Source organism: Streptomyces sp. NPDC102406, from assembly GCF_044765725.1.
In the GTDB taxonomy this organism is placed as follows: domain Bacteria; phylum Actinomycetota; class Actinomycetes; order Streptomycetales; family Streptomycetaceae; genus Streptomyces.
Genome location: NZ_JBIWKP010000002.1, coordinates 861786 through 912034 on the forward strand (window position 1 = coordinate 861786; position 50249 = coordinate 912034).

Here is a 50249-nt window from a genome sequence, read left to right on the forward strand (position 1 = left end):
TCCGCGCCCAGCTCGGCGCCATGACCTTCTTCGGCAGCTACGTCAGCTTCCAGTTCCTCGCGACCCTGTACCTCCAGTCGCTGCTCGGCTGGTCGGCGCTGAGCATGGCCCTCGCGTTCCTGCCCGCGGGCGCCCTCGTGGCCCTGTCGTCGACGAAGGTCGGCGCGATCGTGGACCGCTTCGGCACCCCCCGGGTGATCGCGGCGGGCTTCGCGCTCATGGTGCTCGGCTACGCCCTGTTCCTTCGCATCGACCTCGAACCGGTCTACGCGGCCGTCATCCTGCCGACGATGCTGCTGGTCGGCGCGGCCTGCGCCCTGGTCTTCCCCTCGCTCAACATCCAGGCCACCAACGGCGTGCACGACGACGAACAGGGCATGGTCTCCGGCCTGCTCAACACCTCCGTGCAGGTCGGCGGCGCCATCTTCCTCGCCGTGGTGACGGCCGTGATCACCGCGAACGCCCCCGACGGCTCCTCGCCGCAGGCGGTCCTGGACAGCTTCCGGCCCGGCCTGCTCGTCGTCACCGGGGTCGCCCTCGCGGGCCTGCTGGTGACGTTGACCGGACTGCGCACGCGTGCCCCCCGGAACTCCGTCGTCGTGCGGTCCGCAGCGCGGGAGACGGTGGCCGAGGAGGAGCGGCTGGCGCTGCGCGACTGACGCGCCGGCCCAGCCGGCCGGGGCGCGGCTCCTGGGACCGGGCCGCGAACTCGGCGAGCAGACGCCGCATCACGCCCGGCGGGAGGAGCGCGTCGCCCCCGTCCCACCACGCTGCGCCACGGCGGCCCGTCCCAGGCGTGGGGCGGACCGCCGTCGGGCCTTCGCCGCTCGTCCACCCGGGGGGACGCCGCACCGGATCAGGCCGTCACCTCATCAGGCCGACACCCCGGGCGAGCCCCGTCGCGGCGTGGGCGAAGAAGGCGGCGCGGTCCTCGACGAGCCGGTTGAACTGGCCGAACACCTCGAAGCTGACGAGCCCGTGCATCTGGGCCCACGCGGCCACGAGTGCGATGGCCACCTCCGGCGGCAGGTCCGGCGCGAGGTCGGCGGCGAGCCGCCGCGCCTCGGCGCCCACCCCGGGCGTCAGCGGGGGCAGCGCCACGCCCCCGTCCTCGTGGGCTTCGCGGACGATGCCGATGAGCAGCAGGCCGACCCGGGCCGCGGCCGGCACCGTGCTCATCGGGGCGTGGTAACCGGGTACGGGCGAGCCGTAGATGAGCGCGTACTCCTGGGGGTGCTCCAGCGCCCAGCCGCGTACGGCCTGGCACACCGTGACCCAGCGGCGGGCCGGTGTCGGCTCCTCGCCCACCTCGCGGAAGGCGGCGTCCGCCGCCTCCGCCGCCGCGCCCAGGGAGTCGTACGCGTCGACGATGAGGGCGGTCAGCAGGTCGTCGCGGCTCGGGAAGTAGCGGTACAGGGCCGAGGAGACCATGCCGAGTTCACGGGCGACGGCGCGCAGCGACAGTTCGGCGGCGCCGTCGGCGGCGAGTTGTCTGCGCGCCTCGTCCTTGATGGCGGCGGTGACTTCTTGACGTGCGCGGGCGCGGGCGCCCTGCGTGGCACGCGGGGGCGTGCTGCGACTCGTACGGCTCGTGCTCATGGCGCCAGTGTCCCACGGAGTCGGAGCACCGCCCACGTTGTGGAGCGGCGCACTAAAAAGAGAGCACTGCTCTTGCCTTGGATCACCGATCTCGTGCAGACTGCTCTCGAGCGAGAGCGGTGCTCTCATCCGGAGAGCACCGCTCGCTTCACCACTGGGGGTCTCGATGTCCACGTCCGCACATGTCCGCAAGCCCGGCTGGTTCACCGTCAACGTCATGAACCGGGCGATGGCGTGGCTGTCCCGCCGGGGCATCAGCTTCCGCGGCTCCCGGGTCCTCGCGGTACGCGGCCGCAAGAGCGGCGAATGGCGCACCACCCCGGTGAACCCGCTGGCCTTCGAGGGCGAGCAGTACCTCGTCGCCCCCCGCGGCCACGTGCAGTGGACGCACAACATGCGGGCGGCGGGCGGCGGCGAACTGCGCCTCGGCAAGCGCGTCCAGGAGTTCACCGCGACCGAGGTCTCCGACGCCGAGAAGGTGCCGGTGCTGCGTGCCTACATCACGCTCTGGAAGTCCGAGCTCGGCGTCTTCTTCAAGGGCGTCACGCCCGACTCCGACGACGAGGAGATCCGCGGCATCGCCGCGGACCACCCCGTCTTCCACATCACGCTCAAGGACTGACGCCCTCAGCGGTCCAGCCGCGCCAGCGCCCGCCCCGCCAGCGGGTGCGTCCGCACCAGTTCACCGAGGGTCGTCGAGCCCCGGGTGATCCGCGCGAACGCGTTCCACGCGGGGCGGAACCCGGTCAGCGCCGCGTGCAGCAAGCCCGGCTTGCGCTCGAAGGCGGTCAGCATCCGCTTGCCGACGGCCATCTCGACGCCGAGCCCGGCCTTCACGGCGAACGCGTAGTTCAGCGCCTGGCGGCGGGCGTCCACCGCGTCGTGCGCCTCGGAGATGCGTACCGCCCACTCCCCGGCGAGCCGTCCCGAGCGCAGCGCGAACGAGATGCCCTCGCGGGTCCAGGGTTCGAGCAGCCCCGCCGCGTCGCCGCAGACGAGGACCCGGCCGCGCGAGAGCGGCGAGTCGTCGGCGCGGCAGCGCGTCAGGTGCCCCGAGGAGATCGCGGGCTCGAACCCGGCGAGCCCGAGCCGCCCGATGAAGTCCTCCAGGTACCGCTTGGTGGCGGCCCCTTCGCCGCGGGCCGAGATGACCCCGACGGTCAGAGTGTCGTCCTTGGGGAAGACCCAGCCGTAACTGCCGGGCATCGGCCCCCAGTCGATGAGGACGCGGCCGCGCCAGTCGTCGGCGACCGCCTGCGGGACGGGGATCTCCGCCTCCAGGCCGAGGTCGACCTGGTCGAGCTTGACCCCGACGTGCGCCCCTATCCGGCCGGCGCTGCCGTCCGCGCCGACCACGGCGCGCGCGAGCACCGTCTCACCGCCCTGAAGAACCACGGCGACGGTACGCCGGTCGGGTACCGCGGAGCCGTGCTGCTCGACGCGCGAGACCGTCACGCCGGTCCGCAGCTCCGCGCCCGCCTTCTGCGCGTGCTCGACGAGCTGCGCGTCGAACTCGGGCCGGTTGATGAGCCCGAACAGCATGTTCTTGGAGCGCCGGGTGCGCGCGTACTTGCCGTTCAGGGAGAACGTCACCGCGTTGATCCGGTCCTTCAGCGGCAGCTCGAAGCCGGGCGGCAGGGCGTCCCTGGAGGGGCCGATGATGCCGCCGCCACACGTCTTGTAGCGCGGGATCTCCGCCTTCTCCAGGAGCAGGACACGGCGTCCGGCGACCGCGGCCGCGTAGGCGGCGGACGCCCCCGCGGGGCCGGCACCCACCACGACGACGTCCCACACCTCCATGGTCCGCTCGTCGTCCATGTCGTTGCCGTCCGTCGAGTTCTCGCTGCTCACGATGGTCTACTGCTCCCGATCCAGCCGCCTGCCGCACGTTTCCCAGGCATCCTACGGCGGGCCGCCGCGTGACCCGCTGCGGGAGGATCATGCGAGGATCGTCGGCACACCCTGTACAACGTCGCACCCACGAGGAGCGTGCCCATGTCGCCGCATCCGATCGCCGAGACCGTCGCCTCCCTGCTCCCGCGGGCCAAGGCCGAACTGGCCGAGCTGGTGGCCTTCAAGTCGGTGGCGGACTTCGCTCAGTACCCGAAGAGCGAGAGCGAGGGCGCGGCGAACTGGGTCGCGGACGCGCTGCGCGCCGAGGGCTTCCAGGACGTGGCGCTGCTCGACACCCCGGACGGCACCCAGTCGGTGTACGGCTTCCTGCCCGGACCGGCGGGCGCGCCGACGGTGCTGCTGTACGCGCACTACGACGTGCAGCCGCCGCTGGACGAGGAGGCGTGGGTGACGCCCCCGTTCGAGCTGACCGAGCGCGAGGACGGTCGCTGGTACGGGCGCGGCGCCGCCGACTGCAAGGGAGGCGTGCTCCTGCACCTCCTCGCGATCCGCGCGCTGAAGGCGAACGGCGGGGTCCCGGTCAACGTCAAGGTCATCGCGGAGGGCTCCGAGGAACAGGGCACCGGCGGCCTGGAGCGCTACGCCGAGCAGCACCCGGAGCTGCTGCGCGCCGACACCGTCGTCATCGGCGACGCGGGCAACTTCCGCGTCGGTCTGCCCACCGCGACGGCCACGCTGCGCGGCATGACCCTGGTCCGGGTCACGATCGACACCCTCGAAGGCAATCTGCACTCAGGCCAGTTCGGCGGCGCGGCGCCCGACGCGCTGGCCGCTCTGGTGCGCGTACTGGACTCGCTGCGCGCCGAGGACGGCTCCACGACCGTCGACGGACTGGAGCCGTCCGCGCCCTGGGAGGGGCTCCAGTACGAGGAGGAGGCGTTCCGCAAGGACGCGAAGGTGCTCGACGGGGTCGAGCTGATCGGTTCCGGTACGGTCGCCGACCGCATCTGGGCGCGGCCCGCCGTGACCGTGCTCGGCATCGACTGCCCGCCGGTGGTCGGCGCGACGCCGTCGGTGCAGGCCGGTGCCCGCGCGCTGATCAGCCTGCGGGTGCCGCCGGGCACGGACGCCGCCGAGGCGACGAAGCTCCTGATGGCGCACATCGAGGCGCACACCCCGTGGGGCGCCCGGGTGCGGGTCGAGCAGGTCGGCCAGGGCCAGCCGTTCCGCGCGAACACCGCGAGCCCCGCGTACGCCGCGATGGCCGAGGCGATGGCGGAGGCGTACGACGGCCAGGAGATGCAGTACGCGGGTCAGGGCGGTTCCATCCCGCTCTGCTCCACGCTGGCCTCCCTCTACCCGGAGGCGGAGATCCTGCTGATCGGCCTGAGCGAGCCGGAGGCGCAGATCCACGCGGTCAACGAGAGCGTCTCGCCCGAGGAGCTGGAGCGGCTGTCGGTGGCGGAGGCGCGGTTCCTCCAGAAGTACGCGTCCGTCAACTGACGCGGCGCTTCTCTGCCGAGAGCCGAGGAGTACGCGGTCGTGTCCGCCGCCTTCGTACGGTCGCCGTATGACGACCTACGAGCCGACGGACACGATCGATGTCACGCCCCGCCTTCGCCTCCTGCGCTTCCCCGTGGGGCAGGCGTATCTGTGGCGCGACGGCCCCGAGGTGACGCTGATCGACGCGGGCGCTCCCGGCGCGGCACAGCCGATCGCCGAAGCGGTACGTGACTGGGGGCACGCCCCCGAGGACGTACGGCGGATCGTGCTCACGCACTTCCACGAGGATCACGCGGGCGGCGCGGGGGAGTTCGCGCGGCTGAGCGGGGCCGAGGTGTACGCGCACCGGCTCGACGCGCCGTTCGTGCGGGGCGAGGGGCCCGAGCCGGTGCCGGTCCTGGAGGACTGGGAGCGCGCGATCCACGAGCAGGCGCTGACCCAGCTCCCAGCCCGCCCGGCGCACCCGGTACTGCCCTCCTCGGTGCGGGAGTTGGCGGACGGCGATGTCCTGGACTTCGGGGGCGGGGCCCGGGTGGTGGGCGCGCCGGGCCACACCGACGGCTCGATCGCGCTCGAACTCCCCCTGCACGGCGTCCTGTTCACGGGTGACGCGGTGGCCGCGCATCCGGCGGACGGGCAGGTGATGCTCGGCGTGTTCAATCTGGACCGGGGCCGGGCCCTCGCGTCCTTCCGGCGGCTGGCCGCCCTCGACAGCGACGTGGCGTGCTTCGGGCACGGGGACCCCGTGGTGGGCGGGGCGGCGGCAGCGCTGCGGGCGGCGGCGGAGACCTACGAAGCCGCCTGACCCGTCAGCCGACGGGGATCCCGGCCTCCAGATAGTGCACACGGCCGCGTTCACGCGCGCGAAGGGCCCAGCGCAACCGCTCGAAGCGGATCGGCGGCAGCAGCCCGGCCGCCTCGCTCTCGCTGACGAACCGCCAGTCCCGCAGCTCCGGCCCCGGCAGCAGGACATGGCGCGCGGTGTCACGCGTCAGGTGTCCCCCGTCGAAGAGCAGCCGCAGCCCGCCGTAGCGGGGCGGCACGGGCGGCTCCCAGTCGACGACCAGCAGCCGTGGTACGTCGACGAGTCGGATCCCGGTCTCCTCGGCGACCTCGCGCACCCCGGCCCGGGCGGGCGCCTCGCCCCGTTCCACGACACCGCCGGGGAACTCCCAGCCCGGCTTGTACGTGGGGTCGACGAGCAGCACGCGCTCCTCGTCGTCGAAGAGCAACACCCCCGCGGCGACCGTCTCGGCGGTCGGCTCAGGGGTCTGCACGATGTCGCACAGCGGGGCGTCCCCGGTCCGCAGCGCGGCGGCTATCCGCACCGCGGTGTCGTACGGGGAGAGCGCGCCGTTGTCGACGAGGTAGGCGTCCCCCGTCAGCCAGCCCGCGAGGGCGGCGCGGTAGGGCTCGATGTCGGCGGGCGGTTCGCCGCCGGGGTCACGCGCGCGCAGGATCGTTTCCCCTGGAGCAAGGAGCACATGGCACACAGGGATCCGGCGGGCGGCGAGAGCGCCGAAGATCTCGTCCCGGTACTCCTGGCGCAGCAGTCCCATCGGCACCACCAGCACCCCGCCCAGTTCGGCGAGGAGAGCGGCGGCGGTGTCCACGACGAGCCGCCGCCAGATCGGCAGGTCCTGGCGGTCGCTCACCTCGGCGAGCCGCTTGGCCGGCAGCAGCCGCTCCAGCTCGCCGTCGATCACGTCGGGGTCGAAAAGCGTGCAGTTCGGGATCAGATCGCTCAGTTCCCGTGCGGCGGCGGTCTTCCCCGCGCGGGACGCACCGTTGACCCAGACGATCATTCATACTCCAAGACGGGTAGGCCGCTGAACAGCGGCGGAGCGGGTGACACAAGGTCATCTGGGAGCGGCATGGGAAACGGAGGTGTCCACAACCCCGCGCCCACTATTTCCTTCTCCCATACACCCTGGAGATACGCCACGATGCGCTCCTCCATTGCGACCGTCACCTCGCTGTAGACACCCTCCATGCCTGGAAGCTCATGCCCCTGCCTCGCCTCAACAGCCACGCGCGGGATGTCTCCCGGCTCGTCCAGCTTGGCCTTCGCCCAGTGCCGCAGCCGGTAGATGTCCTCCTCCGCCATCTCCGGCACAGGAGGAATCGCAGGGCGGGCCCATCGTTTGTAGCGCGGTTCAGTGCCTCGCTGCTTCGCGCCGTCGCGGATCGGATACCAGTAGTCCCGGTCGAAGTCCGCGCCCAAGAGCGGCTTGCCAGTCACCGACAAGAAGGTCCACGGCTTGTCGTGCGATGCCAGCAACGCCCCATGCATCTCATGCAAGAAGGGTGGGATCACCAGTGTTCGCCAACTGTCGTACTTCGGCGCGGCCAGCACTGACCTCGGGCCGTCCTTGTACGTCTGGTACTGCACCCGCAGTGCATGCATTGCCTCGTACCTCTGCGTGGCTTCCTCACGCAGTTCGGCGTCGGGCTCGGAGGCTGGCCAGTACGGCGACGAGTAGCCGCGCTGGAGGCCGTACATCTCGCCGGGCGGACGCATACCGGTGAAAGCCAGGGTCCAGATGTACGCCCATCCGGTGAACCCCCACAGGGTGTGGGCATTCACGGCAAGCTGATGGATCGACTGAATCGACAACTTGCGCTTGACACGGCGGACTTGCTTCTTCTTGTACCGGCCGCGGCGTCGTTGCTCCACAATGGGCGACTCCTCGCGAAGCTTGTACTTCAGCACCGCATCGTCCATCAGCATCTTGAACATGCCGAGGACGCCCTTGGCGTAGTTGTGTGAATACTTACCCGCGACGTACCGCTGGAAAGCGTCGTACTCGATCGGCGTGATCTCATCCACGGTCCACGACCGCCAGTACGGCTTGATGACCGCGTTCAGCCGGGACGCGTAGGTCCTGTTCGACCTGACGCGTAGGTCGACTTCCCTGAACCAGAGATCGCAGTAGTCCTGCATCCCCAGGCGGGTGGACGCCTTCGGCCTGTTCCGGCGGTTGCGTACGTCCGACTCGCGATCGAGGCCGTACTCGTACGCTGCCTGCTCGTCCTGGAAGGGGACGCCAGGCTCTGGCCCCGAGGCGCTCTCGTACCGCTTCTTCTTCGTCGGGTTTCCGTCACTGTCGAGGACGTACTCGCCGCTCCACCACTTCACGCGGATCGATTTGCCGCGGACTTCTACATAGGGCATACGCCATCCCCCGAGGTGGTTGGTGCGGAGGTCCGGCGGGTACCCCTACCGCCGGCGACTCCCACTGACTGCTTCTCTACGATGCCTGTCCGATGGGGCAGCCGCCGCAGATTCCGCAGTCGCGTCCTTCAGCCTTCATGAACCGCCTCACGCGCTCCTTGTTTGCGCGGTCGGTAGCGGCCCTGGAGGACAGGACACACACCATCTCCCCTGCGATCTGGGTTGGGTATCCGAGGACCCCAGGCCCTAGATCAAGGTGGATGACATTACTCACCGGTCCCCCTTATATCGCTTGCGGGACCTCCCCGGGTGGACGGCTAGATTTACACGACAAATGCAGTAGCGCGAGGGGTTGTTGAGGTTTAACCCAACAGTCCCACATCACGATTAGGTAACGGCGAAAAGGTTGTACGGCGACGCCCACAACTTCAGCCGCCCTTCACCGACCCCGCCCTGCGCAGGACCTCTACGAGCTGATCACTGAACGCGTCGAGGTCACCAATCGACGCCATTGGCATCGTGACCCTCGCAGCCTCGAACGCGGCACGACGTAGTTCGTCTGCATCCAGGGGTGCCGTCGACGGCGCGACGACGTCGCGGCGATCGGCGAGGAGGGGCTCACCGCCTTCGGCGACGGTGACGCAGCTACCGACGGTCCAGCCGAGCGCCTTGTCCACCTTGGCGAGTTTGGCCTCCTGAACCTCCAAGCCCTCTTCGACGCGCCGCCAGGTGTCCTTGCTGATCCCTGCCGCCGCCGCTGCCGCCAGACGTGAGGGATACAGCTCCATGCGGTGTGCCTTCACGCGTTTCGCGAGGCGGCCGAGATCACGAGTTGCCATGTCGACATCTTGGCAGGCCAGGCCAGTTCCAACCAGTTCCAGCTAGGTAAAAGGCTGGTTCCTGCACAGGTAAACCTAACCAAGGCCAGCCGCGCCCATCCATGCGGACGGTTCCGCGCGACTTAAGGCTAACTAAGGCTAGACAACCAGAGCTAACTAAGGCTAGTTTCTCTGCATGCACCAACCGCTGACCTTCGAGGTCAACGCGGACGCGATCCGAGAGGAACGCATGCAGGCGGGGATGAGCCGAGGACGACTGGCAGAACTGGCCAAGGTCACCGAGCGCTACGTCGGCCATCTCGAACGAGGCACCCGCAGACGCATGCAGCCCCCGACGTTCGCACGCCTCCGCGACGCCCTCGGCACGACCGATGAACGCCTCACGTCACCTCGCCCCACCGAGGACAGCCCCCCAACTCCGCCCCCAGAAAGGGAATGACCCATGGCCACCAAGGCCTACGAGTTGTACGGAAAGCCGGTCCCTCCTCAGGACCCGACCCAGGACGTCATGACCGTCCAGGAAACGGCCTACGTCCTGCGGTGCAGCGTCTCCTGGCTGCGCCGCTTCCTCAAGGACAAGCCGCACCTGCACGGCCGCAACGGAGAGCGCGGCCGTATCACCACCAGCCGCGAGCAGCGCGTTGCGATTCACCAGGCCCGCAGCGCTGGCGACCCGCGCGCCGGCCGAGCGATGCCCCGTCGGCGCGCAGCTCTACGGAAGCCAGCTCTCGCCGGTTCCTGACCCCTTGAACGCGCCGAAGGGCCGCCGCGACTTTCCCGGCCCGGCGACCCCCGACTACGGCGCCCCGACACACAGAGAAACGAGGCCACCGATGGCTCAACAGCTTACGGAACGCCCACCCACCAGCATCTCCAGCCTCCCCCGGATCTTCCGGGCGGCTGCGCGGATCCTCGCCACGAACGGTCTGAATCAGGGCGACTTCGTCCGTGACACGTTCGACCGCGAGTCGACCATCCTGCACGCCGAGCGTCCGATGTCGATCGTGGCTGCGCTGTCCTGCGCGGTGACGGGTGACCCGCACACCCCGTCGGCCGAGTCTCGTGAGGCGGTCAGGGTGCTGGCGCACCGGCTGGTCGTGCGGAGTGAGGGGCCGTACGGCGAGGACGGGCTCGCCCTGGCGTTCCACGTGGATGAGTGGGGTGACGTCGAGGGTCGTACGACGGAGTCTGCCGTGTCCGTGCTGGAGGCGGCGGCGGACGCGTGCGAGGTGTCGGCATGAGCGAGCAGACCACCCCCGTACGCACCGACGAGCTCCGCCAAGGCGATCGCGTCTGGCACCCCTTCGACCTCGTCTGCTTCACCATCGCTCACGAGCCGAGGCCGGAGACCGGGCTGCACTTCGAAGGCGAGCCCGGCCTGCGGGTGACGGGTACCACCGACCGCGGCGAGACCGTGCACGTAGACGTCGCCCCGGCGTACGAGTGGCACCGCGGACCGAAGGCCGCCAAGGAAACGAACGCCCCGCTGGTGGTGAACACCACCGACGGCACGTGCTGGACGCGCCGCATGTCGACGCGCGGAGGGCTGGCTCTGTACGCGCTGGCCGAGGTGCCGACCTGCCCCGACGTCGTGATGGCGACGTACGAGGAGCTGGCCGAGCACGGGATCGCCGGGACCGCGGACGCGCTGCCGATGCCGGTGGGTCCGGCGCCGCAGGGTGATCCGGTTGCTGCCGGGCGCGGCTTGGATCTGCTGGCGCTGATGAACGAGCGTGCGGCGTCGGTCGTTAGCCCCGTGCTCGCGGGGGTGCTGGCTGAGGCGGAGCGGCTGCGGGCTCGGGTCGCCGAGCTGGAGTCACGCTTCCTGCCGAAGCTCTGCAAGTGCGGGCACACCGGCCTGTTCCACACGGTGGCGGCCCCGCACTCGTGCTTCGCGGGGAAGTGCCGCGGTGCTGAGCCGTGCGATTGCGGCTCGTACCGGCAGCTTTCGTTCGCTGAGGCCGAGCGTCGAGTGGCCGCTCGGCACGCCGCCGAGTCGGCGGATCGGTTGACGACGCTGCTCGTCCCGACGCGGGTCCTCCGCGCTGGCGAGACCGGCGGTGCCTCGTGAACGGCCCCGCCGCGGTCTGCCTCGCCGCCTCCGCCTACGCGGCCAGCCTCGTGCCGTTCTTCCTCCTCGTCGACGCCGAGCACCTGATGCCGCGCGCGCTCCGCGAGGCCCCGGCCACCGCGCGCGCCGCCGCTGAGCGTGCCGCGCTGACGGCCGCTGCTCTCCTCCTCCTCACCGCACCGACGGGGGCACACCGATGACGCACCGCATTGAGGGCCCGTTCCCTCTCACCCTCAAGGCCACGGCCAACGGCGCCGAGCTCGGCCTCCGCACGTGGCTCGTCCGCTCCCTGTTCCTGGAGCTCTTCGAGGACGCCGACGCCGATCAGGAGTCGTTCGCCGCTGAGTTCGCCGACATGCACGCCCTGTCGCAGGCCGCGCAGCGCCACGGCGCCGACAGCCACGAGCGGCACGAGTTCGACGAGCGCATGAACCAGATGATCGACAAGTACGCGGACGGCGGCACGGTCGAGGTGTACACGACGGGCGTTGGCCAGCTCCTGGCGGCGGCCCGTGAGATCGCGGCGGTCCGGCCGGTACGGGCTCAGCGCGAGGCAGGTGCCGCGTGAGCACCCTCGACTTCTTCGACCCGGGCAACACCTATCAGCGTCGCCGCTGGCTGTTCCAGTGCCTCGCTGTGTCACCGAGTCCCTTCAACGGCGAGATCAGTGCGGTCGGTTGGCTGTACCGGCCGGGTGAGCCCGCGACGGCGACCGCCCTGGACCCGGACGACTGGGAGCATGCCGGCTGGGTCGAGACCGCAGCGGCGGGCGACGAGGAGAAGGCCACCGGCACCGCGTCGGCGACGGCCACTCCCGCTGGGCCGCTCGGCGCCGGAACCCGCAACCGCCTCAACCTCCTCCGCCGCACCGTCACCGAGAACCGCGGCGAGTGGCCGACCCGCCGCGCGCAACGCCTCTACGAGCACACCTACGGGCCCGGCGACTGGCACGCCACCGCCCGCCGCGACCTCCAAACCCTCCACGGCGAGGGCCTCCTCGTCCTGCACTACCCCACCTGGAAGGGCCGCCCGTGAACCGTCACACCCGCGTCGACCACGCCGCGGCTGCCGCCACGCTCCGCGGCGTGCCGGGCACATGGCTGCCCATCGGCGAGTACCGCAACAACCTCACCGCCCGCTCCATCGCCACCGTCATCCGTACCGCGTCGGGACCGTCCGGCAGCCCCTACCAGCCCTCCGGATCCTGCGAGGCACGCCTCGTCCCCACGGAGGACGGCACGGTCGTCGAGGCCCGCTACGGCGGGCGGCGGACGATGCGCCAGTCGACCGACACCGAGCGTGTCCTTGGCCAGATCGAGCGCGGTGAGGTCCGTGCCGGACGTGACGCGGCCCGTGAGATCGCCGCCCGCGCCGAGGCCGCGTACGGCGCTGTCTGGCCTGCCGACCACGCACGGGCCGAAGCGCTCGCAGCGGTGAAAGGCGGTGGCGCCTGATGACGACGACCGTGCAGGCCGGGGCCCCCGCCCCCACCGGCGCCGACCGGATCCCCAAACCCTCCCAGGGCTGGTACCGCGTCCCCGGCACCGACATCAAACTCCGCCGCGTCACCACAATCCTGTCGCAGGGATTTCCCAAGCCGCAGCTCGTGTTCTGGGCCGCGAACCTAACCGCGGCCGACGCGTTCGCCACGCTGCCCACCCTCGTCACCGCCTCTCTGCGGCCGGCCGAAAGGGAGGCCGCTTACGACTGGCTACGCAAGGGCCACATCCGCAAGAAGGACGAGCGGGGCGACATCGGCAGCGCCGTCCACGACGTCATCGAAGCGAAGGTCCTGGGCGAGCCGATCCCCGAGGCGTTCCTTCACGACGACAGCATCGCCCCCTTCATCGACCACTTCCTCCGCTTCGTCGAGGAGTGGGAGATCGAGTTCGAGGCGTCGGAGATGGTCGTCGGCAACATCCCCCACCGGTGGGCCGGAAAGCTCGACTACCTGTTCCGCTCCCGCCGTATCGCCGCAGCGCTGAAGGTGCCCGCGACGACGCTGTTCATCGGCGACACCAAGACCGGCGGCGAGCTCGACGAGAAGGGCGTGTACCCGGAGGCCGGGGCGCAGATGTCCGCGTACCGGCGGGCCGAGGTGGCGTGGCTCCGTGACGGCACGCAGGTGCCCATGCCGCGCGTGCATGACGTCGGGATCGTCCTGCACCTGCGCCCGGAGGGGTACCGCCCGATGCCGCTGAAGTGCGGCGACGACGTGTACGAGGCGTTCCGTCACGTGCAGGAAGTCGCCGAGTTCCAGCGCGTGCTGGCCAAGTCCGTTGTGGGTGAGGCCCTCACCCTCCCGACCATGGAAGAGAGGGCCGCCTGATGCCCATTCTTGATCTGCAAATGCGGATGCGTCAGCTCGGCGAGATCCGTATCGGCCACGTCGTTGCCGGAGTCTCCGCCAAGGGCAACGCGTACACCCGACCGGCCAAGCTCGACAAGTTCCGCTTCACCTCCCCCTCTCGGGAGATCCTGACCAGCGTCGCCGAGCTGTACGGCGGCGAGGTCAAGCCGTGGACCCCCGCGAACGGCGGACCGAGCGAGTTCGAGGTGTACTCCACCGCCAACAGGCTCCCCGTCCTCATTCCGCCGCGAGATGCCGTGTCGCAGTGGTACGAGCTGTACGCCGGGTCGCGGTGCCAGCGCCGATGTGACGGCGTCACCGAGCAGAAGTCCGACCGGCCGTGCATGTGCGACCCGGACGACCGCGAGTGCGCCATGACCACCCGCGTGAACGTGATGCTCCGCGACGTGCCCGCGCTCGGCCAGTGGCTGCTCGTCTCGAAGGGCTACCACGCCGCCGTGACCCTGCCCCCCGCGGCGGAACTCCTCGCGCAGGCAGGCGGCTACGTCGCCGGGTGGCTCGGGATGGAGGAGAAGACGGCCATCGTGAAGGACAAGCCGGCGCGGTTCAAGGTCCCAACCCTCGATGTGGAGATCACCCCGGCCGCCTTGATGGAGGGCAAGATCACTGGCGCTCCCGCAGTGGCCAAGGGCCCGGAGCGCGTGGCGATCGCTGGCGGGCGGCCGGACTATGCGGCGCTCTCCGCCGTCGCCAAGACAGCCGGGGACGTGGCCGCACTGTGGAAGCAGGCAGTCGACGCCAAGCACATGGACGATGCGCTCGCCGCAGTCCTGAAGGCCCGCGGCGAGGAACTGCGCGCTGGTGAATCTCCCGCGACGGAAGACGAGCCGCGCGAGGAAGCGCCGCCGTCCGAGCCGGTCGAGGTGGTGCACGACGTCGAGGTCGTCGAGGACGACGACGTCGAGGCCCTGTGGTTCCAGATCATCGCAGCAGCCGGACCGCTCGGGCTCACCACCGAGCAGGTCGAGCAGCGGTTCGCCGAAGCCAACGGCGGACTGCACCCGTCGACCGCTGCGGCATCGCGGCTCCGCACGTTCCTCGCCTCTCTGAAGGGGGCCCGCGCATGAGCTGGCACACCGGCCGACTGGCTGGATTTGATCTTGAGACGACTGGCATCAACGTCGAGACGGACCGCATCGTCACCGCCTGCGTCGTCCAGTGCGGCGGCGGCCACGACACCGCCTCCGGCACCTGGCTCACCGACCCCGGCATCGACATCCCCGAGCAGGCCGTCGCCGTGCACGGCATCACCACCGAGCGGGCCCGCGCCGAGGGCCGCCCGGCGGCCGAGGTCGTCGAGCAGGTCGTCGCCGCGCTCGCCGCGGTCGTCGTCTCCGGGGTCCCGGTCGTAGCGATGAATGCCGTCTACGACCTCACGCTCCTCGACCGTGAGGCACGTCGGCACGGTGTGCAGCCGCTCGTCGACATCGTCGGCGACGATCTGCGCGTCATCGACCCCCGCGTTCTAGACAAGAAGATCGACCGGTTCCGGCGCGGCGGCAGGAAGCTGACGGACCTATGCCGCACCTACGGGGTCCGCCTCGACGGCGCGCACTCGGCGGACGCCGACGCGATCGCCGCATGCCGGGTCGCGTGGCGGATCGCGTCCAACGAGCCGAAGCTCGCCGCGGCGTCGCTCGACGAGCTGCACGCGTGGCAGGTCGAGTGGGCGCGCGAGCAGGCCGAGTCACTGGCCTCGCACTTCCGGCGCACCTCCGGCAAGGAGGACCAGGCGCCGCTCGTGCGTACCGAGTGGCCGCTGATTCCCGCGCAGCGCACGGGCGGTGAGGCGTGATGTGGGGTCGCAAGCAGCAGCGCATCGCCGAACTGGTGGCCCGCGTCGAGCAGCTCGTCGAGGAGCGTGACGCCGCTCGCGCGGACGCTGCTGCCCTGCGCGGCACGGCTGTACGCGTCGCTGGACGGAACACCCAGCTCACCGAGCAGAACCAGCGGCTCACCGTGGCGCACGCGCAGCATGACGCCGACATCGACGCCACGCTCGCCCGCGTCGACCGCGCCCTCCGCGGCTGTGCCCGCTACCGCGCCGCGCTCGCCACCGAGGCCCGCCGCGCCGACCAGCTCCAGGCCCGCCTCGACGACGCCCTCGGCCTCAACACGCCGGGCGTCGAACGCGGCCAGCTCTGGCAGACGAGCCGCCAGGACAAGCCCCGCGAGGTGAAGCCGTGAGCCCGCTCCGCACCCTCCGCCAGATCATCGCGCCCACCGGACGCCACCGTGCCCCCGCTGCGGTGCTCGAGCAAGGGCCGCTCCTCGAGGAGACCACCCCGCGCGAGCCGCTCCTCGAGGAGACCGCGCTCGAGCAGCTCCTCGCCGTCGGCGACATCGAGCCCATCGAGTGCGCGCCGTGCCCCACCTGCGAGCGAACCACCTTCCACGCCATGCACGCCGATGGGTCCCGCACGTGCTGGACCTGCCGCACCACCACCCCGGGGGAATGACCATGGGATACACCACCCGCGTCACCGGCGAGTTCGCCATCGAACCGCCACTCGCCTGGAGCGAGTTCAAAGACAGTCCGTTCAGCCCGTTGCCGCCCGTCGGCGACGACCGGATCGAACTGGTCCTGCGCGTCGACGAGGAGACCGTCGAGACCAACGACGGCCCTCTCCTGCGCCGCACCGCCTCGGCTCTCGTGATGAGCGAGATCGACGAGTACCGGGCGCACGGCCTGCTCGACATCGTCCAGCGCGCCGTCGACTCCTTCCCGGGCCATACGTTCACCGGCCGCCTCGACTGCGAGGGCGAGGAGAACACCGACCTGTGGCGCGTCGTCGTCCGCGACGGCCGTGCGATCCGCGTCGAGCCGCGCATCGTCTGGCCGGACGAGGACGGTGCCCAGTGACCGCGCCCACCCTGTTCGAGCCCGAGGCACCGGCCGCCACCCCGGCGGCCGGGCCCCGGCCCCTCGTCATCGGCCTCGACATGGCCCTCGGCACCAGCGGCATCGCCGGACCCGGCTGGACCGACACCATCCGCACCGGCAACCTCCGCGGCGAACAGCGCCTCCGGTTCATCACGGACGCCGCCGCCAGCTTCTACCGGCTCGCGGACTTCGTCGTCATTGAGGGCGCGGCCTTCTCCCATGCCAAGCAGATCGGCCATGACGAGATGTCCGGCCTCCGGTGGATGATCCGCTGCGACCTCTGGAGCCGCGGCATCCCCTTCGCCGTCGTCACCCCGGACTCCCGCACCATCTACGCCACCGGCAAGGCCCGGTGGAAGGACGAGCAGGGCCGGAAGCTGACTCCCAAGCAGGTCAAGGGCATGGTCCGGGATGAGACCGCGGCCCGCTACGGCATCTCCCTCACCGGAACCACCCGCTACGACGAGGCTGACGCGTACGTCCTGATGGCCATGGCGATGGACTGGCTCGGCCATCCGCTCGCCGAGGTCCCCAAGACGCACTCCCGCGCGCTCAAGGGCGTGCCGTGGCCGACGACCCCCGTGGCGGTGGCCCGATGAGGCAGAACGCCACCCGCACCGACATCATCGCCATGCTCCGCGACGGCCACAGCAACCTGCGGATCGCCCGCGAGCTCCACTGCGACAAGGGCCGCGTCGCCCGCATCCGCCGGGAACTCGACCTCCCCGACTACGTGCCGGCCGTACAGACCCGCACCGCCGAGGAGAAGTGGCACAGCCTGACCCGGTCCACTGACGGCGGGCACGTCGAGTGGCTCGGGGAGCGCGCCACCGCGTCCGGCACCCCCGTGATGCGGCACAAGGAGCAGTCCTACAGCCCGGCCGCGATCGCCTTCCGGATCCGCACCGGCCGCGACGCCGAGGGATACGCCATCGCGGACTGCGGCAAGCAGCACTGCGTGGCCCCGGACCACGTCGAGGACGAAGCCGGCCGCCGCCGCAACCGCGAGCAGTTGCGCTACCTGACCGGCGGGCAGATCCGGAAGCCGCGCTGTGTCCACGGCCACGACCAGGCCGAGCACGGCCGGTACGAGGCGGACGGCAGGGCGTACTGCGAGCAGTGCAAGGTCATCCGCAAGCGCGGGGAGCGACAGGCGGTGCCCTCATGATCCGCCGCAGTCCCTACCGCGTCGCCGCTCCCGAGGCCCTTGACCCGAGGGAGCGGCGGGAAGGCCGCGGCGCCTGCCGCTCCGAGCAGTACCGCGACCACGCCGACCTCTGGTACGCCCCCACGCGCGACCGCGAAGCCCTCAACGCAGCGATGCGTGTCTGTGTCGCCTGTCCCGTCCGAGCCGAGTGCCTGGAAGACGCCCTCGACCGCGACGAACCGTGGGGCATCTGGGGCGGTCTCACCAAGAGGCAGCGCCGCGACCTCCTCCGTTCTCGGCAGGCCGCTGCATGAACGGGCTCGGGCCGACGATCGGCAACCCGCACCCCGGAAACGGGCTCCGCGTCCGCCTCGACAACGCCAGGGCCAAGTCCCTCGCGGCCGCCGACTTCACCTGTCCATGCGGCCACGCCGAGGACGCCGTCGGCTACGCCGAGACGGAGCAGCTCGTCATCCGCGCGCAGCGCCACCGCCGAGACGCCTGTCCGATCCCCGAGGTCCGCGAACTGGCGCGCCGCCACTACGCCGCCCTCCAGCACTCCCTCACCAGGCCCCGCCGCAAGTAGCCCCCGCCCGAAAGGAACAGCACATGCCCAAGCTCAGCCCCGCCGACGTCCCCGAGGTCAAACTCGACTCCGGCGCCGCGCACATCGAGGCGTCGCTCTCCCGCGATCAGCGCCGCGGCCTGTTCGAGAAGCCCGGAACGACGGTCTACGCGATCGTCGCGCTCACCTCCAAGAGCTACACCGGGCACGCCGACGGCGAGGACAAAGACCCTCAGGTCAAGGTTCGCGTCACCGAGTGCGAGGTCGCCCGCAGCAACGAGGACGCCGCCGCCCTGGCCGACGCCAAGCGGGCCATGTGGAGGGGCCGGCAGATCGACGGAACCCTCGACGAGGTCGGTGAGGGCCCCCAGCGCCCGGACGCCGCGCTCCTCGACGTCACGGTCAGCAAGCCCACCGAGGACGAGCTGAAGGCGCACAGGGCCCGCGTTGAGGACAAACGCCGCAACGAATACGTCCGCTGACCCGCACGCCCGGGGCAGCCCGCACCGGCCGCCCCGGGCCCGGATCTTGCCGCAACGGTTCCGCAACATCACGAGAGAAGAACCCAGTTGAGCACTGAGGAGCAGCCGACCCCCGCTCCGGGCAGCGTGCCGAACGCCTTCGGCAACGCGCTCGCCTGGAAGTGGACGCGGCAGATGCCCACCGCCGTACGGCGATCCGGGCTGCCCACGCTCCTCTACGCAATGCGCGCCATGGCCAACGCCGCCGGAGAGTTGCGGTTCGGCGACCGCAAGGCCATCCGGATCCAGGACATCGCCAAGGCCGCGTGCGCGAACGAGAAGGACACGAGGCGCTACCTCGACGCTGCAATCCGGGCCGGTGTCGTCGGGGTGAACGGTGTTCGACGTCGTGGAGCGGCCACCGTGTACTGCCTTCTCCTCGCCCCCTTTCCGGACTGGCAAGCGGCCGAGGACCACATCCGCTCGACGGCCCGGAAGCCGGGGAAGCGCCCTGCGGCGTGGCAGGAGGACGAGCAAAGTTCGGGTGACCGCGACCCGAACCAGTTCGGGCCACCGCGACCCGAACTTGAGGCGAATGAGGCCGATGAAGTTCGGGTGACCGCGACCCGTATGAGTTCGGGTGACCGCGACCCGAATGGTTCGGGTGACCGCGACCCGAACAACCCAGGTACTTCCCAAGGTCTTTCCCAAGAGGTGGCCGAGGTCGTCTTCCAACCTCAGGTGGTTGGGGGCTCAGGGCCCACAGACGCGGATCACCCAGACCACGAAGAACACCACCACGACGACCCACCCCCCAGCGACTTCATCCGCTGCGCCCGCTGCCAAAGACCCATGCTCCCCCGCCACGGCCGCACCACACACCCCAACTGCCCGCCCGTCGCAGCCGACCACCGGAGCGCCTCATGACGACCCCTCGTGAACGCCTCGACGCCGAGCAGATCCCCACCGGCACCTTCGGCCACGCACAACCCCCACGCCCCGCACAAAGCCACACACGCCCCGAACCCGCCTGGACCGCCATCCAACAAGCCCAACACCGCGCCGACCTCCTCGAAGGCATCGACGGATGGGCCTGGGACGAAGAAGCACGAGCCGACGAACGCCGACACCTCCACCTCGTCCGCGACGAAACCGAGACCAACGCCGCCTGACCCGCACGCATCCGGTTACACCCGGGCCCGCGCGCACAGCCCCGCCCCAACCAAACGCCCGAGCAACGGAGATCACCATGACCGGCACCCCGGCCACCGAGACCGTCCGCGGTCTCACCATCAAGCAGCCGTGGGCCTTCGCCATCGCCGAGGGCTTCAAGACCATCGAGAACCGATCCCGCCGTACCCACTACCGCGGCACGCTGTTGATCCACTCCGGCGCGACGCACGACCGGTCGGTGTCGATCGTCCGCCACAGCCGGGACGCCGCCGTCCGGCTCGACCAGCTTGGTGGCTCGTTGAACTTCTGGGACGCCCGTTCCCACGTCCCCAGCGCCTTCTTCACGCCGCGCCCCACGCTCGCCCTGTCCGCTGTGATCGCCATCGCTCGGCTCGCCGACTGCCACGAGGCCGCAGACGGCTGCTGCGCCCCGTGGGGCATGCCCGGTCAGTGGCACTGGGAGCTCACAGACGTCCGGCCGCTCGACCGTGCCGTGGCGAAGGCAGGCGCACTCGGTCTGTGGAAGCCGGACGCCGCGCTCGTCGACGCGATGCGGCCGGCGTGCCGGAAGTGTCGGGCTCCGTTCGACCCGGGCGACACGCGGGTCGACGGCTCCGCGCAGCACTACAACACCCCGTACTGCCGCGGCTGCGTCGACCGCTGCCACGACAACGAGATCGCCGATCACCGCTGCGTCATCTGCGCCTGACCACCCGCCCGACACCACGAAGGAGCACCATGCCCGACCAGCAGCCCGCCTCTGACATCAGCGCCAGCCTCCATGCCGCCGCCGACCTTGCACCAGCGCACTGGACCCCCGACCCGATCGGTCCCGGTATCTGCTCGCTGCTCGCCATGGCCGCGTCCACAGACGGAGGGCGTCCTGACGAGACCGACCTGTGGGACGCGGTCGTCACACACCTCGGCGAGGAGCTGACCGTCTCTTGGGAGCGGCACCCCGGTCGTACCGGCGCTGACGTCGCGACGATGCTTCGCGCCGCCGCTGCCGCCTTCGCGTGACCACCCGCAGCGCGGCCGCCCCTGTTCGTACCAGGGGCGGCCGCACCACCCAGTCCACCACACCCAGCTTGGAGACGACCATGACCGACCGCCCGTACACCGACGACGACCTCCGCGCCGAAGCCGCCCGCCAGCACGCCGCCCTCACCGACGACCCCGACTTCATGGGCGTCGGCGAGCAGATGGCGGACGCGGTCGTCGAGTCGACCGACGACAACGGCACTTCGTTGACGTGGAGCGAACTCCTCGTCCCGCAGGGGCGGGGGCGAGCTACGAAGCGCATGACGAGGCGCAGCGGAAGATCCACGACCTCATCAACGGCGCGGCCGACACGAGCACATGGGCCGTCAGCCTCGGCGCCGACGGCCTCGTCCCATCCACCGAGCACGAGATCACCCTCAACGCCGGACGGCCGATCGCCCGGATCCACTTCGCCTTCGAACCCGACATGCCCGAGGACATGCGCACCGATCTGGTCGAGGGCATCGGTGACGCCATCAACGAGGCCGGGGTCGAGCGGGAGGACGTGCCGGACGACGACGACGGCGAGCCGACCGATTCGGACGCCGAGGTGTTCGACCTGATCAGCGACATCGCCTCGAAGCTTCAAGACGCCACCGACAACGACGAGTACCACGCCGTCGGCCTGATCTACGACCTCGCGATGAGCCGCACCACGTGCGCCGACGCCCGCGCGCAGCTAGCCGAGCTGACGTTCCGCCACGTTTGAGAACGCCGGCCGCCGCGGCCCGAACCTGCGGCGGCCGGCCCCGCCAGCCTTCCACACGACACCCCGGAGCCGACATGAGCACCAGCCGAGACGCCACCCGAGACCAGCCACTCCCCACCCCCGGCCAACAGCCGGTCCAAGACGCGCTCATCGGCGCCGTCCAGGAACGCCGGGCCTACGGCATCCGCAAGTACGGCCGCCCCCTGGAGACCCACAACGGACGCGACGCCCTCACCGACGCGTGGGAGGAGGCTCTCGACCTCGTCACGTACCTGACGCAGATGCGGTTGGAGCGCGGTGACGAGCTGCCCACCGCCGCGCCTGCGGACCAGCACAGCCTCCGGGACGTCATGGGCCCAGCCGACGGCCAGCAGAAGATGCGGCTCCTCGACCGGCTGTACGCCAACACGAGCCCCCTCACCGAGCCCGCCGACACCGGCCTCCATGAGCGCGTGGTCCAGGCGCTTGCCGCCTACGACTTCGCCTACTTCTCCGAACGGCGACAGCACGAGGTCGCCGACGCCGTCTTGGCCGTCCTCCCCGCGCCCGCCGACCGAGCCGCCGTGCTGCGGGAGGCTGCCGACCGGCTGCACGAGATGCGGATGTCTGAGCGCGAGTGGCTGCCCGCGACTGGCCTGCACAAGGGCGAGCTGGAGCTTCGCCACATGTCCGACGAGGCGCAGAAGGAGGAGCCCGAGCCGATCCAGCTCCGGTGGGGCCTCGACGACGTCATGTACGGCGACGACGACACCACCACCGTCATGCTCTCCGGGCCCGGCGGTGAACCGTACTGGCTGGAGCTCGACCCAGAACGCGCCGCTGTCCTCCGCCAGGACCTCGCCGGCCCCGACACCGAGGCCGACGAGGCACAGCAGGCCAAGCCCGCCGGGGAGTCGCACCCGTGATCGTCCACGACCTGGCCACCGCGCTCCCCGCCGCCATCGGCCGCGCCATCCTCACCGTCGCCACCACCGCCGGCGCCACCGCGCTCCTCCTCGTCGGCATCACCGCCATCGCCACCAGCCTCATCACCGGCGCCTGGCCCCGCCGCCGCACACCGACCCCAGTCGAGTACGACGAGGCCGCCTGATGCCCCACGCACCCACACTCCTCGCTCTCACCGCACTCGTCGCCGGCTACCTCCTCGGCCGCATCCAGCCCTACGACCGCATCGCCGCCCGCATCGACCGACACACCACCGAGCGCGCCGAGCTCTGGGGTGGCCCCGTCGGCCAGTGGGCACTCCTCACCGTCCTCATCCTCATCGGCCCCGCCCTCCTGGCCCAAGACCGTCGCCGCCGTCGCGCACGACCCTGACCACCCACCTCGCCGTCGAGGCCGCCTCCGCGCCCCCGCTCACCATCCGGTGGGCAGGAGCGCGGCCTCCACCACCACAGGAGACCCATGCACTACCGCATCGCCGCCGCAGAAATCGCCCGCACCCTCACCGCCCGCCGCTTCACCAACGCCCTCACCGGCCCCATCTGGCGTCCCGGCCACCGCGCCACCCAGGCCAGCCCCACCACCGTGCGGCTGTGGCACGACGGCCCCGACGAGGACGCTCACCTCGACCAGTACGCCACGGCGCTCCGCACCGCCGGATACACCGTCACCGCGGAGCGCCCGCCCGGACAGCGACCCCGACTGCGCATCACCCAACAGCCCCCGAAGGAAGCGTCATGACACCCGCCCTCCGCACCGCCCGCTACCTCACCGCCGCAGCCGGCGCCCTCACCGCCAGCGCCGCCTACCTCGGCACCGTCATCACCTGGTGGGCCGTCCTGCCCTGCCTGTACGTCGCCGCGGTCATCGCCTGGTGCGCGAGCTGCGAGTACGCCGTCCACCGCCGGACCCTCACCGCCCACGAGCGGGCCCGTCGTGCCGCCCTCCTGGAGGAGCTGGACACGGCGGGCCCGTGCTGCCGCCTCTACGACCTGTCCGGCGGCTACGCCCACCGCGACTGCGCCCGCCCACCCGACGGGCTCGCCGAGCTGTACACGGCGTGCTGCGCCGAGGCGTTCGTGTCCCGCGGCGCCCGCCACGACGCCACCTGCCCGACCCGCACGACGAGGAGTAACGCCGCATGACCGACCGCATCCCGTTGGACGCCATGACCAGCAACCAACTCGACGCCCTGTACGACCGAGCCGAGCAGGCCGAGACGCGCATCACGCAGACCGAAGAGCTGCTCTCCGTGGCCCATGAGACGTCGAACCGGTCCGAGACCGAACGTGTCCGCGCAGTGCATCGCGCCGAGCTGACCGAGGCCGCCGTCGAGCGGGCCCGGCAGCTCGCCTCACGGTGGGCCGTGCTGCGCGCGTACGGCGGGGCAGCGACCGAACTCCGCGCGGCGCTCGGCGAGCAGCCCGGCGCACGCGACCGGCACGTCGCCGAGGAACACACCAAGGAGATCCCGATGCCCACCACTCCGTGCACCGCCACCATCGAGGGCGTCACCGTCCCGGACGACGAGACCCTCACCTGCACCGTCGAGGACGTCGACCACCACCCCGCCAACCACGTCGGTCCGAAGCGCCAGTACGGGCGCGTCCTGTGGACCGACCACACCGCCGGCGCCACCCCGCACAAGGAGCAGTCGTGACCACCGCCTACGACAAGGCCAGCGAGGCGGCGCGCGCCCTGCTCACCGCGTTCGACGAGATCCAGCTCGCCGAAATGTGCGCCGCGCAGAGCGCCCGGATCAGGAGGGTGCGCCTGCTGCACCGGGAGGAGTACGGGGGGTGCGCCGAGTGCACGCACGAGTCGATGGTGTCGTGGCCGTGCCGGACGATCCGCGCTGTCGACGGGGAGCAGCCTGATGCCTGACCTGCACGGCTGGCTCGCAGAGCAGGTTGAGCGGGCGCAGCAGCGCGCCGGCCGATGGCACGACGCTGAGTGCGCCGCCCTCGACACCAGCGTCGCCGATGCGGCCGTCCTCCATGCCGCGACCCTGTGCGACTGCGGAGGCCCGGCCGCCGTGCTGCGCCGTTGCGAAGCCGACCGCCAGATCCTCACCATTCACGCCGTCAGCGACGACGGGTACAGCGCAGCGTGTGACGGCTGTGGTACAGCCGGGATCTGCGACGACTGGGTCACTGACAACATCAACGACTGCCCGATCCTGCTCGCCGTCGCGCACGCCCACGGACTGACACCGGAGATCCTCGCCAGGCTCGACCGGCCGGAGCCGCCGCAGCGTGCACAGCCGACGGCCGGGCATGCGCTCAACCCAGACGCGTGGGCCCGGTACCTGCTCACAGGGCAACTACCCGAGCGCACGACCATGAGGGATGTGCCGGCCGCGCTGCGCGGGCCCAACTGGAAACCTGGTAGGTGATGACGATGGCGTGCCATCCTGGGGCCAGCCACCACAAGGAGGACACCGTGCCCGTTCAGCTCGGTAAGCCGAACCCAGAGGATGCGCGCCGCGCCGCGCAGCGTGGCGCCGAGGTGCACGAGGTGATCGTCGCGATGGCCCGCGCGATGGCTCCGGCCGTGCAGAAGGCAGGCGAGGAGATAACACGCAGCTTCAACGCGCTGAAACGCCCGACGGTGCATGGGCGCATCTGACGCGTGACCGGCCGGGTCGGCGGCGCGTTACCGGGCTGTGAACCTCGACGACGACACCACCGCCGAAGACCCGCCGGCCGTACTGCTCCCCGTGCTCACCCTCGACGAAGCACACGAACTCCTGCCGCTCCTCGCCGCCGTCCGGGACGGGGAGGAGCCGGACCGGGAGACAGCGGGCTACCTCCTCGCGAACCTCGCCGCTCGGGTGCCCTCAGTCGCCTGAAGGTTCTTGGCCCTGCGTCTCGGAAGGCGAGTGGACCGGGCACTTCCAATCCTGGCTAGCCCACGGCTGGCCGTCGTCGTCGCCGCTGCTCTGCTCCACCAGCACCTTCGGCCGTTTGCAGAGGGGGCAGAGCATCGGCTCGTCGCTGAGTTCGATTCCCATGATGGCTCCTTGGTGTCAGGCCGCCTCGTAATGGTGCGCGTGCCCACCTCTCCACGTCACCCACGCGGGATCGTCGAGGAGCTGCTCAGCGTCCGGGAGCCCGGCCCGGCGCAGGAACTCGACGACATCGCGGTCGGAGTGCGCAAGGCCGAGGATCTGGTTCCGTGCGGTGACCCGCCGGCCGCCCGTCGGGGATGGTGGGTGCACGGCTATCGGGGCGCTCGCCATACCTCCAGGGTGCGCCGCATTGGTCAGTCCAGCACGCCGAGCGCGGTGTCCGGCCGGCGCTGCGGACACACGTCGACACCTTCGGCCATGGCCTGGAGCGCCTGCTCCCGCGTGATCCCCTGCGTTCGGGTGGCTTTCCGCCCTGCCCAGCACGTGCCCTCGTGCACGTAGACCGCGGCGCGCTTGTTGAGGCCCCGCTCGATCAGCCAGTCCGGGTCTGGCGGGCGGGCCGCGGCGCCGCGGGCGCGCTCAGCCTCACGCTGTTCCGCCGCGGCGATAGCGGCGTCGAGCCGGTCCACCCACATGGCGTGCCAGACCCGCAGGGTGCGGAGGCGCGGCAGGTCAGGCGGTAGATCAGACACGCGTTCGATTCTATGCTTGAGGTGCAGCATCAGCACACGAGCCCCAGGAGGCGGCATGGACGACCCGCTCGCCGCCCTCAACATCGACCCCGCCCGCCTGGACGTCGCACCCTTGCGCGTACCGCCGTCCGTGATGAGCCGCGCCCGCCTCGCCCCGCCCAAGCCGGCACCCTGCTCCGCCTGCGGTGCGCCCGCGATCGCGACCCGCATCGTCACCCTCGACGACGAGCCCCGGTGGCTCGACCTGTGTCGTGTCCACCTGCTCGCCGCAGCGGGGCGATCATGACCGGCATGGCCAACCCGCCCGGCAGATACCACGTCACCCTCGACCTCGACGGCGCGCGCGCCCTCGACGGCTGGTGGGACAACCCGGACACCGCCGACCGGAAGGCGGACCGTCTCATCCACGAGCATGCGGAGAACGCCGGCGCCCGCGTGACGGTCACCGAGTGGGACAACGGCCGGGAGTGGCCGCTCCGGGAGTGGCCTACTCCTCCGCCTGCGGATGCCGGGTGATCTGACGGAGCTGCTTCTCGACGTCGAACCGGTTGAGCTTGTTCTCCTGCGCGTACGCGGTCACCGCGGCCTGAGCCGCAGCCGCTGCCTCGAACCACACGGTGCGCTGCTTCTCTCGCTCGCCGTCGTCGAGGTGCGCCAGCTTCTTGCCCTCGCCATCGGCGACGCGTTGCAATTCGATCAGGCCATCGGGAAGATCCACGAGCGGATAGTAGGTGAGCCGTCAACGTGCCGCACGCTGGGCGGGTCCGTTCGAGGTGCGCCCTGCTCCGCACCGGAGCACGATTGATGTATGAGGCACATCAGCGCGCAAACAAGGTCACGGGTGTTGCGCGCCGCCGCCTGCACGCTGCTCTTGTCGCCCTTCCTCGGCGCGGCTGCATGCGGTGGCGGCTCCTCGGACAACCCCACCCCAGCGACAACGGTTACAGAAACGGAGTCAGCCCCGGCCGAGGACACGGGCACCAGCTCCGAAGAGGGGGACCTGCCAGACATGACCGGCAAGATCCTCCAAGATGCACAGGACGAGGCGCAGGCCAACGGCTTCTACAGCCTGGACTCCACCGACGCGACGGGCGCCGGCAGGTACCAGGTCTTGGACCGAAATTGGGTGGTCTGCTCGCAATCGCCTGAGCCCGGGCAGCAGTCGACGGACGTGACCGTGACCTTCAATACGGTTAAGTCTGGCGAGGACTGCCCTTAATCAGAACACCAACAGAGCCCCCGACGCGCCAGCCTGGGGGCTCGTTCGCGTGCGGCTACGGCCGCCACGTCTCCTTGTAGCCGGGCCGGTCCGCGTAAGGCAGGGCGAGCAGGCGCACCGTGGTGCACGCCTCCGCCTCCATGATCCATGTGCAGTGGTCGATGTCGCCACGCGCGTCCCTCGTCGAGCACTCATGTCCTCCACTGACGGAGTGCAGGGCGAGGGTCTGCCGCTTGGCGTCGACCTCGCGCAGCACCCGCGCCGGATCCCACTCCGCGACGTGCTCACCGATTCCGGCCTCCATGAGGTCCTGCGAGCCGACGGCCACCATGTCGCCCTCGGGTAGTGCCCGGACGTACCGGCCGTCGTACTGCCACACCTCGCCGCCCGCCTCGTCGGCCGCCGCGTGCAGCCGCCGCGCGTCCTCGTCGTACTGCTCGCCGAGCCACCGCACCAGCTCATCCACCGCTACGCCTCCGCACCCCTGGCTGGCTTATCCGGATCGTCGGCGATGATCTGCCGGATCCGGCTGAAGTTCACACCCGTCGCGTCGGCGATCTGCCGGTACGACATGCCGTTCGCCTGCATCTCCAGCACGGCATCACGGCGCTCGCGGCGCACCTTCTCCCCGACGGACTTGAGCAGGTCCGTCAGCCTCTTCGCCCTGGCCTCCGGGGGCTCGCCCTCCGTCAGCGCATCGATGGCGTCCAGCACGCGCTGCACCTCCTCTGCCCGGTCGTCCATGTCCGTTCCTTCCCGGGGCTCGGGAGGCGGATCGTCCCAACCGTCTTGTGTAGGACTCTACACAGCGTGTAGCTTCCTACACAACGGTTCGAGGGACCCCCTCCGGCCGTGATCAACAAGTAAGCCCCCGACCCGGCGCAGCAACGCCATATGGGCCGGGGGCGCCCACCCCAACCATCACGAAAGGGCAGGCATGCCCGAGCGTACAGATCACCCCACCCCGCAGCCCAGTACACCGACGAGCGGCAACCGGATCATCGACGAGCCCGCCACCCCCGCCGCCTGCGCCAAGGACTACGAGGCCGGCGCCATCGACCGCCACTCCAGCGAGCAGCGTGACGCAAAGGCGAGGCGATGATGCCGGACACCTTCGGCGGCACCTGGCGCCGCCCCAGCAACTCCGACCGCGGCCACTCCCTGCGCCAGCTCCGGGACCACGCCAGCTTCGACAACCAGTCGCAGACCGGCTGCGGCTGGTTGTTCCTGCTCTGCATCCTCGCCATCGCCGCCGCCATCGGGGCGGCGATCACGTGAGGGGCAGCGCCTGGGAGTTCCTCGGCCTCGTCCTCTCCCTCGCCGCCGGCATCTTCGCCGTCGTCTGGATGGCCACCCACTAAATCGCCACAAACCGGCCGGGCCCGCGGCCCAGCTCCCGCCGCGGGCCCGGCCCCCTCTCTCCCGGAGTGACTTCATGTTTCGCACCGCCCGCGCCCTCGCCGCCTTACAGGCCGACCTCGACGCCCTGCGCCAGGAGAAGAACGACCGGCCCGCGGTCACCTGCCCGGCTAGCGACACCGTCTCCCGCGCCGAGCACACCGTGGACCGCCTGTACCAGCAGCTCGCCGACACCCGAGCCGCCCTCGCCCGCGCTGAAGGCGAACGCGACACCCTGCGCGCCCAGAACCTCCTCGACACCGAGGACCGGGCCGCACTCCGCATGCTCCTGCGCACCGCCCGACGACAGAGCCGTACCACCGACCGTGTACACGTCCTGTTCCGCTACGGCGCGCTCCACAGCATCCACGCCAATCACGACGGCGCCGAGGAGGCAGCCGAGCAGCTTGGCGCCCCGCGCGACGGCTGGACCGCCGAGCCGCCCGGCGCCGGACTCCCGCCTGCCAGCGAAGTGGAGTGGCGCATCCAGCCGCTCCCGCTCGGATCAGCGCTCGCCTGACACCCGGGCCGACCACCCATCCGAACTCCGCTTTGGAGCAGCACCGTGAAGACCCGCACCGTCGAGCGCAAGCGCCTCGTCCCACACACGGTCGACGGCGAGACCGAACTCGTCCTCGACACCGAGTACATCGAGGTCCCTCTCCCACCGCGTGACTGGGACAGTCTCGTCCGTACCGGCGTCACCGTCATCGCGTGCGCGCTCGTCACCGTCTCCCTCATCTGGACGACCGCGAGCGTCGGAGACCTGCTCTCCCTGGCCACCATCTCGGCCGTGGCGTACGCGGCCGGTGTCGCCTTCGACCTCACATGGATCATGTGCATGGGCGTCGAGTGGCTGCTCCGCTACGACCCCGCCCGCGCAGCCGTCCCGCGCCGTGCTGGACACGTGGCGCTTGCGATCTCCATGGGCGCGGTGTTCGCCCACGGCCACCTCTTCGGGCAGATGTCTGTGGGCACGGCCGGGGCTGCTGTGTCGCTGCTCGCCAAGGGCGGATTCATGATCGCGATGCGCGTGCACGCCCGCCCCCTCGACCCGCTCACAGCGCAGTGGGTGGCGAAGCGCCGCGCGGCGGTCGACGGGCAGCTCGCCATGATCCCCGTACGGCGTGAACTCCTGCGCGGCGAGGCGCTCGTCGAGGCGGAGCGCCAAGCGCGGATTGCGGAATCCGGCGGATCCACGGATCCGGATCGATCCGCAGACCGTCCGGACCCGTCCGCCCCTGTCCGGTCGAACCGGTCGCTGACCACGAAGGACGCGGTCCGGACCGTATGGGATCGCGGAATCCGCGAGGGCGACGAGGCAGTCCGCGAGATCGCCAAGCTCATCGGCCGCCCCGTCTCCCCGGACACCGTGGAGCGCTACCTCCGAGACCTGCGAGCCGAGGCGTCGTGACCGCCGTCGGCGGCCTCGTGTTCGCCCTCGTCTGCCTCGCGATCGTCGGCGCGGGCCTCGGCCTCGCCGTCGCCGCCTGGCGACCGGGCCCCCCGGCCTCGCTGCTCCTCACCGCCGGGGCCGCCGTCGGCGGCTTCACCTTCCTCCTCGCCGCCCTGCACTGGCTCGCCCACCTCCTGACCTGAAAGCCGCGCTCATGCTGCTGCTCGTCGCCGTCTGCCTGGCCGGGCTCCTGCCCGGTGTCGCCACCGCGTGGCTCCTGCGCGGGCGCGGCTGGCCCCTCGCCGTCGCCGCCGGGCTCGGCGTCACCCTGGCCCTGCCCGGCGCCCTCATCGTCACCATGCTCGTGTTCCCACCCATCGGCCTGGCCGTCGCGCTCCTCTCGCTCCGCGAGGCACTGCACGCGTACGACGACGGCCGGGTGTGGGTCGGCACCGCATGGGCTGCAACGGTGGCTCTGTCCCTGGCCTGCGCGGGGGTGGCCTGGTGAGCACACCACCGCCCCGCCGCCCGATCACCCCGACCCGCATCTACCCGGCCGGTACTCCGCTGCCCGCACCCGCCTCCCCACCGCCACCTCCGCCCACGCCCCCCGCGCCGCCGGCCGCCCCACCGGCCTCTCCGGACTGGTGGCGGATCGCGTCCGGACCCTCCGGACCACCGCCGCCCGTACCGGTCGATGTCCACGTGCACGTCACCGTTGACCAGCCCGGACCGCTCGCCGTACCGGATCCGGACCCCGGTCCGCGCTGGTGGCAGCGGATCCGCATCGGCTACAACATCGGGCTCGCCGTGCTGTCGCTCAGCCTCGCCGGACCGTGGGCCGAGCTGCTCACCACCGTCCGCGACGAGGCGTCGCTCGCCGGGGCCTGGGTCATGGCCCTCATCCCGCTCGTCGCCCTGGGGTTCATCGACAACGCCAAGCGCATCGAGGCCGAAGGCGCGCACCCCGATCTGTGGGCTCCCAAGTTGCGGGCCGCCGCCGCGCGCTTCGTCCTGTGGGCCGCCGCCATCGGCACCGTGCTCGCCCTGCCCGTCACCACCGTCGTCCAAATCCTCACCGGAGTACGCACATGACCGCCATCACCCTGGCCGCAGGCACCGACCAGTTCACCGCCATCGGCGTCACCACCGCCGGATTCGCCCTCGGCATGGCGCTCCTCGGCGCAGAACACTGGCGCTGGTACCGCGGCAGCGGAGGCACCGCCGCCCCGGCCGGCGGGAAAGGGAAGAAGGGCGCAGCGCCCGCCGCAGCGAAGTCCCTCGACCCGAAAGCCATGCTCCCGTACTGGTTCGGTCTGACCTGCGGAATCCTCATGGTCGCCTGCCCCGGCGGACTGCTTGGCATGGTCAGCGAGACCTTCCGGTGGGCCGGAAACGGCATCGGTGGCGTGGCGATGGACTGGCTCACCGGGCGAAAGAGCGCCACGCTCGCGCAGGGCGGCGCACCTGATGTCGACGAGTTCGGCGCCGTGCTCGTCTGCGCGCTCTTCCTCGTTCTGATCTTGCTCCGCAAGGTGTTCCCCAAGACCGTGCGCGGCAAGTGGTGGAAGGGCGCGTTCACGTCGAGCCTGCTGTGCATCACCACCGGCACCGCGGCCTGGATCGCAGAGTCCGTCGTGAGCGGCACGAACAGCCTCGGCCAGATGCTCCTCGACGCCGCCGCGAAGGGGACGTTCGTATGAAGGGCGTGCCCACGACGATGCAGTGGATCCGGCGCGCAGGACAGCGCCTGTCCACCGGCTCCAGTCGCCTCGCCACCCACATCGCGACGCGCGCTCTCGCTCGCGCCCGCCGCCTCTGGCACCGCTGCTACGGCTGGGTGTCGGCGGTGTCCGGAGTCGAGTGGCTGCTGCGCGTGGCGGTCCTCGTCGCGCTGGCCTGGGTCGTCCGCAAGGTGCTCACAGCGGTCACAATCGGCGTGTCCCGCACGGCCGCAGAGGGCGGCGCCCCGTGGCTGATGTGGGGCTCGGCCGGCGTCTGGATCATCGCCGCATACCGGTGCGGACACCCCGACTGGAAACCCAAGCCGCTGTCCACCGACGAGTCGAGTGCGGACGAGACGCCGGCCGATGAGGAGGACAGGAAGCCCGGCGTCGAGCATGCCTCGACCGGTCCGCTCCTGCCCATCCTTCCCGACCTCCGCATCGCCCTGGCCCGGGTCGGTACGCCGCACGCCCATCTGGCCGTCCTCGCCGCCGACATCGGCACCACCCCGGAACGCGTCCGGGAGGCGCTGGAGAAGTGGGAGATCCCCATCGAAGCGGTGCGGATGCAGGGCCGCGGCACATCGACCGGCGTGAAGGGCGGCCCCGCGATGCACCCCGCTCTCGTCCCGGGGCCGGACGATGCCGCCGCTGTTGCCGCAGGTCAGCCCACCAACAACAACAGCAACAACGCCGACAAGGACGAGCCCCAAGAGGGGGTGCGGGTAGTGCGCAGGCCGGACGGGTTCACCGTGTACGACCTCGCCGACCATCACCGCCGACACAAGACCGTCGGCCATTGAACCCCGGGGCGGCCGCCCGCCTGGCAGCTAGTCGACCGCCCCGGTTCCCCATCCCGATCACCCGAGACAGGAGCGCCATCATGGCACTGCGCCGAGACATGCCCACCCGCGACCCGAAGGCCGCGAACAAGGACAGCGAGCACACCCGCGAGTACCAGGCGTCGAAGGGCGGCTTCTACAAGCCCGCGGAAAAGCCGACCCCCGGACAACGCAAGGCGTAGCCTACGAGGCGCCGGATCAACGGAGTTGAGGCCCCGCCACGCGTCCCCCGTCGTGGCGGGGCTTCGCCGTTCCCGCCTCGTTCTGTCCTGTTCGTCGCTACGCTCCAGCCACCAGTCCAGGGGGGAACATGGCCACTCCAGCACGCCGCGCACCAGCACAGATCACGTTGGCCGACACCCGGCGGACGGTCATCCCGGGGATCCTCACGTTCTTCGGCGTGCTGATGGTCCTCACCGGCAACGTCGGACCAGTCGCCGTGATCTTCCTGATCGCCGGGGTGCCTGGCCTGCTCTGGGCCCGGCGGCAGATGCACCAGTCGCGCGACGCCCGCGAAATCCGGGAGCTCCAGTCCACGGAGATCACCCGCTATCACGTGATGACCTCACGCCAGTTCGAGGAGGCTGTCGCCTACCTGTGCCAGCGCGACGGCTGCCGTGACGCACGTGTCGTCGGCGGCGCCGGCGACCTCGGCGCCGATGTCATCGCGACAGCTCCGGACGGGCGCCGGATTGTGATCCAGTGCAAGAGGTACGGGCCGACCACGAAAGTCGGCAGTCCAGACCTTCAACGATTCGGCGGCACCTGCTTCACAGTTCACGGCGCGCACGTTGCCGCAGTGGTGACCACCAATGTCTTCACCGCCCCGGCCGCGAACTACGCCGTGCAGCACGGCATCCGACTGTTCAACGAGCAGGCGCTCGCGGCTTGGGCCACCCGCACCGGCCCGGCGCCATGGATGTAGCGCGCGCAGGTCACAACACGGACACACGCCAGCACGACGGTCGCGCGCGTCGCATCATGCCCCTCAACATCACAGCGAGGGACGGGGAGCCATGGCCACCTACAACGAAGTGCAGTCCGCGGTACGGACCGAGAAGGTGCGGGTCTGGTGCGCGTGGGCCGCAGGAAACGTGATCATGTTCCTCATCGCGCGGGCCACGAGGAACATAGACGTGGTCAGTGTGGTCACTCAGGTGCTGGTCGTCGTCGTGTTCGTGGCGCTCACGGTGACCCTGTTCCGGATGACGAGCGCGCTCAACCGGCGGGCAGCGTCGGCCCGGCGTGAGGTGCTCGGAGAGGACTACCCCGGATGATCGCCACCCCACCGGAGAAGAGCGGCGCCGGCGCCGTTGATGCGGGCGTGTTCGTCGCCTCACTCGTCCTGCTGGTCGCGAGCGTGCTGAAGGGCTGGACCGTGCTCGCCGTGGTGGCTGGCGCGGTGCTGCTCGGGGTGCTGGTGACTGCGGGGGCGCGGCATCAAGCGCGGGAGGGTTGGGGCGGGGAGGAAGACCGGCCCTGGCGGCGGCGCGAGTAGCGTTGTGTGCGCGGTAAGCGGCCCCGCCTGGTGGTCCCCGGGCGGGGCCGTCGTCATGCCTGAGAGCTGTCGTCTTCGCCCTCGCGCGGCCGGTAGTCGATGCAGTCCTTCGTGTGCTTGATCGCTACCGGCTTGCCGTCCGGCCCCGGCGCGACGATGCGCACGTCGAGGTTGTCGAAGGTGGCGTGGCAGTACGGGCACTCGACGTCGCTCACGCGCTTGCCTCCTTCTTCGGCCGGCCGCCCCTGCGCGCGCGGCGTTCGGCGAGTTCCTGCTCGGCGGCTTCGAGCTCGGCGCGCTCCTGCTCGTTGCCGTGCTCGCGGATGAAGGCGCGGACGTGGTCGACGAGGTCTGCGCTGCGGTCAACGCCCGTGCGGTCGGCGGCGGTTCCGTAGGCGTCCCACATGCGGCGTGGGATGCGGAATTTCGTGGTGAAGGTGTGGTCTGCGGGAGTCTCAGCCATACCGCTCATGTTCCCACACGGTTTCTTTGACGCAACCCCTTGTGTGGGTACACGGTTTAGCTTTACTGTGTACCCACAAGGTTACGACCGAGGGGGCTGCAATGCAGAACACCACCACCCACCAGCACACCGACTGCCTCCGCTGCGGCCGCACCCTCACCTCCGCCCGCTCCACCGCCATCGGCTACGGCCCCACCTGCGCCCGCCACATCCGCAACGCCGCCGTCGACACCAGCGACTACAAGCCCCACCAGATCGCTTCCGCCCGTGAGTTGATCGCCGACGCCGCGATCATCCCCCTCCGCTCGACCGTCTTCCTCGCCGTGTCCACCGACGGCACCGAGACCTACCGCTCGGCCCCCACCGCCTGCACCTGCCCTGCCGGGCTGAAGGGCTCGCGCTGCTACCACCAGCTCGCCGCCCGCCTCCTCCTCGCAGCCTGACCCTCACCTACGACAGGATGAACGCATGGACACCTGGCTCGTCTTCACGACCACCAAAGCCCTCCGAGGAGGTGCCGTCGGCACGGAGAGCGCCCGCACTCTTCAGGGGGAACTAGCCGCCCGCGCCGGGACGTCTGGCCAGCCCGGGGTAGACCCGGAGGTGACGCTCACGGACGCCGGCACCGCCCGTGTCCGTCAGTGCTTCCCCATGGTCGACGCCTTCACGGCCAGCCAGCTTGCACGCGATTCTCTGCGCGGGCTCGTACAGCCGGGGAACGTCGAGGCGATCGAAGTGGTGCGTCTGGCTGACTGGCTGCGTACGCAAGACTGATTCACGGCACGCACGAGGCCCGCCCCTACAACAGGGGCGGGCCTCCTCCATGACTCGACTCATCATGTTCCGTGATGGACAGTGTCCGTATCATCACCACCATGAATACCGACGACCCGGCCCCGGCCGACCCCGACGAGGGCCCGGCGCCGGACACCAGCCAATACGACCGACAGCGCAGCCCCCGCGGCAGCTTCGAGCGCAGCATGACCACCGTGCAGCGCGACGCCCGCGCCGCCGAACTCCGCGCGCAGCGCCTTACATACGCGCAGATCGGCGAGCAGCTCGGCATCGACAAGGGCAGCGCATGGCGGGCCGTGCAGAACGCGCGGGCCGACGTCGCCCGGCCAGCCGTTGAGAAGCTGATCGCCGCCGAGTCCGGGCAGCTTGACGACCTGTACGTGATGGCCCTTGAGATCATCGAGCGGAATCACGTCACCGTCTCCCACGGCAAGGTCGTCACGATGGCTGGCGAAGACGACAAGGAAATGCCGCTCCTCGACGACGGGCCCCGGCTCCAGGCGATCCAGACGGCGCTGAAGGTGCGGGAGTCGTACCGCAAGCTGCACGGCCTGGACGCGGAGCAGAAGGTCTCCGTGTCCGGCGCCGTGCGGTACGAGGTCGTCGGCGTCGACCCGGCGGATCTCACGTGACGACCGCGCTCGACCACGACACGGTCGTCCGCTACGAACCCCGCGGCGCCGCCCGCTCCCTGTTCAAAAACCGGGACGCCGAGGTCGTCATCGCGGGCCCGGCCGGCACCGGCAAGAGCCTCGCCGCGCTCTTCCGCGTCCACCTCGCCGCGCTCAACAACCCGGGGATCCGGGCGCTGATCGTCCGCAAGACCGCCGTCAGCCTCGGTTCGACGACGCTGGTGACGTACGAGAAGAAGGTCGCCGCCGACACGCTCGCGCGCGGCGTGGTCAGGTGGTTCGGCGGGTCACCGCGCGAGGCGCCCTGCTACCGGTACTCGAACGGCTCCGTGATCGTCGTCGGCGGCATGGACAAGCCCGAGAAGATCATGTCGGCGGAGTACGACCTCGTGTTCGCGGACGAGGCGACCGAACTCACCGAAACCGACTGGGAGTCCATCGCCACCCGCCTCCGCAACGGCGCGTTGTCGTGGCAGCAGCAGATCGCCGCGTGCAACCCGGCGCAGCCCACGCACTGGATCAAACGGCGCTGTGACCAGGGTCGGGCCAAGATGCTCGTCTCCCGGCACGCCGACAACCCGGCGTACGTCAACGCCGACGGCAGCCTCACCGAGCAGGGTGCCGACTACTTCGCCAAGCTCGACAACCTGACCGGCGTCCGCCGCCTCCGGCTGCGCGACGGCGTATGGGCGGCGGCCGAGGGCCTGATCTACGAGGAGTTCGACGACGGCGTGCACCTCGTCGACTCGTTCAAGATCCCGCACGCCTGGTCGCGGTGGATCGCCGTGGACTTCGGGTTCACGAACCCGATGGTCATGCAGTGGTGGGCCGAGGACGGTGACGGCCGCCTCTACCTGTACCGCGAGCTGTACCACTCCCGGCGCCTCGTCGAGGACATGGCGCGGCAGGCCCGCGACCTGATGGTGTACCCGTCCGGCCAGTGGCGCGAGCCGCAGCCCCGCGCGGTCATCTGCGACCACGACGCCGAGGACCGGGCCACGCTGGAGAAGTACCTCCAGATGGGCACGCAGCCCGCGGAGAAGGCCGTGTCGACGGGCATTCAGGCGGTGAAGTCCCGGCTCAAGGTGGCGGGTGACGGCCGCCCGCGGCTCTACATCGTGCGTGGCGCGCTCGTCGAGCGGGACCCGGTGATGGACGAGGTGAAGAAGCCGGCGTCCACGGAGGAGGAGTTGAGCGGCTACGTGTGGGCGGTGAAGCCAGGCGGCACGGCCCCGGAGGCACCGCTGAAAGAGAACGACCACGGCGCGGACGCGCTCAGGTACATGGTCGCCGAGCGGGATCTCGGTGGGCGGCCCCGGATGAGGTGGGTGGGATGAGGCGTTTCGATCCCTCGAAGCTGAAAGATTTGCGGTCTGAGTCCATGTTGACAGGAGGATTTACACTCATCACAACAGGAACATGGAATATCTTCGGTACGGGCGTAGGTCTGATCACTGCCGGAGTCTCGATGTTCGTCATGCAGTGGTGGGTTGACGGCGGCGACTGAGACGAGGGAGGTGACCGGTGGGCAGAACGCTCCTCGGCTCCCTCGCCTCAGCAGCCACCGGCATCGTCAACCGCACCCCCATCCCCTTCGCCCCCGTCACAGGCCGCGCCGGACTCGGCTCCGGCCTCCTGCGCCCCGCCGGACAAGAGGCGCAGATGCGGGCGATGGGCGGCTCGTCCACCCTGTACGCGATCGTCGACCGCATCTGCACCACGTACGCAGGCGTCGAGTGGAAGCTCTACCGCTCCGCCGCATCCGGCCGTGACGAGGACCGCGTCGAGGTCACCCGGCATGCCGCCCTCGACCTGTGGAACCGGCCCAACGCCCACATGACCGGGCCAGCGTTCCGCGAGTCGGGCCAGCAGCATGAGGAGTTGACCGGCGAGCAGTGGTGGGTGATCGCCCACCACGAGACCAACACGCTGCCCCTGGAGCTGTGGCCGGTCCGCCCGGACCGCATGGAGCCAGTCCCCGACCCGGAGGACTTCCTCCTCGGCTACATCTACCGAGGCCCGTCCGGTGAGCGTGTGCCGCTCGGCGTGGACGAGGTCATCAGCCTGCGCCGCCCGAACCCCTTGGATCCGTACCGGGGCATGGGCGTCGTACAGACGATCCTCATGGACATCGATGCGACTCGCGCGTCGGCCGAGTGGAACGCGAACTTCTTCCAGAACTCTGCCGAACCGGGCGGTGTCGTCGAGGTCGAGCGCCGCCTGTCCGACGACGAGTTCTCCGAGTTCCGTACCCGCTGGACGGAGCAGCACCGCGGCGTCTCCAACGCGCACAGGGTCGCCGTCCTGGAAGGTGGCTTGAAGTGGGTCGACCGCAAGTACTCGATGCGGGACATGCAGTTCACCGAACTCCGTGGCGTCAACAGGGAGATCATCCGCGAGGCGTTCGGGTTCCCGAAGCCGATGCTCGGCGCGACCGACGACGTGAACCGGGCCAACGCTGAGGCCGCCGCGTACGTGTTCGCCCGCTGGCTGATCCAGCCGCGCCTGGAGCGTGTGCGGGAGATGCTCAACACTCGGCTGCTTCCCATGTACGGGGCCACCGGCAGGGGCTTGGAGTTCGACTTCGTCAGCCCCGTGCCCGAGGACAAGGAAGCTGACGCCGACATCCTGTTGAAGCGCACCCAGGCCGCCTCCGCGCTGAAGGGCTCAGGTTTCGGCTTCTCGGCGGAGAACGTCCTCTCCGCCGTCGACCTGCCCGCGATGGGCGCACGGTCGGCCGAGGAGCAGCTCCTCGTGGACATCGTCATCGGCGCACCCTCCACTGCGCCGATGATCCTCCCGATGCTCGGCTACGACGTGTCGCCCCCCGGCGCGGGTCCTGCCGCGCAGCCCTCGAACCGCTGGACGCCGCCTGAGTGGGCTGCGGACGAGATTGAGGCGGCGCAGCGGTGGGTGGTGGTCGCGGAGGACGACGACAACACGTGCAGCCCGTGCCGCGAGAACAACGGCAAGACCTACAAGAACCGGGCCGACGCATACGCGGACTACCCCGGCGGGCGCGGCTACGTGCACTGCGTGGGCGCTGAGCACGGCAACGAGTGCCGCTGCCGCGTGGTCAAGCGCGGCCGGAAGGGTGAGGGCGAATGACCGAGCGCCAGCCGCGCAGCCTGCGCATCAGCACACCGGCCGGACGCGGGGGTCACCTCGTCGAGCTAGACGGAGTCGACGTCTCCCGGGCGCTGTACGGGCTGACGCTCACCGTCGCCGCAGGGGGCCCGCCCACGGCTGTCCTCAACGTCGTCGCGAAGGAGATCCCGACCGAACTCGATGGAGTCCGCGCGCACCTGCCGGACGCGACGAGGGAGCTACTGGTCCAGCTCGGCTGGACCCCGCCCGCCGAGGAGGCTTCGTCATGAGCAGCATGACCGGGCTGGCGCTGCCCGCGAACTTCGCCGGTTTCGTCGCCAAGCAGCGGGAACAGGCCGAGAAGCTCCGCGCGCAGCATGGCGTCGAGGCGCAGTCCTGGTATCGCATCACGAACGCGGCGGACCCGGACGAGGCCGAGGTGATGCTGTACGACGAGATCGGCGGCTGGTTCGGCGCCACCGCGGACGAGTTCATCGCGGACCTGCGCGGGGTGACGGCGCCGAACCTGCGCGTCCGCATCAACTCGCCGGGCGGCTCGGTGTTCGAGGGCATCGCCATCGCCAACGCGCTGCGCTCCCACCCGGCGAACGTCGTGGTGCAGGTGGACAGCGTCGCCGCGTCGATCGCTTCGGTGATCGCCATGGCCGGCGACAGAGTCGAGATGGCCCCCAACAGCATGCTGATGATCCATGACGCGTCCGGGGTGTGCTTCGGCAACGCCGCCGACATGGAGGAGATGGGCAAGCTTCTCGCCCTGATCAGCGACAACATCGCCGACGCGTACGTCGCGAAGGCGGGTGGCACCCGAGAGCAGTGGCGTGAGGCCATGCGCGCCGAGTCCTGGTACCTGCCCGACGACGCGGTCGCGGCCGGTCTCGCGGACGAGGCCCTGGCCAAGCCGAAGACCGGCGAGCCTGTCGAGCCGGACAAGGACGACGAGCCGGACATGGCGCGCGCCTGGGATCTCGCCGCGTACGGGTACGCCGGGCCCTCCGCGCCTGAGCGGCCGAAGCCGGGCCCGCCGCCCGCTGCTCGTGAGGACGGACCACAGCCGGTGTTCACGATCTCTGTCTCCGACCTTCTCGACGAGGACGCAGTGGCCCGGCTCCGCGCAGCCGTGGCGTCACCCGCTGGCAAGCCCGCAGCAGAACCGGACGCCGAGACCACCGAGCCGGAGCAGCCCGCGGCGCCGGACGAGCCGGACCCCACAACCGAGGACGAACCCGACGCGTGGGCCGCAATGACCGCCCACCTCACCCCCGACGACGCAGACGACTGGTCGGCGCTCGTCTCCACCCTGACCGAGCCCGAGGCGTCGTCCAGCGCGGCGACGGACTGAAGGAGGCACCAGTGGCACCCACGATGACCATCCCGCGCAACGCGAACGAGCTGGCGGAGATGCTCGCCGACGGCGGCAAGCTGAAGGAGGTCATGGCGTCGCGAGACTCCCTGACCGAGTTCATCACCGCGTACGGCGAGGCGCTCCAGGGCGAGGGCACCGACCTCAACCGGCTCGTCGCCGAGGAGACGCAGCGCGTTTTCGCGCAGATGATGCGCGACAACGGCATGACCGACACAGGGAAGGGCGCGGTCAAGCGTCTCGACCTCGATCCGCAGGCCAAGGGCAGGCAGAGCAGCATGCTCACCAGCCACCGGCAGGCCACCGCTCACAACCCGGACGCCGCCGGCGCCGCGCTCGACGGGGTGTTCACGAACTCTCTCGACTACGCGCGCACCATCTGGCACAAGACCGCGCCGAGCGACGACGTCAACGAGAAGCTGGCCAAGCTCCGTAACGCTGCTGGGTCGATCTCTCCGGCGGACGGCGGGTTCCTCGTCCCGGAGACGCTGCGCTCGCAGCTCCTTCAGATCGCGCTCGAAGAGTCCGTGGTTCGCCCGCTCGCGACCGTCGTGCCGATGGATTCGGCGCGCGTCCCGATGCCGATCATCGACTCGACGTCGAACGCCGGGTCGGTGTTCGGCGGGATGATCGCGTTCTGGGGGGAGGAGTCGGCAGCTCTCCAGGACGCGAACCCGAAGTTCGGTCGCGTCACCCTCGACGCGAAGAAGTTGACGGGTCTCAGCGCCGTCCCGAACGAGCTGCTCCAGGACTCGATGATCAGCTTCTCCTCGCTGATCGAGACGCTGTGGCCGAAGGCCCTCGCGTTCTCCGAGGACAGCGCGTTCATGACGGGGTCCGGCACCGGCGAGCCCCTCGGCTTCCGCGGCGCGGGCAACTCCGCCGCGGTCACCGTGACCCGCGCCAACTCCAACAAGATCGGGTACGTCGACATCGTCAAGATGTACGCCCGCATGCTGCCCGCCTCGCTGAAGAACGCGGTGTGGACGTGCGCGCCGGACGCCCTGCCCGAGCTGCTCCAGATGTCACTGACGGTCGGCACCGGCGGCAACAGCGTGTTCGTCGTCAACGCCGCAGCAGGCATGCCGATGACGATCTTCGGCCGCCCGCTGATCGTCACCGAGAAGGGCTCTGCTCTCGGCACGCGCGGCGACCTGGCCTTCACCGACCTGTCGTACTACCTCGTCGGTGACCGCCAGACCATGACCGCCGACAGCAGCACCGACTACCGGTTCGGCTCCGACCAGACGACCTACCGGATCATCCAGCGCGTCGACGGCCGCCCGTGGCTCCAGTCCGCCATCACCCCTGCCAACGGCTCCGCCTCCACGCTCTCCCCGTTCGTCGAGCTGCTCTGACCTCCCCGGCCGCCGTCGGCATTCACACCCCGGCGGCGGCTACCACCCGACCCGGCAGTGTCGCCCCGGCGGCAACCAGACAGGAGCAATTCCCATGTCACAGAAGGCACTCGGCCGACTGGTCAACATCACCCCGGCCGCTGACGGCGTATGGATCGCGCTCAAGGGCGCAGCCGCCGGCGTCACGTTCTCCTGCTTCCTCACGGGCGCGGTCGGTGACGTCTACACGCTCCAGGAGGCGAAGGACTCGGCGGGCACGGGCGCGCAGAACCTGGCCGCGATCAGCGAGTACCACACGAACACCGGCAACGGCTCGGACGCTTGGACCCGCCGCACGCAGGCCGCGGGCGCGACCGTCACTACGGCGGCCTCCGCGACGCAGAACGCTGCGGTGATCGAGGTCGAGGGGACGTCGCTGTCGGACGGTTACCGGTACGTGAAGCTCACCAGCACCGGCGCCGGCGCCGTCACCGCGCTCACCCGCGACCTGACCGCGCAGCGCGCCCCGGCCAACCTCCCCGCCACCGGGGCGTGACCAAGTGCTGTGGATCTGCCGTGACTGCACGGCCGCCTATGCCGTGGGCGCACTCCGCTGCCCGCAGTGCGCCAGCACCGACCACATGGACGAAGGGACAGACATGCCGAAGGTGACCGTTCACGGTGGCCCGTCGGTCGACGGGTTCGACGTGGACCCGGAGAACGGCGAGCTGACACCGATCGAGGAAGGAGGCGAGGAGTCATCTCCTGGGAGCAGCTCCGAGACATCGTCCGAGAGGCCGGAGACCTCGCGCGAGCAGAGCGGGACGCCGAGCCCGTCGCCTGCCCGCGCGACGGGGAGCCGCTCAAGGAAGGGCCAGACGGCGGTCTCTACTGCCCCTTCGACGGATGGCGACCAGGCGGCCGCTACGTCGGCGGCTGACGGTAAGGGCGCGTGACGCACATGCCGCACTTCCACCGCACCACGTACTCCGTGCCCGGCCGGGGCGCCTACCGAGCCACTTGGTGGCAGGTCGGCAACCGCATCATCCGGCACCGCGAGCACCGGCTCGCCTGACCGCACACAACGACACATGAGAGGAGGTGAGCAGGGATGAGTATTTGGTACGCGACGCGTGAGGACGTGAAGGACGCGCTCGACGCGAAGGAGACCGCACGCGCCAACAGCAAGATTGACCGCGCGATCGGTGCTGCCACGCAGGCTGTCGAGGGGCTGTGCCACCGGCGCTTCTACCCCGAGCTGGCGTCTCGCTCGTGGGACTGGCCCAACGGGCAGACCGCACACGCATGGCGGCTGTGGCTCGACGACAACGAGCTGATCTCGCTCACCTCCCTCACCTCCGGTGGCCGGGCCCTCGACCTGGAGGACGTGTTCCTCCGTCGGTCCGATGGCCGCGAGGAGCCGCCGTTCACGCACATCGAGCTGAACATCGGCTCGTCGGCAGCGTTCGGCGGCGGCTCCACCACCCAGCGGGACATCACCGTGCAGGGCCTGTTCGGCTATCGGAACGACGAGACCACCCTCGGCACCCACACGGGCATCACCAGCGGCGCGACCACGCTCACCGTGGACGCTGTCACGTCGGCCGCCGTCGGCGTCGGCAGCCTCCTGCGCCTGGACGAGGAGCGCGTCACGGTGACCGCCCGCTCCATGGCCAGCACCGGGCAGACACTCACCGCACCGGTCGACGCGCAGATGAAGACCACCACGCTCCCGGTCACGAACGGCACGGCTTTCGCGGAGGGGGAGCTGATCCTCCTCGACGGCGAGCGCTGCAAGGTCGACGAGATCGCGGGCAACAACCTGATCGTCCGCCGCGCGGCCGACGGCTCGACGCTCGCTGCACACGAGGCGGCCACCCCCGTCTACGCCCCGCGGTCCCTCCGACTGCGCCGCGGCGTGCTGGGCACCACGGCGACCGCGCACACCAACGGTGGCGCCGTCGTGCGCTGGGACCCGCCCGCCCTCGTCAACGAGCTGTGCATCGCGCAGGCCATGACGAACCTGCTCCAGGGTGCCGCCGGGTACGCACGCACGGTCGGCTCCGGCGAGGGGCAGCGCGAGGCGGCCGGCCGTGGGCTGGCCGAGATTCGCGACGACACGTACACCGCTCATGGCCGCAAGGCCCGATCGCGGGCGGTGTGACGTGGCCGTATCCATTGACGTCTCCAGCCGTGGCCCGATGTTCGACGGGCGGGCCCGCGCCGCGGCTAACGCCTACGTGGACCGCCTGGAGCGGGACCTCGCCGAGGAGGGCGTGGGCATCGTCCGCGAGGAGCTGCACAAGGTCCTGCGCCACCCGACGGGCTACTACGAGTCCCGGATCACCGTGGAGCGCGGGCACATCGTCACGGACCAGGGCGCCGTCTACGGGCCGTGGCTGGCCGGGCTCGGTTCGCGGAACTTCCCGGTCACCCGGTTCAAGGGATACGAGCACTGGCGGCGCGCCGTCGAGCGGCTCCGCTCCCGGCAGCGCGGCATCGCCGAGAGGCTCCTCCGCCGGTACGTGGGGAGGATGTGATGGACGTCCTCGGCATCCTCGACGGCGTCGAGTCCCACGCTAACGCGTCCGGCTGGTTCGAGCGCGTCAACGGCCACGAGCCCAAGTCCGCGCCGACCACCGGCGGGCTGACGGCCGCCGCGTGGGTGGACTCCGTCACCCCCGTCAACTCGTCGGGGCTCGCGTCGACCACGGCCCGCGTGCTGGTCATGGTCCGCCTGTACTCGCCCCTGTCCGAGCCCGAGGACGCGATCGACCGCAACCTCATGGCCGCCATGTCGGACCTGTACGCGGCGTACTGCGGTCACTTCACCCTCGGCGGCCTGGTCCGCCAGATCGATATCCGCGGCGCGCACGGCGTCGCCCTGTCCGCGCGGGCGGGCTACCTCGAACAGGACACGGCGGTGTTCCGCGTCTTCACGATCTCCGTGCCTCTGATCGTCAACGACCTGTGGGAGGAGGCCCCGTGAGCAAGCAAGGCGGTCTCGGCGACAACCTGTACATCGCGGGCTATGACCTGTCCGGCGACATCCAATCTCTCGGCAACGTGGGCGGTGGCCCCGCTGCGCTGGAGGTCACGGGCATCGACAAGTCGGCGCCGGAGCGGATCGGCGGCCTGCGCGACGGGCGCCTCCAGGCGACGAGCTTCTTCAACCCGGGCACGGCGCCGGACCGGGCACACGCCAGGATGAAGCTGTTGCCCACGAGCGACGTCATCGCCGCGTACTTCCGGGGCACGGCGCTCGGCGGCGCCTCGGCGAACATCGTCTCGAAGCAAATCGGGTACGACGGCAACCGCGGTGACAGCGGCGAGTTCACGTTCGCCGTCGAGGCACAGGCCAACGGCTTCGGTGTGGAGTGGGGCCGCTCCATGACGGCCGGGAAGCGGACCGACACCACCGGCACGAACGGCCCCTCGGTGGACTTCGGCGTCGGCAGCCCGCCCCTCTTCAACGGCGCCACCCTGTTCGGCCTCCAGGCGTACCTCCACGTGTTCGCCCTCACCGGCACGAGCGTGACAGTCAAGCTCCAGGAGTCCAGCGACAACGGCGGTGCAGACACGTGGGCAGACGTGGCCGGCGGCTCCTTCACCGCCGCAACCGGCATCGGCTCGCAGCGCATCGAGACCGCCCGCAACCAGACCGTCGAGCGGTACCTCCGCGTCGTCACGACCGGCACCTTCACCTCGGCCACCTTCGCTGTATCGGTGGCCCGCAACGACGTGGCGGTGACCTTCTGATGCAGCAGATGAACCGAGTCGACCGACAGCTCCTCGCCCCCGGGGCGTACCAGACGTACAGCATTACCAGCCCCCGGGACACCTCGGTCGCCGCGGCCTGCCAGCAAGTGGGCTGCGCCGCGTGGCTGCACGGCTGGGAGTCGAAGGTCGACGAGCGGACCGAGCTCGGCGCCCGGCAGGCGCAGTACATCCGGACTCAGTCGCGGCGCACGTTCCGTGAGCAGCGCACCGAGGCAGGGCTGACGGTCTTCCGCTTCGCCTCCGGACAGCGCTGCTTCGCCGAGCACCGGACGCGGCCAGAGGTCTACGTCGTCCGTGACGGTGACTGGCGCGGCAACCCCACCGGCAAGACCCGCACACACACCCGGCCGCAGGACTGGGTTGAGGACTTCGGCGAGCACCAACTCCGCCTCGTCGACCAGCAGAAGGAGGGCTGATCATGGCCAAGGAGAACGGCCTCGGGTGGACCACGTGCAGCGTCGATGACGCAGCGGGGACTCCTCGGGCGATCAAGAACGATGTGACCAACTTGCAGTTCGCGACGCCGCGCGCGGTGCAGGACGTCACCGGCATCGACAAGAGCGCGATGGAGAGGATCCTCCTCCTCGCGGACTTCTCGGTGACCTTGAACGGCGTCTTCAACGACGCCGCGAACCAGGCCCACGACGTCTTCAAGACGATCCCCTCGACGAGCGTGCCGCGCACCCTGAGCCTCGCCGTGTCCGGCCAGACCCTCAACAACGAGGTGCTGCTCACGGACTACCCGCTGTCCCGCTCGGACTCGGGCGAACTCACCTGGGCTGTGCCCGGCGTCCTCGCCGACGGCACCGTCCCGACCTGGACCTGAGAGGCAACGGCCGTGGGCTTCAAGCCGAAGAAGAAGATCTATGAGTTGAAGTTCGAGGGAGACCCGGACCTCGACGGCCTCGTCGTCAAGCTGCGCGGACTGAACACCGGGCAGACGCTCGGCATCGAGACCGCGCGCGAAGACGGCAGCGAGGACGCCGTGAACGGCATGCTGCGCACCTACGCGGACCGCCTCGTCGAGTGGAACATCGAGGGCGACGACGGCGAGACCCTGCCGCTGACGCTTGACTCCATCCTCGGCCTCGACCCCGACCTGAACGACAAGGTCATCCGCGCGTGGACGGCCGCTATCAACGGAGTGCCTGCCCCTTTGGACAGCGCCTCGCCCGATGGCGTGCCGTCCCTGGAGGCGTCGATTCCGATGGACGTCCCCTCCGAGAGCCTGGCGAGCTGACTCACGCCCGCACAGTCCTTGCACTGTGCGAGCGGTTCCACTGCCTGCCCTCACAGCTATACGCCGAGGACCCCGAACTCCTGCGGATGCTCCGCATTGTCGACCTCGGCACCCCTGATGACCCGGACCCGGAGGTGAGCCATGTCTGATGACGTCACGATCACCGTGCGCGTCAACAACCAGACCGCCGCCGGATTCCGGGACATCAACGGCAACCTGCGTGACGTGCGCGGCCGGTTCGCGGCGGACGCCGGCGCGATGTCGCAGGCGTCGAACTTGCTCCAGGGCGCGGCCGTTGACCTGAAGGCATCTCTCATGGGCCTCGCCCCGGCCCTGATCCCGGTGGCGGCGCAGGCCGCGCCGATCGCGACCGGGCTCGGCGCGGCGGGCGCGGCGGCGATCGCATTCACGGCGGCGGTGGTCCCGCAGATCAGCACGATCACCGAGGCCGCGAAGGCCCACGCCGCGTATGAGGACGAGGTCAAGAAGTCGGGGGCCACGTCCGAGGCTTCGATCAAGAAGCAGGCCGAATATCAGCGGCAGATGAACGACATGCCGAAGGCCACGCAGCGCGCCGCCGGGTCGTACATGGTGCTGTCCAACGCGTTCAAGTCGTGGTCGGACGAGACCGCATCGTTCACGATGAAGCCGGTCGAGCAGGGGTTGCAGGTCACGACCGCGCTCCTCCCGCGGCTGACGCCTCTGGCCCGTTCGTTCTCGACGGAGCTGACTCGCGCCACGACCATCGCGGGTGGCGCCGTCGCAACGCCCGGTTTCGACCGGATGATGAACACCTTCAGCGACTTCACGGACCGCACGCTGAAGGAGGGTACGGACGGCGCGATCCACTTCATGCGGGTCCTGTCGTCGGGCGACGCCAGTGGCCCGTTTACAGAGGTCATGCAGTACGCCCGCGAGAACGGGCCCGCGGTCCGCGAGACGATGACCGCGCTCGGCGAGGCCCTGCTCCATGTCCTCGACGCCGCCTCGCAGGCCGGGCCGGGGATGTTGACGGTCGTCAACGCGTTCGCGCAGCTCGTGTCGGCTGTGCCCGCCGGGCTCTTGTCGAACTTGATGCAGGTGTACACGGCTTTCAAGCTGATCAAGTTGGCTGGTGTCGGACTAGCTGTGGTCGGCGGCGGTGTCACCGGACTGGCCACCAGCCTCGGCACCCTACGCACTGCGTCCATCGCGGCCGGCGGCGGAGTCGCCGGGTTGCGGGCGGCGTTTATGACGCTCGGCGCCACCGCGAAGGCGACCGTCGTGGTCGCAGGTATCACCGCTGCTGTGCTGGTGCTGACGAAGCTGGCTTCGATCGGCAAGTCGGCGCCGCCGGATGTGGACCGGCTGACGACGTCGCTGGGCAAGCTCGGCACGTCCGGCAAGGTGTCCGGCGAGGCGGCCCGTGCGTTCGGCAAGGACCTAAGCGGGCTCGCCGACTCGCTGCGCACGCTGGCCAGGCCGTCGAACGCGGAGGGAGTGCAGCAGTTCCTCACCTCGCTGATCGGCATGGACTCGACGCCGGTCAAGGAGGCGAAGGAGGACCTCGACGGCGTCGACGATGCGCTGGCCAACCTGGTCAAGGGCGGCAAGGGCGACATCGCGGCGGCGGCCTTCGACCACATCGCCGCGGCGATGAAGAAGCAGGGCATGACGTCGGGCGAGCTGCGGGGCAAGCTCGACGACTACAAGTCGGCGCTCGCGGACCAGGCCTTCGAGCAGCAGCTCGCGGCCGAGAGCATGGGCGTCTTCGGTGCGCAGGCGCAGGCGACGTCGGAGAAGCTCGCGTCGCAGAAGGCGTCGGCTGACGGGTTGCGGCAGAGCATCGAGGCCTTGAACGACGTGAACCGGTCCGCGTTGGGCGGGATGATCGGTTTCGAGGCGAGTGTCGATGCTGCGGCGAAGGCGGCGCGGGATAACGCTGGCTCGCTGAGCATGGTGGGCGGGCAGCTCGACCTCAACAGCCCGAAGGCGCAGGCCGCGGCCACCGCGTTGAATGACCTCGCCAGCAAGACGCGGGACGCCGCCACCTCGGCGCGCGAGTCGGGGGCGTCGTGGGAGCGCGTCAACGGGATCTACTCGCGCGGTCGTGAGGCGTTCATCGCGAGCGCACGCGCGATGGGCCTGTCGAAGTCGGAGGCGGCGCAGCTCGCCGCGCAGATCATGAAGATCCCCGCGTCGAAGTCGACGTCGATCAAGATGCGGACGGAGGACGCGGTCGCGGGCATCAACTCCGTGATCTCCGCGATCCGGCGGGCGCCGAACGCGAAGTCGGTGACGGTCAAGGCGCTGACGTCGGATGCTGTGCAGACGCTGCGTGACCTGGGCTACAAGGTGACGCACCTGAAGGACGGCCGTTTCAAGGTCTCGGCGTCGACGGGCGCAGCGTTGGGCAATGTGCGGGCGCTCCAGGCTGCGCGCGACAGGCTCCAAAGCAAGTCGATCACGTTCACGACGACGAAGATCACCATCTTCAAGACGGCGCAGGCAGGGGGCGCCAACAACCAGGGCGCGAAGAACTTCGCGGAGACGTCCCGCGCGTTCGGCGGCCCGATCCCCGGGTACGCCGACGGGGGCAACGTGCAGGCCATCCCCAGCGGCGGCTACGTACAAGGGCCCGGGTCCGGCACGAGCGACAGCATCGTCGCCCTGCTCGGTTCCGGTGCGGCAGCCCGCGTGTCGAACACCGAGTACGTCGTCCAGTCCAGCGCGGTGCGGAAGTACGGGGTACCGCTCCTCGAAGCGCTCAATGCGGGACGGCTCAAACTCGCCGGATTCGCGAAGGGCGGGCCCACGAAGGCGCAGCAGCGGGCGGCTGCGCAGGCGAAAAGCGAGCGTGAGGCACGCAACGCCGCCCAAGGCGACCTGACGATCAGCCACTTCGGGACGATGGCGGGCTACCGGAACACGGAGATCCGTAGCGCGCTGGCTCGCCCGGAGTCGATCGGCCCGCTCGTCTCGGCACTCAACCAGTGGCGGTCCGTGATCCAGAAGAGCACGCATGGCGGCCAGGAGCGGAGTCTCCTGCGGATGCTCGACTCCTACGGCAAGCGGCTGATCATCCAAGAGCGGGCGCTGACCAAGGTCAACGACCAGCTCGACAAGGCCAAGACGAAGCTGTCCGACCTGAAGGCCGCGGCGTCGCAGCTCGCCGACTCGGTGAAGTCTGGGGTCCTGAATTCGGCGAACATCACGAAGGGCGTAGGCGGCGACCGCGGCCCGACCACCGTCAAGACGATCATGTCGGGGCTCACCGCGTCCCGCGACAAGGCGAGCGCCTTCGCCGGGGCCCTCGCCGGGCTGAAGAAGAAGGGCCTGTCGTCCGCGCTGCTCCAGCAAATCGCGGAGGCCGGGATCGACGGCGGCGGCCTGGAGACCGCGGGCGCTCTCATGGGCGCCTCGAAGTCCGAAATCACCAGCCTGAACAAGTTGCAAGGCCAGATCGGCACCAGCGCGAAGGCCGCCGGCCGGACGACGAGCGACGCCGTGTACGGCGGGCAGATCAAGATCTCACAATCGC

Annotated in this window: 85 protein-coding genes (2 of these 85 cut by a window edge); 72 read left to right on the forward strand and 13 right to left on the reverse strand. The window is 70.3% G+C overall.

The window, feature by feature from the left end:
- Positions 1-659: the final stretch of an MFS transporter gene (locus ACIRF8_RS12525; RefSeq protein WP_404213800.1), read on the forward strand. It extends 841 nt beyond the left edge of the window; only the last 659 of its 1500 coding nucleotides appear in the window; its start codon lies off the left edge, out of view; the stop codon is at positions 657-659.
- Between the two features lie 205 nt (positions 660-864).
- On the opposite strand, the gene ACIRF8_RS12530 is transcribed toward ACIRF8_RS12525, so the two are convergent.
- Positions 865-1599, reverse strand: coding sequence for a TetR/AcrR family transcriptional regulator (locus ACIRF8_RS12530; RefSeq protein WP_404213802.1), 735 nt, complete (start codon positions 1597-1599; stop codon positions 865-867).
- 166 nt (positions 1600-1765) lie between these two features.
- On the opposite strand from ACIRF8_RS12530, the gene ACIRF8_RS12535 reads away from it, so the two are divergent.
- Positions 1766-2221 carry a nitroreductase family deazaflavin-dependent oxidoreductase gene (locus tag ACIRF8_RS12535; protein WP_404213804.1) on the forward strand — a complete coding sequence of 152 codons (456 nt, stop codon included), beginning with the start codon at positions 1766-1768 and terminating at the stop codon, positions 2219-2221.
- A 5-nt stretch (positions 2222-2226) separates the two neighbouring features.
- On the opposite strand, the gene ACIRF8_RS12540 is transcribed toward ACIRF8_RS12535, so the two are convergent.
- Positions 2227-3450, reverse strand: a complete 1224-nt coding sequence (locus tag ACIRF8_RS12540; protein WP_404213806.1) for a geranylgeranyl reductase family protein — start codon at positions 3448-3450, stop codon at positions 2227-2229.
- A 144-nt stretch (positions 3451-3594) separates the two neighbouring features.
- Between ACIRF8_RS12540 and ACIRF8_RS12545 the strand changes: the two genes are divergently transcribed.
- Together ACIRF8_RS12545 and ACIRF8_RS12550 are read left to right on the forward strand one after the other, a co-directional pair.
- Positions 3595-4956: a dipeptidase gene (locus tag ACIRF8_RS12545; RefSeq protein ID WP_404213808.1), complete on the forward strand. Its 1362-nt coding sequence runs from the start codon at positions 3595-3597 to the stop codon at positions 4954-4956.
- 67 nt (positions 4957-5023) lie between these two features.
- Positions 5024-5761, forward strand: coding sequence for an MBL fold metallo-hydrolase (locus ACIRF8_RS12550; protein ID WP_404213810.1), 738 nt, complete (start codon positions 5024-5026; stop codon positions 5759-5761).
- A 4-nt stretch (positions 5762-5765) separates the two neighbouring features.
- Here ACIRF8_RS12550 and ACIRF8_RS12555 read toward each other — a convergent pair whose 3' ends face one another.
- The 3 genes from ACIRF8_RS12555 to ACIRF8_RS12565 form a co-directional block, all read right to left on the reverse strand.
- The gene (locus ACIRF8_RS12555) at positions 5766-6761 is read right to left on the reverse strand and encodes an NUDIX domain-containing protein (RefSeq protein WP_404213812.1); all 996 of its coding nucleotides are present in this window, start codon (positions 6759-6761) and stop codon (positions 5766-5768) included.
- Positions 6758-8131, reverse strand: coding sequence for a hypothetical protein (locus ACIRF8_RS12560; protein WP_404213814.1), 1374 nt, complete (start codon positions 8129-8131; stop codon positions 6758-6760). The genes ACIRF8_RS12555 and ACIRF8_RS12560 overlap by 4 nt, the downstream gene beginning before the upstream one ends.
- A 428-nt stretch (positions 8132-8559) precedes the next feature.
- A complete protein-coding gene (locus ACIRF8_RS12565) occupies positions 8560-8919 on the reverse strand; it encodes a hypothetical protein (protein WP_404213816.1) in 360 nt (119 codons plus the stop codon).
- Between the two features lie 226 nt (positions 8920-9145).
- Between ACIRF8_RS12565 and ACIRF8_RS12570 the strand changes: the two genes are divergently transcribed.
- The 34 genes from ACIRF8_RS12570 (at position 9146) to ACIRF8_RS12735 (ending at position 25185) form a co-directional block, all read left to right on the forward strand.
- Entirely contained in the window at positions 9146-9409 is a 264-nt protein-coding gene (locus ACIRF8_RS12570; RefSeq protein ID WP_404213818.1) for a helix-turn-helix domain-containing protein, read from the forward strand.
- Positions 9410-9412: 3 nt separating this feature from the next.
- Positions 9413-9712, forward strand: a complete 300-nt coding sequence (locus tag ACIRF8_RS12575; RefSeq protein WP_404213820.1) for a DNA-binding protein — start codon at positions 9413-9415, stop codon at positions 9710-9712.
- 91 nt (positions 9713-9803) lie between these two features.
- Positions 9804-10211 carry a hypothetical protein gene (locus tag ACIRF8_RS12580; protein ID WP_404213822.1) on the forward strand — a complete coding sequence of 136 codons (408 nt, stop codon included), beginning with the start codon at positions 9804-9806 and terminating at the stop codon, positions 10209-10211.
- Positions 10208-11041 (forward strand): hypothetical protein, encoded by an 834-nt coding sequence (locus ACIRF8_RS12585; protein ID WP_404213824.1) that lies wholly within the window; start codon positions 10208-10210, stop codon positions 11039-11041. Before ACIRF8_RS12580 ends, ACIRF8_RS12585 begins: the two co-directional genes overlap by 4 nt.
- Complete coding sequence (locus tag ACIRF8_RS12590) at positions 11038-11241, forward strand: hypothetical protein (protein WP_404213826.1); 204 nt, start codon at positions 11038-11040, stop codon at positions 11239-11241. Before ACIRF8_RS12585 ends, ACIRF8_RS12590 begins: the two co-directional genes overlap by 4 nt.
- A complete protein-coding gene (locus ACIRF8_RS12595; RefSeq protein WP_404213828.1) occupies positions 11238-11609 on the forward strand; it encodes a hypothetical protein in 372 nt (123 codons plus the stop codon). The genes ACIRF8_RS12590 and ACIRF8_RS12595 overlap by 4 nt, the downstream gene beginning before the upstream one ends.
- On the forward strand, positions 11606-12076 hold the full coding sequence (locus ACIRF8_RS12600) for a hypothetical protein (protein ID WP_404213830.1): 471 nt from the start codon (positions 11606-11608) through the stop codon (positions 12074-12076). Before ACIRF8_RS12595 ends, ACIRF8_RS12600 begins: the two co-directional genes overlap by 4 nt.
- The gene (locus ACIRF8_RS12605) at positions 12073-12495 is read left to right on the forward strand and encodes a hypothetical protein (protein WP_404213832.1); all 423 of its coding nucleotides are present in this window, start codon (positions 12073-12075) and stop codon (positions 12493-12495) included. Before ACIRF8_RS12600 ends, ACIRF8_RS12605 begins: the two co-directional genes overlap by 4 nt.
- A complete protein-coding gene (locus ACIRF8_RS12610; RefSeq protein ID WP_404213834.1) occupies positions 12495-13370 on the forward strand; it encodes a hypothetical protein in 876 nt (291 codons plus the stop codon). Before ACIRF8_RS12605 ends, ACIRF8_RS12610 begins: the two co-directional genes overlap by 1 nt.
- Positions 13370-14479, forward strand: a complete 1110-nt coding sequence (locus ACIRF8_RS12615; protein WP_404213836.1) for a hypothetical protein — start codon at positions 13370-13372, stop codon at positions 14477-14479. Before ACIRF8_RS12610 ends, ACIRF8_RS12615 begins: the two co-directional genes overlap by 1 nt.
- Complete coding sequence (locus ACIRF8_RS12620; protein ID WP_404213838.1) at positions 14476-15207, forward strand: exonuclease domain-containing protein; 732 nt, start codon at positions 14476-14478, stop codon at positions 15205-15207. Before ACIRF8_RS12615 ends, ACIRF8_RS12620 begins: the two co-directional genes overlap by 4 nt.
- Positions 15207-15599 (forward strand): hypothetical protein, encoded by a 393-nt coding sequence (locus tag ACIRF8_RS12625; protein ID WP_404213840.1) that lies wholly within the window; start codon positions 15207-15209, stop codon positions 15597-15599. The genes ACIRF8_RS12620 and ACIRF8_RS12625 overlap by 1 nt, the downstream gene beginning before the upstream one ends.
- A complete protein-coding gene (locus ACIRF8_RS12630) occupies positions 15596-15871 on the forward strand; it encodes a hypothetical protein (RefSeq protein ID WP_404213842.1) in 276 nt (91 codons plus the stop codon). The genes ACIRF8_RS12625 and ACIRF8_RS12630 overlap by 4 nt, the downstream gene beginning before the upstream one ends.
- Positions 15872-15873: 2 nt before the next feature.
- Complete coding sequence (locus ACIRF8_RS12635) at positions 15874-16275, forward strand: DUF6205 family protein (RefSeq protein WP_404213844.1); 402 nt, start codon at positions 15874-15876, stop codon at positions 16273-16275.
- Positions 16272-16895, forward strand: a complete 624-nt coding sequence (locus tag ACIRF8_RS12640) for a hypothetical protein (RefSeq protein ID WP_404213846.1) — start codon at positions 16272-16274, stop codon at positions 16893-16895. The genes ACIRF8_RS12635 and ACIRF8_RS12640 overlap by 4 nt, the downstream gene beginning before the upstream one ends.
- A complete protein-coding gene (locus ACIRF8_RS12645; RefSeq protein WP_404213847.1) occupies positions 16892-17464 on the forward strand; it encodes a hypothetical protein in 573 nt (190 codons plus the stop codon). Before ACIRF8_RS12640 ends, ACIRF8_RS12645 begins: the two co-directional genes overlap by 4 nt.
- On the forward strand, positions 17461-17757 hold the full coding sequence (locus ACIRF8_RS12650; RefSeq protein WP_404213849.1) for a WhiB family transcriptional regulator: 297 nt from the start codon (positions 17461-17463) through the stop codon (positions 17755-17757). Before ACIRF8_RS12645 ends, ACIRF8_RS12650 begins: the two co-directional genes overlap by 4 nt.
- On the forward strand, positions 17754-18029 hold the full coding sequence (locus ACIRF8_RS12655; protein WP_404213851.1) for a hypothetical protein: 276 nt from the start codon (positions 17754-17756) through the stop codon (positions 18027-18029). Before ACIRF8_RS12650 ends, ACIRF8_RS12655 begins: the two co-directional genes overlap by 4 nt.
- 23 nt (positions 18030-18052) lie before the next feature.
- Positions 18053-18490: a hypothetical protein gene (locus ACIRF8_RS12660; RefSeq protein ID WP_404213853.1), complete on the forward strand. Its 438-nt coding sequence runs from the start codon at positions 18053-18055 to the stop codon at positions 18488-18490.
- A gap of 87 nt (positions 18491-18577) precedes the next feature.
- Positions 18578-19396, forward strand: a complete 819-nt coding sequence (locus ACIRF8_RS12665; RefSeq protein ID WP_404213855.1) for a hypothetical protein — start codon at positions 18578-18580, stop codon at positions 19394-19396.
- Positions 19393-19641 (forward strand): hypothetical protein, encoded by a 249-nt coding sequence (locus tag ACIRF8_RS12670; protein ID WP_404213857.1) that lies wholly within the window; start codon positions 19393-19395, stop codon positions 19639-19641. The genes ACIRF8_RS12665 and ACIRF8_RS12670 overlap by 4 nt, the downstream gene beginning before the upstream one ends.
- A 77-nt stretch (positions 19642-19718) precedes the next feature.
- Complete coding sequence (locus ACIRF8_RS12675) at positions 19719-20351, forward strand: hypothetical protein (RefSeq protein ID WP_404213859.1); 633 nt, start codon at positions 19719-19721, stop codon at positions 20349-20351.
- A 29-nt stretch (positions 20352-20380) separates the two neighbouring features.
- Entirely contained in the window at positions 20381-20662 is a 282-nt protein-coding gene (locus ACIRF8_RS12680; RefSeq protein ID WP_404213861.1) for a hypothetical protein, read from the forward strand.
- Positions 20663-20894: 232 nt separating this feature from the next.
- Positions 20895-21392, forward strand: coding sequence for a hypothetical protein (locus tag ACIRF8_RS12685; protein ID WP_404213863.1), 498 nt, complete (start codon positions 20895-20897; stop codon positions 21390-21392).
- A gap of 74 nt (positions 21393-21466) precedes the next feature.
- Positions 21467-22297: a hypothetical protein gene (locus ACIRF8_RS12690; protein ID WP_404213865.1), complete on the forward strand. Its 831-nt coding sequence runs from the start codon at positions 21467-21469 to the stop codon at positions 22295-22297.
- Complete coding sequence (locus ACIRF8_RS12695; RefSeq protein ID WP_404213867.1) at positions 22294-22482, forward strand: hypothetical protein; 189 nt, start codon at positions 22294-22296, stop codon at positions 22480-22482. The genes ACIRF8_RS12690 and ACIRF8_RS12695 overlap by 4 nt, the downstream gene beginning before the upstream one ends.
- Positions 22482-22709: a hypothetical protein gene (locus ACIRF8_RS12700; RefSeq protein WP_404213869.1), complete on the forward strand. Its 228-nt coding sequence runs from the start codon at positions 22482-22484 to the stop codon at positions 22707-22709. Before ACIRF8_RS12695 ends, ACIRF8_RS12700 begins: the two co-directional genes overlap by 1 nt.
- Positions 22710-22796: 87 nt before the next feature.
- The gene (locus ACIRF8_RS12705) at positions 22797-23075 is read left to right on the forward strand and encodes a hypothetical protein (protein ID WP_404213871.1); all 279 of its coding nucleotides are present in this window, start codon (positions 22797-22799) and stop codon (positions 23073-23075) included.
- Complete coding sequence (locus tag ACIRF8_RS12710; RefSeq protein ID WP_404213873.1) at positions 23072-23479, forward strand: hypothetical protein; 408 nt, start codon at positions 23072-23074, stop codon at positions 23477-23479. The genes ACIRF8_RS12705 and ACIRF8_RS12710 overlap by 4 nt, the downstream gene beginning before the upstream one ends.
- Positions 23476-23994 carry a hypothetical protein gene (locus ACIRF8_RS12715; RefSeq protein WP_404213875.1) on the forward strand — a complete coding sequence of 173 codons (519 nt, stop codon included), beginning with the start codon at positions 23476-23478 and terminating at the stop codon, positions 23992-23994. Before ACIRF8_RS12710 ends, ACIRF8_RS12715 begins: the two co-directional genes overlap by 4 nt.
- Entirely contained in the window at positions 23991-24218 is a 228-nt protein-coding gene (locus ACIRF8_RS12720) for a hypothetical protein (protein WP_404213877.1), read from the forward strand. The genes ACIRF8_RS12715 and ACIRF8_RS12720 overlap by 4 nt, the downstream gene beginning before the upstream one ends.
- Positions 24211-24729: a hypothetical protein gene (locus ACIRF8_RS12725; protein WP_404213879.1), complete on the forward strand. Its 519-nt coding sequence runs from the start codon at positions 24211-24213 to the stop codon at positions 24727-24729. Before ACIRF8_RS12720 ends, ACIRF8_RS12725 begins: the two co-directional genes overlap by 8 nt.
- Before the next feature lie 47 nt (positions 24730-24776).
- Entirely contained in the window at positions 24777-24962 is a 186-nt protein-coding gene (locus tag ACIRF8_RS12730; protein ID WP_404213881.1) for a hypothetical protein, read from the forward strand.
- A gap of 37 nt (positions 24963-24999) precedes the next feature.
- Positions 25000-25185: a hypothetical protein gene (locus ACIRF8_RS12735; protein WP_404213883.1), complete on the forward strand. Its 186-nt coding sequence runs from the start codon at positions 25000-25002 to the stop codon at positions 25183-25185.
- On the opposite strand, the gene ACIRF8_RS12740 is transcribed toward ACIRF8_RS12735, so the two are convergent.
- Genes ACIRF8_RS12740 through ACIRF8_RS12750 form a run of 3 tightly spaced genes read right to left on the reverse strand, consistent with a single transcriptional unit; the run spans position 25174 to position 25937 of the window.
- Positions 25174-25347, reverse strand: coding sequence for a hypothetical protein (locus ACIRF8_RS12740; RefSeq protein WP_404213885.1), 174 nt, complete (start codon positions 25345-25347; stop codon positions 25174-25176). The two genes, ACIRF8_RS12735 and ACIRF8_RS12740, sit on opposite strands and share 12 nt — an antisense overlap.
- Positions 25348-25362: 15 nt before the next feature.
- Complete coding sequence (locus ACIRF8_RS12745; protein WP_404213887.1) at positions 25363-25575, reverse strand: hypothetical protein; 213 nt, start codon at positions 25573-25575, stop codon at positions 25363-25365.
- A 23-nt stretch (positions 25576-25598) separates the two neighbouring features.
- Positions 25599-25937 (reverse strand): DUF6233 domain-containing protein, encoded by a 339-nt coding sequence (locus tag ACIRF8_RS12750; RefSeq protein ID WP_404213889.1) that lies wholly within the window; start codon positions 25935-25937, stop codon positions 25599-25601.
- Between the two features lie 55 nt (positions 25938-25992).
- On the opposite strand from ACIRF8_RS12750, the gene ACIRF8_RS12755 reads away from it, so the two are divergent.
- Positions 25993-26223, forward strand: a complete 231-nt coding sequence (locus ACIRF8_RS12755; protein ID WP_404213890.1) for a hypothetical protein — start codon at positions 25993-25995, stop codon at positions 26221-26223.
- Between the two features lie 5 nt (positions 26224-26228).
- A complete protein-coding gene (locus ACIRF8_RS12760; protein WP_404213892.1) occupies positions 26229-26453 on the forward strand; it encodes a hypothetical protein in 225 nt (74 codons plus the stop codon).
- Here ACIRF8_RS12760 and ACIRF8_RS12765 read toward each other — a convergent pair.
- A complete protein-coding gene (locus ACIRF8_RS12765; protein WP_404213894.1) occupies positions 26425-26655 on the reverse strand; it encodes a hypothetical protein in 231 nt (76 codons plus the stop codon). The two genes, ACIRF8_RS12760 and ACIRF8_RS12765, sit on opposite strands and share 29 nt — an antisense overlap.
- 90 nt (positions 26656-26745) lie before the next feature.
- On the opposite strand from ACIRF8_RS12765, the gene ACIRF8_RS12770 reads away from it, so the two are divergent.
- Positions 26746-27156, forward strand: coding sequence for a PASTA domain-containing protein (locus tag ACIRF8_RS12770; protein ID WP_404213896.1), 411 nt, complete (start codon positions 26746-26748; stop codon positions 27154-27156).
- 55 nt (positions 27157-27211) lie between these two features.
- Here the strand turns inward: ACIRF8_RS12770 and ACIRF8_RS12775 are convergent, their stop codons facing one another.
- Entirely contained in the window at positions 27212-27622 is a 411-nt protein-coding gene (locus ACIRF8_RS12775; protein WP_404213898.1) for a DUF6221 family protein, read from the reverse strand.
- 2 nt (positions 27623-27624) lie between these two features.
- A complete protein-coding gene (locus ACIRF8_RS12780; protein ID WP_404213900.1) occupies positions 27625-27900 on the reverse strand; it encodes a hypothetical protein in 276 nt (91 codons plus the stop codon).
- Between the two features lie 193 nt (positions 27901-28093).
- On the opposite strand from ACIRF8_RS12780, the gene ACIRF8_RS12785 reads away from it, so the two are divergent.
- From ACIRF8_RS12785 to ACIRF8_RS12845, 13 genes are all read left to right on the forward strand, one after another.
- On the forward strand, positions 28094-28258 hold the full coding sequence (locus ACIRF8_RS12785) for a hypothetical protein (protein ID WP_404213902.1): 165 nt from the start codon (positions 28094-28096) through the stop codon (positions 28256-28258).
- Positions 28255-28434, forward strand: a complete 180-nt coding sequence (locus tag ACIRF8_RS12790; RefSeq protein WP_404213904.1) for a hypothetical protein — start codon at positions 28255-28257, stop codon at positions 28432-28434. Before ACIRF8_RS12785 ends, ACIRF8_RS12790 begins: the two co-directional genes overlap by 4 nt.
- Before the next feature lie 157 nt (positions 28435-28591).
- On the forward strand, positions 28592-29074 hold the full coding sequence (locus ACIRF8_RS12795) for a hypothetical protein (RefSeq protein ID WP_404213906.1): 483 nt from the start codon (positions 28592-28594) through the stop codon (positions 29072-29074).
- A 45-nt stretch (positions 29075-29119) separates the two neighbouring features.
- Positions 29120-29968 (forward strand): protein transporter Sec31, encoded by an 849-nt coding sequence (locus tag ACIRF8_RS12800; RefSeq protein WP_404213908.1) that lies wholly within the window; start codon positions 29120-29122, stop codon positions 29966-29968.
- Positions 29965-30153, forward strand: coding sequence for a hypothetical protein (locus ACIRF8_RS12805; RefSeq protein WP_404213910.1), 189 nt, complete (start codon positions 29965-29967; stop codon positions 30151-30153). Before ACIRF8_RS12800 ends, ACIRF8_RS12805 begins: the two co-directional genes overlap by 4 nt.
- A gap of 11 nt (positions 30154-30164) precedes the next feature.
- Positions 30165-30458, forward strand: coding sequence for a hypothetical protein (locus ACIRF8_RS12810; RefSeq protein WP_404213912.1), 294 nt, complete (start codon positions 30165-30167; stop codon positions 30456-30458).
- A 197-nt stretch (positions 30459-30655) separates the two neighbouring features.
- Positions 30656-31045 carry a hypothetical protein gene (locus ACIRF8_RS12815; protein WP_404213914.1) on the forward strand — a complete coding sequence of 130 codons (390 nt, stop codon included), beginning with the start codon at positions 30656-30658 and terminating at the stop codon, positions 31043-31045.
- Positions 31042-31653, forward strand: coding sequence for a hypothetical protein (locus ACIRF8_RS12820; RefSeq protein WP_404213916.1), 612 nt, complete (start codon positions 31042-31044; stop codon positions 31651-31653). Before ACIRF8_RS12815 ends, ACIRF8_RS12820 begins: the two co-directional genes overlap by 4 nt.
- On the forward strand, positions 31650-32477 hold the full coding sequence (locus ACIRF8_RS12825) for a hypothetical protein (RefSeq protein WP_404213918.1): 828 nt from the start codon (positions 31650-31652) through the stop codon (positions 32475-32477). Before ACIRF8_RS12820 ends, ACIRF8_RS12825 begins: the two co-directional genes overlap by 4 nt.
- A gap of 80 nt (positions 32478-32557) precedes the next feature.
- The gene (locus ACIRF8_RS12830; protein ID WP_404213920.1) at positions 32558-32698 is read left to right on the forward strand and encodes a hypothetical protein; all 141 of its coding nucleotides are present in this window, start codon (positions 32558-32560) and stop codon (positions 32696-32698) included.
- Positions 32699-32826: 128 nt separating this feature from the next.
- Positions 32827-33441 carry a restriction endonuclease gene (locus ACIRF8_RS12835; RefSeq protein WP_404213922.1) on the forward strand — a complete coding sequence of 205 codons (615 nt, stop codon included), beginning with the start codon at positions 32827-32829 and terminating at the stop codon, positions 33439-33441.
- 91 nt (positions 33442-33532) lie between these two features.
- Complete coding sequence (locus ACIRF8_RS12840) at positions 33533-33793, forward strand: hypothetical protein (RefSeq protein ID WP_404213924.1); 261 nt, start codon at positions 33533-33535, stop codon at positions 33791-33793.
- Positions 33790-34014: a hypothetical protein gene (locus ACIRF8_RS12845; protein ID WP_404213926.1), complete on the forward strand. Its 225-nt coding sequence runs from the start codon at positions 33790-33792 to the stop codon at positions 34012-34014. The genes ACIRF8_RS12840 and ACIRF8_RS12845 overlap by 4 nt, the downstream gene beginning before the upstream one ends.
- Before the next feature lie 53 nt (positions 34015-34067).
- On the opposite strand, the gene ACIRF8_RS12850 is transcribed toward ACIRF8_RS12845, so the two are convergent.
- A complete protein-coding gene (locus tag ACIRF8_RS12850; RefSeq protein ID WP_404213928.1) occupies positions 34068-34229 on the reverse strand; it encodes a hypothetical protein in 162 nt (53 codons plus the stop codon).
- Complete coding sequence (locus tag ACIRF8_RS12855) at positions 34226-34477, reverse strand: hypothetical protein (RefSeq protein ID WP_404213930.1); 252 nt, start codon at positions 34475-34477, stop codon at positions 34226-34228. Before ACIRF8_RS12855 ends, ACIRF8_RS12850 begins: the two co-directional genes overlap by 4 nt.
- 101 nt (positions 34478-34578) lie before the next feature.
- Here ACIRF8_RS12855 and ACIRF8_RS12860 point away from each other — a divergent pair, with 101 nt between their 5' ends.
- From ACIRF8_RS12860 to ACIRF8_RS12945, 18 genes are all read left to right on the forward strand, one after another.
- Complete coding sequence (locus ACIRF8_RS12860) at positions 34579-34920, forward strand: DUF6011 domain-containing protein (protein WP_404213932.1); 342 nt, start codon at positions 34579-34581, stop codon at positions 34918-34920.
- 25 nt (positions 34921-34945) lie between these two features.
- Positions 34946-35251, forward strand: a complete 306-nt coding sequence (locus ACIRF8_RS12865; protein ID WP_404213934.1) for a hypothetical protein — start codon at positions 34946-34948, stop codon at positions 35249-35251.
- A gap of 101 nt (positions 35252-35352) precedes the next feature.
- A complete protein-coding gene (locus ACIRF8_RS12870) occupies positions 35353-35904 on the forward strand; it encodes a hypothetical protein (RefSeq protein ID WP_404213936.1) in 552 nt (183 codons plus the stop codon).
- Entirely contained in the window at positions 35901-37241 is a 1341-nt protein-coding gene (locus ACIRF8_RS12875; protein WP_404213938.1) for a phage terminase large subunit, read from the forward strand. The genes ACIRF8_RS12870 and ACIRF8_RS12875 overlap by 4 nt, the downstream gene beginning before the upstream one ends.
- Before the next feature lie 187 nt (positions 37242-37428).
- A complete protein-coding gene (locus ACIRF8_RS12880) occupies positions 37429-39012 on the forward strand; it encodes a phage portal protein (protein WP_404213940.1) in 1584 nt (527 codons plus the stop codon).
- On the forward strand, positions 39009-39281 hold the full coding sequence (locus ACIRF8_RS12885) for a hypothetical protein (protein ID WP_404213942.1): 273 nt from the start codon (positions 39009-39011) through the stop codon (positions 39279-39281). The genes ACIRF8_RS12880 and ACIRF8_RS12885 overlap by 4 nt, the downstream gene beginning before the upstream one ends.
- Positions 39278-40351, forward strand: coding sequence for a head maturation protease, ClpP-related (locus ACIRF8_RS12890; protein WP_404213944.1), 1074 nt, complete (start codon positions 39278-39280; stop codon positions 40349-40351). The genes ACIRF8_RS12885 and ACIRF8_RS12890 overlap by 4 nt, the downstream gene beginning before the upstream one ends.
- Positions 40352-40362: 11 nt before the next feature.
- Positions 40363-41730, forward strand: a complete 1368-nt coding sequence (locus ACIRF8_RS12895) for a phage major capsid protein (RefSeq protein ID WP_404213946.1) — start codon at positions 40363-40365, stop codon at positions 41728-41730.
- Between the two features lie 94 nt (positions 41731-41824).
- Positions 41825-42265, forward strand: a complete 441-nt coding sequence (locus tag ACIRF8_RS12900; protein ID WP_404213948.1) for a hypothetical protein — start codon at positions 41825-41827, stop codon at positions 42263-42265.
- Between the two features lie 396 nt (positions 42266-42661).
- Positions 42662-42784 (forward strand): hypothetical protein, encoded by a 123-nt coding sequence (locus ACIRF8_RS12905; protein WP_404213950.1) that lies wholly within the window; start codon positions 42662-42664, stop codon positions 42782-42784.
- A 36-nt stretch (positions 42785-42820) separates the two neighbouring features.
- The gene (locus tag ACIRF8_RS12910; protein ID WP_404213952.1) at positions 42821-43873 is read left to right on the forward strand and encodes a hypothetical protein; all 1053 of its coding nucleotides are present in this window, start codon (positions 42821-42823) and stop codon (positions 43871-43873) included.
- A gap of 1 nt (position 43874) precedes the next feature.
- Entirely contained in the window at positions 43875-44249 is a 375-nt protein-coding gene (locus ACIRF8_RS12915; protein WP_404213954.1) for a hypothetical protein, read from the forward strand.
- Positions 44249-44698, forward strand: a complete 450-nt coding sequence (locus ACIRF8_RS12920) for a hypothetical protein (protein WP_404213956.1) — start codon at positions 44249-44251, stop codon at positions 44696-44698. The genes ACIRF8_RS12915 and ACIRF8_RS12920 overlap by 1 nt, the downstream gene beginning before the upstream one ends.
- A complete protein-coding gene (locus tag ACIRF8_RS12925) occupies positions 44695-45468 on the forward strand; it encodes a hypothetical protein (protein WP_404213958.1) in 774 nt (257 codons plus the stop codon). Before ACIRF8_RS12920 ends, ACIRF8_RS12925 begins: the two co-directional genes overlap by 4 nt.
- Before the next feature lie 8 nt (positions 45469-45476).
- Positions 45477-45905, forward strand: coding sequence for a hypothetical protein (locus ACIRF8_RS12930; RefSeq protein WP_404213960.1), 429 nt, complete (start codon positions 45477-45479; stop codon positions 45903-45905).
- A gap of 2 nt (positions 45906-45907) precedes the next feature.
- On the forward strand, positions 45908-46315 hold the full coding sequence (locus ACIRF8_RS12935; protein WP_404213962.1) for a hypothetical protein: 408 nt from the start codon (positions 45908-45910) through the stop codon (positions 46313-46315).
- Between the two features lie 12 nt (positions 46316-46327).
- A complete protein-coding gene (locus ACIRF8_RS12940) occupies positions 46328-46729 on the forward strand; it encodes a hypothetical protein (protein WP_404213964.1) in 402 nt (133 codons plus the stop codon).
- Positions 46730-46870: 141 nt separating this feature from the next.
- Positions 46871-50249, forward strand: partial view of a phage tail protein gene (locus tag ACIRF8_RS12945; protein ID WP_404213966.1) — the 5' portion only. 386 nt of this gene lie beyond the right edge of the window; only the first 3379 of its 3765 coding nucleotides appear in the window; it begins with the start codon at positions 46871-46873; its stop codon lies beyond the right edge, outside the window.

Coding starts and splice junctions, on each gene's coding strand:
- ACIRF8_RS12825 (WP_404213918.1), top strand. CDS start 31,650: ATGAAGGGCGTGCCCACGACGATGCAGTGGATCCGGCGCGCAGGACAG.
- ACIRF8_RS12830 (WP_404213920.1), top strand. CDS start 32,558: ATGGCACTGCGCCGAGACATGCCCACCCGCGACCCGAAGGCCGCGAAC.
- ACIRF8_RS12535 (WP_404213804.1), top strand. CDS start 1,766: ATGTCCACGTCCGCACATGTCCGCAAGCCCGGCTGGTTCACCGTCAAC.
- ACIRF8_RS12660 (WP_404213853.1), top strand. CDS start 18,053: ATGCCCAAGCTCAGCCCCGCCGACGTCCCCGAGGTCAAACTCGACTCC.
- ACIRF8_RS12745 (WP_404213887.1), bottom strand. CDS start 25,575: ATGGCGAGCGCCCCGATAGCCGTGCACCCACCATCCCCGACGGGCGGC.
- ACIRF8_RS12625 (WP_404213840.1), top strand. CDS start 15,207: ATGTGGGGTCGCAAGCAGCAGCGCATCGCCGAACTGGTGGCCCGCGTC.
- ACIRF8_RS12550 (WP_404213810.1), top strand. CDS start 5,024: ATGACGACCTACGAGCCGACGGACACGATCGATGTCACGCCCCGCCTT.
- ACIRF8_RS12710 (WP_404213873.1), top strand. CDS start 23,072: ATGACACCCGCCCTCCGCACCGCCCGCTACCTCACCGCCGCAGCCGGC.
- ACIRF8_RS12760 (WP_404213892.1), top strand. CDS start 26,229: ATGGCCAACCCGCCCGGCAGATACCACGTCACCCTCGACCTCGACGGC.
- ACIRF8_RS12935 (WP_404213962.1), top strand. CDS start 45,908: ATGGCCAAGGAGAACGGCCTCGGGTGGACCACGTGCAGCGTCGATGAC.
- ACIRF8_RS12740 (WP_404213885.1), bottom strand. CDS start 25,347: ATGGGAATCGAACTCAGCGACGAGCCGATGCTCTGCCCCCTCTGCAAA.
- ACIRF8_RS12820 (WP_404213916.1), top strand. CDS start 31,042: ATGACCGCCATCACCCTGGCCGCAGGCACCGACCAGTTCACCGCCATC.
- ACIRF8_RS12655 (WP_404213851.1), top strand. CDS start 17,754: ATGAACGGGCTCGGGCCGACGATCGGCAACCCGCACCCCGGAAACGGG.
- ACIRF8_RS12715 (WP_404213875.1), top strand. CDS start 23,476: ATGACCGACCGCATCCCGTTGGACGCCATGACCAGCAACCAACTCGAC.
- ACIRF8_RS12635 (WP_404213844.1), top strand. CDS start 15,874: ATGGGATACACCACCCGCGTCACCGGCGAGTTCGCCATCGAACCGCCA.
- ACIRF8_RS12870 (WP_404213936.1), top strand. CDS start 35,353: ATGAATACCGACGACCCGGCCCCGGCCGACCCCGACGAGGGCCCGGCG.
- ACIRF8_RS12670 (WP_404213857.1), top strand. CDS start 19,393: ATGACGACCCCTCGTGAACGCCTCGACGCCGAGCAGATCCCCACCGGC.
- ACIRF8_RS12885 (WP_404213942.1), top strand. CDS start 39,009: ATGACCGAGCGCCAGCCGCGCAGCCTGCGCATCAGCACACCGGCCGGA.
- ACIRF8_RS12615 (WP_404213836.1), top strand. CDS start 13,370: ATGCCCATTCTTGATCTGCAAATGCGGATGCGTCAGCTCGGCGAGATC.
- ACIRF8_RS12595 (WP_404213828.1), top strand. CDS start 11,238: ATGACGCACCGCATTGAGGGCCCGTTCCCTCTCACCCTCAAGGCCACG.
- ACIRF8_RS12645 (WP_404213847.1), top strand. CDS start 16,892: ATGAGGCAGAACGCCACCCGCACCGACATCATCGCCATGCTCCGCGAC.
- ACIRF8_RS12585 (WP_404213824.1), top strand. CDS start 10,208: ATGAGCGAGCAGACCACCCCCGTACGCACCGACGAGCTCCGCCAAGGC.
- ACIRF8_RS12790 (WP_404213904.1), top strand. CDS start 28,255: ATGATGCCGGACACCTTCGGCGGCACCTGGCGCCGCCCCAGCAACTCC.
- ACIRF8_RS12900 (WP_404213948.1), top strand. CDS start 41,825: ATGTCACAGAAGGCACTCGGCCGACTGGTCAACATCACCCCGGCCGCT.
- ACIRF8_RS12530 (WP_404213802.1), bottom strand. CDS start 1,599: ATGAGCACGAGCCGTACGAGTCGCAGCACGCCCCCGCGTGCCACGCAG.
- ACIRF8_RS12845 (WP_404213926.1), top strand. CDS start 33,790: ATGATCGCCACCCCACCGGAGAAGAGCGGCGCCGGCGCCGTTGATGCG.
- ACIRF8_RS12920 (WP_404213956.1), top strand. CDS start 44,249: ATGGACGTCCTCGGCATCCTCGACGGCGTCGAGTCCCACGCTAACGCG.
- ACIRF8_RS12705 (WP_404213871.1), top strand. CDS start 22,797: ATGCACTACCGCATCGCCGCCGCAGAAATCGCCCGCACCCTCACCGCC.
- ACIRF8_RS12795 (WP_404213906.1), top strand. CDS start 28,592: ATGTTTCGCACCGCCCGCGCCCTCGCCGCCTTACAGGCCGACCTCGAC.
- ACIRF8_RS12570 (WP_404213818.1), top strand. CDS start 9,146: ATGCACCAACCGCTGACCTTCGAGGTCAACGCGGACGCGATCCGAGAG.
- ACIRF8_RS12785 (WP_404213902.1), top strand. CDS start 28,094: ATGCCCGAGCGTACAGATCACCCCACCCCGCAGCCCAGTACACCGACG.
- ACIRF8_RS12865 (WP_404213934.1), top strand. CDS start 34,946: ATGGACACCTGGCTCGTCTTCACGACCACCAAAGCCCTCCGAGGAGGT.
- ACIRF8_RS12855 (WP_404213930.1), bottom strand. CDS start 34,477: ATGGCTGAGACTCCCGCAGACCACACCTTCACCACGAAATTCCGCATC.
- ACIRF8_RS12810 (WP_404213912.1), top strand. CDS start 30,165: ATGCTGCTGCTCGTCGCCGTCTGCCTGGCCGGGCTCCTGCCCGGTGTC.
- ACIRF8_RS12650 (WP_404213849.1), top strand. CDS start 17,461: ATGATCCGCCGCAGTCCCTACCGCGTCGCCGCTCCCGAGGCCCTTGAC.
- ACIRF8_RS12545 (WP_404213808.1), top strand. CDS start 3,595: ATGTCGCCGCATCCGATCGCCGAGACCGTCGCCTCCCTGCTCCCGCGG.
- ACIRF8_RS12580 (WP_404213822.1), top strand. CDS start 9,804: ATGGCTCAACAGCTTACGGAACGCCCACCCACCAGCATCTCCAGCCTC.
- ACIRF8_RS12610 (WP_404213834.1), top strand. CDS start 12,495: ATGACGACGACCGTGCAGGCCGGGGCCCCCGCCCCCACCGGCGCCGAC.
- ACIRF8_RS12930 (WP_404213960.1), top strand. CDS start 45,477: ATGAACCGAGTCGACCGACAGCTCCTCGCCCCCGGGGCGTACCAGACG.
- ACIRF8_RS12780 (WP_404213900.1), bottom strand. CDS start 27,900: ATGGACGACCGGGCAGAGGAGGTGCAGCGCGTGCTGGACGCCATCGAT.
- ACIRF8_RS12690 (WP_404213865.1), top strand. CDS start 21,467: ATGAGCACCAGCCGAGACGCCACCCGAGACCAGCCACTCCCCACCCCC.
- ACIRF8_RS12555 (WP_404213812.1), bottom strand. CDS start 6,761: ATGATCGTCTGGGTCAACGGTGCGTCCCGCGCGGGGAAGACCGCCGCC.
- ACIRF8_RS12725 (WP_404213879.1), top strand. CDS start 24,211: ATGCCTGACCTGCACGGCTGGCTCGCAGAGCAGGTTGAGCGGGCGCAG.
- ACIRF8_RS12910 (WP_404213952.1), top strand. CDS start 42,821: ATGAGTATTTGGTACGCGACGCGTGAGGACGTGAAGGACGCGCTCGAC.
- ACIRF8_RS12840 (WP_404213924.1), top strand. CDS start 33,533: ATGGCCACCTACAACGAAGTGCAGTCCGCGGTACGGACCGAGAAGGTG.
- ACIRF8_RS12890 (WP_404213944.1), top strand. CDS start 39,278: ATGAGCAGCATGACCGGGCTGGCGCTGCCCGCGAACTTCGCCGGTTTC.
- ACIRF8_RS12675 (WP_404213859.1), top strand. CDS start 19,719: ATGACCGGCACCCCGGCCACCGAGACCGTCCGCGGTCTCACCATCAAG.
- ACIRF8_RS12680 (WP_404213861.1), top strand. CDS start 20,381: ATGCCCGACCAGCAGCCCGCCTCTGACATCAGCGCCAGCCTCCATGCC.
- ACIRF8_RS12620 (WP_404213838.1), top strand. CDS start 14,476: ATGAGCTGGCACACCGGCCGACTGGCTGGATTTGATCTTGAGACGACT.
- ACIRF8_RS12860 (WP_404213932.1), top strand. CDS start 34,579: ATGCAGAACACCACCACCCACCAGCACACCGACTGCCTCCGCTGCGGC.
- ACIRF8_RS12560 (WP_404213814.1), bottom strand. CDS start 8,131: ATGCCCTATGTAGAAGTCCGCGGCAAATCGATCCGCGTGAAGTGGTGG.
- ACIRF8_RS12575 (WP_404213820.1), top strand. CDS start 9,413: ATGGCCACCAAGGCCTACGAGTTGTACGGAAAGCCGGTCCCTCCTCAG.
- ACIRF8_RS12770 (WP_404213896.1), top strand. CDS start 26,746: ATGAGGCACATCAGCGCGCAAACAAGGTCACGGGTGTTGCGCGCCGCC.
- ACIRF8_RS12565 (WP_404213816.1), bottom strand. CDS start 8,919: ATGGAGCTGTATCCCTCACGTCTGGCGGCAGCGGCGGCGGCAGGGATC.
- ACIRF8_RS12835 (WP_404213922.1), top strand. CDS start 32,827: ATGGCCACTCCAGCACGCCGCGCACCAGCACAGATCACGTTGGCCGAC.
- ACIRF8_RS12755 (WP_404213890.1), top strand. CDS start 25,993: ATGGACGACCCGCTCGCCGCCCTCAACATCGACCCCGCCCGCCTGGAC.
- ACIRF8_RS12700 (WP_404213869.1), top strand. CDS start 22,482: ATGCCCCACGCACCCACACTCCTCGCTCTCACCGCACTCGTCGCCGGC.